The sequence below is a fragment of the Paraburkholderia fungorum genome, from assembly GCF_046026025.1.
GTDB classification, from domain to species: domain Bacteria; phylum Pseudomonadota; class Gammaproteobacteria; order Burkholderiales; family Burkholderiaceae; genus Paraburkholderia; species Paraburkholderia fungorum_E.
In genome coordinates, this window is sequence record NZ_JAQQFL010000039.1 from 1 (window position 1) to 56586 (window position 56586).

General features: G+C 62.7%; 51 protein-coding genes and 1 riboswitch. Of the genes, 20 read left to right on the forward strand and 31 right to left on the reverse strand.

The window, feature by feature from the left end:
• Positions 1-30: 30 nt before the first annotated feature.
• Together PQR67_RS31805 and PQR67_RS31810 are read right to left on the reverse strand one after the other, a co-directional pair.
• On the reverse strand, positions 31-375 hold the full coding sequence (locus PQR67_RS31805; protein ID WP_408466774.1) for a cupredoxin domain-containing protein: 345 nt from the start codon (positions 373-375) through the stop codon (positions 31-33).
• Positions 376-408: 33 nt separating this feature from the next.
• Positions 409-1353, reverse strand: a complete 945-nt coding sequence (locus PQR67_RS31810; protein WP_408466775.1) for a metallophosphoesterase family protein — start codon at positions 1351-1353, stop codon at positions 409-411.
• Positions 1354-1598: 245 nt separating this feature from the next.
• Between PQR67_RS31810 and PQR67_RS31815 the strand changes: the two genes are divergently transcribed.
• Both PQR67_RS31815 and PQR67_RS31820 read left to right on the forward strand, forming a co-directional pair.
• Positions 1599-1790: a hypothetical protein gene (locus PQR67_RS31815; RefSeq protein WP_408466776.1), complete on the forward strand. Its 192-nt coding sequence runs from the start codon at positions 1599-1601 to the stop codon at positions 1788-1790.
• 120 nt (positions 1791-1910) lie between these two features.
• The gene (locus PQR67_RS31820) at positions 1911-2645 is read left to right on the forward strand and encodes a hypothetical protein (protein ID WP_408466777.1); all 735 of its coding nucleotides are present in this window, start codon (positions 1911-1913) and stop codon (positions 2643-2645) included.
• Between the two features lie 185 nt (positions 2646-2830).
• Here PQR67_RS31820 and PQR67_RS31825 read toward each other — a convergent pair whose 3' ends face one another.
• The 5 genes from PQR67_RS31825 to PQR67_RS31845 form a co-directional block, all read right to left on the reverse strand.
• Positions 2831-5005, reverse strand: a complete 2175-nt coding sequence (locus tag PQR67_RS31825; protein ID WP_408466778.1) for a M1 family metallopeptidase — start codon at positions 5003-5005, stop codon at positions 2831-2833.
• Positions 5006-5568: 563 nt separating this feature from the next.
• Positions 5569-5805 (reverse strand): hypothetical protein, encoded by a 237-nt coding sequence (locus PQR67_RS31830; protein ID WP_408466779.1) that lies wholly within the window; start codon positions 5803-5805, stop codon positions 5569-5571.
• A 10-nt stretch (positions 5806-5815) separates the two neighbouring features.
• Complete coding sequence (locus PQR67_RS31835) at positions 5816-6463, reverse strand: glutathione S-transferase family protein (protein ID WP_408466780.1); 648 nt, start codon at positions 6461-6463, stop codon at positions 5816-5818.
• Positions 6464-6503: 40 nt separating this feature from the next.
• Positions 6504-6956 (reverse strand): SRPBCC family protein, encoded by a 453-nt coding sequence (locus PQR67_RS31840; protein WP_408466781.1) that lies wholly within the window; start codon positions 6954-6956, stop codon positions 6504-6506.
• Entirely contained in the window at positions 6953-7288 is a 336-nt protein-coding gene (locus tag PQR67_RS31845; RefSeq protein ID WP_408466782.1) for an ArsR/SmtB family transcription factor, read from the reverse strand. The genes PQR67_RS31840 and PQR67_RS31845 overlap by 4 nt, the downstream gene beginning before the upstream one ends.
• A gap of 136 nt (positions 7289-7424) precedes the next feature.
• Between PQR67_RS31845 and PQR67_RS31850 the strand changes: the two genes are divergently transcribed.
• Together PQR67_RS31850 and PQR67_RS31855 are read left to right on the forward strand one after the other, a co-directional pair.
• Positions 7425-8330: a LysR family transcriptional regulator gene (locus PQR67_RS31850; protein ID WP_408466783.1), complete on the forward strand. Its 906-nt coding sequence runs from the start codon at positions 7425-7427 to the stop codon at positions 8328-8330.
• A gap of 132 nt (positions 8331-8462) precedes the next feature.
• On the forward strand, positions 8463-9233 hold the full coding sequence (locus PQR67_RS31855; RefSeq protein WP_408466784.1) for a YkgJ family cysteine cluster protein: 771 nt from the start codon (positions 8463-8465) through the stop codon (positions 9231-9233).
• 135 nt (positions 9234-9368) lie between these two features.
• On the opposite strand, the gene PQR67_RS31860 is transcribed toward PQR67_RS31855, so the two are convergent.
• The 5 genes from PQR67_RS31860 to PQR67_RS31880 all read right to left on the reverse strand — a co-directional run bounded on the left by PQR67_RS31860 (position 9369) and on the right by PQR67_RS31880 (position 16056).
• Entirely contained in the window at positions 9369-10727 is a 1359-nt protein-coding gene (locus PQR67_RS31860) for a sigma-54 dependent transcriptional regulator (RefSeq protein WP_408466845.1), read from the reverse strand.
• A 220-nt stretch (positions 10728-10947) separates the two neighbouring features.
• Positions 10948-12102 (reverse strand): epoxide hydrolase family protein, encoded by a 1155-nt coding sequence (locus PQR67_RS31865; protein WP_408466785.1) that lies wholly within the window; start codon positions 12100-12102, stop codon positions 10948-10950.
• A gap of 217 nt (positions 12103-12319) precedes the next feature.
• Positions 12320-13465, reverse strand: coding sequence for a porin (locus PQR67_RS31870; RefSeq protein WP_408466786.1), 1146 nt, complete (start codon positions 13463-13465; stop codon positions 12320-12322).
• A 397-nt stretch (positions 13466-13862) separates the two neighbouring features.
• The gene (locus PQR67_RS31875; protein ID WP_408466787.1) at positions 13863-14819 is read right to left on the reverse strand and encodes a DUF4148 domain-containing protein; all 957 of its coding nucleotides are present in this window, start codon (positions 14817-14819) and stop codon (positions 13863-13865) included.
• A 337-nt stretch (positions 14820-15156) separates the two neighbouring features.
• Complete coding sequence (locus PQR67_RS31880; protein WP_408466788.1) at positions 15157-16056, reverse strand: DMT family transporter; 900 nt, start codon at positions 16054-16056, stop codon at positions 15157-15159.
• 347 nt (positions 16057-16403) lie between these two features.
• On the opposite strand from PQR67_RS31880, the gene PQR67_RS31885 reads away from it, so the two are divergent.
• On the forward strand, positions 16404-18719 hold the full coding sequence (locus tag PQR67_RS31885) for a PA14 domain-containing protein (protein WP_408466789.1): 2316 nt from the start codon (positions 16404-16406) through the stop codon (positions 18717-18719).
• Between the two features lie 166 nt (positions 18720-18885).
• On the opposite strand, the gene PQR67_RS31890 is transcribed toward PQR67_RS31885, so the two are convergent.
• Positions 18886-19245: a BON domain-containing protein gene (locus tag PQR67_RS31890; protein ID WP_408466790.1), complete on the reverse strand. Its 360-nt coding sequence runs from the start codon at positions 19243-19245 to the stop codon at positions 18886-18888.
• Positions 19246-19365: 120 nt separating this feature from the next.
• On the opposite strand from PQR67_RS31890, the gene PQR67_RS31895 reads away from it, so the two are divergent.
• Positions 19366-19947, forward strand: coding sequence for an alpha-ketoglutarate-dependent dioxygenase AlkB family protein (locus tag PQR67_RS31895; protein WP_408466791.1), 582 nt, complete (start codon positions 19366-19368; stop codon positions 19945-19947).
• A gap of 67 nt (positions 19948-20014) precedes the next feature.
• On the opposite strand, the gene PQR67_RS31900 is transcribed toward PQR67_RS31895, so the two are convergent.
• From PQR67_RS31900 to PQR67_RS31910, 3 genes are all read right to left on the reverse strand, one after another.
• The gene (locus PQR67_RS31900) at positions 20015-20692 is read right to left on the reverse strand and encodes a type 1 glutamine amidotransferase domain-containing protein (RefSeq protein WP_408466792.1); all 678 of its coding nucleotides are present in this window, start codon (positions 20690-20692) and stop codon (positions 20015-20017) included.
• A 117-nt stretch (positions 20693-20809) separates the two neighbouring features.
• Positions 20810-21445 (reverse strand): carbonic anhydrase, encoded by a 636-nt coding sequence (locus tag PQR67_RS31905; protein WP_408466793.1) that lies wholly within the window; start codon positions 21443-21445, stop codon positions 20810-20812.
• A gap of 257 nt (positions 21446-21702) precedes the next feature.
• Positions 21703-21963, reverse strand: coding sequence for a DUF1488 family protein (locus tag PQR67_RS31910; protein ID WP_408466794.1), 261 nt, complete (start codon positions 21961-21963; stop codon positions 21703-21705).
• Positions 21964-22209: 246 nt separating this feature from the next.
• Between PQR67_RS31910 and PQR67_RS31915 the strand changes: the two genes are divergently transcribed.
• Positions 22210-23703, forward strand: a complete 1494-nt coding sequence (locus PQR67_RS31915; RefSeq protein WP_408466795.1) for an MDR family MFS transporter — start codon at positions 22210-22212, stop codon at positions 23701-23703.
• A 60-nt stretch (positions 23704-23763) separates the two neighbouring features.
• Here PQR67_RS31915 and PQR67_RS31920 read toward each other — a convergent pair whose 3' ends face one another.
• Positions 23764-24651 carry a LysR substrate-binding domain-containing protein gene (locus PQR67_RS31920; RefSeq protein ID WP_408466796.1) on the reverse strand — a complete coding sequence of 296 codons (888 nt, stop codon included), beginning with the start codon at positions 24649-24651 and terminating at the stop codon, positions 23764-23766.
• 185 nt (positions 24652-24836) lie between these two features.
• On the opposite strand from PQR67_RS31920, the gene speB reads away from it, so the two are divergent.
• Both speB and PQR67_RS31930 read left to right on the forward strand, forming a co-directional pair.
• The gene (speB, locus tag PQR67_RS31925; protein WP_408466797.1) at positions 24837-25835 is read left to right on the forward strand and encodes an agmatinase; all 999 of its coding nucleotides are present in this window, start codon (positions 24837-24839) and stop codon (positions 25833-25835) included.
• 79 nt (positions 25836-25914) lie between these two features.
• Positions 25915-27006: a polyamine ABC transporter substrate-binding protein gene (locus PQR67_RS31930; RefSeq protein WP_408466846.1), complete on the forward strand. Its 1092-nt coding sequence runs from the start codon at positions 25915-25917 to the stop codon at positions 27004-27006.
• Positions 27007-27034: 28 nt separating this feature from the next.
• Here the strand turns inward: PQR67_RS31930 and cobM are convergent, their stop codons facing one another.
• The 3 genes from cobM to cbiE are packed head-to-tail and all read right to left on the reverse strand — an operon-like array spanning position 27035 to position 29823.
• On the reverse strand, positions 27035-27763 hold the full coding sequence (gene cobM, locus PQR67_RS31935) for a precorrin-4 C(11)-methyltransferase (RefSeq protein ID WP_408466798.1): 729 nt from the start codon (positions 27761-27763) through the stop codon (positions 27035-27037).
• Positions 27764-27809: 46 nt separating this feature from the next.
• Positions 27810-28565 (reverse strand): cobalt-precorrin-6A reductase, encoded by a 756-nt coding sequence (locus PQR67_RS31940; protein ID WP_408466799.1) that lies wholly within the window; start codon positions 28563-28565, stop codon positions 27810-27812.
• A gap of 13 nt (positions 28566-28578) precedes the next feature.
• Entirely contained in the window at positions 28579-29823 is a 1245-nt protein-coding gene (gene cbiE, locus PQR67_RS31945) for a precorrin-6y C5,15-methyltransferase (decarboxylating) subunit CbiE (RefSeq protein WP_408466800.1), read from the reverse strand.
• Positions 29824-29909: 86 nt separating this feature from the next.
• Positions 29910-30086: riboswitch (cobalamin riboswitch) on the forward strand.
• Between the two features lie 83 nt (positions 30087-30169).
• Between cbiE and cobG the strand changes: the two genes are divergently transcribed.
• The 4 genes from cobG to cobJ are packed head-to-tail and all read left to right on the forward strand — an operon-like array spanning position 30170 to position 34927.
• Positions 30170-31756: a precorrin-3B synthase gene (gene cobG, locus PQR67_RS31950; protein WP_408466801.1), complete on the forward strand. Its 1587-nt coding sequence runs from the start codon at positions 30170-30172 to the stop codon at positions 31754-31756.
• Positions 31749-32375, forward strand: coding sequence for a precorrin-8X methylmutase (locus PQR67_RS31955; RefSeq protein ID WP_408466802.1), 627 nt, complete (start codon positions 31749-31751; stop codon positions 32373-32375). The genes cobG and PQR67_RS31955 overlap by 8 nt, the downstream gene beginning before the upstream one ends.
• Positions 32376-33107, forward strand: coding sequence for a precorrin-2 C(20)-methyltransferase (locus PQR67_RS31960; RefSeq protein WP_408466803.1), 732 nt, complete (start codon positions 32376-32378; stop codon positions 33105-33107).
• On the forward strand, positions 33104-34927 hold the full coding sequence (cobJ, locus tag PQR67_RS31965; protein WP_408466847.1) for a precorrin-3B C(17)-methyltransferase: 1824 nt from the start codon (positions 33104-33106) through the stop codon (positions 34925-34927). The genes PQR67_RS31960 and cobJ overlap by 4 nt, the downstream gene beginning before the upstream one ends.
• A gap of 78 nt (positions 34928-35005) precedes the next feature.
• Here cobJ and PQR67_RS31970 read toward each other — a convergent pair whose 3' ends face one another.
• Both PQR67_RS31970 and PQR67_RS31975 read right to left on the reverse strand, forming a co-directional pair.
• Positions 35006-37630: an AAA family ATPase gene (locus tag PQR67_RS31970; RefSeq protein ID WP_408466804.1), complete on the reverse strand. Its 2625-nt coding sequence runs from the start codon at positions 37628-37630 to the stop codon at positions 35006-35008.
• Positions 37627-38769, reverse strand: a complete 1143-nt coding sequence (locus tag PQR67_RS31975) for a metallophosphoesterase family protein (RefSeq protein ID WP_408466848.1) — start codon at positions 38767-38769, stop codon at positions 37627-37629. Before PQR67_RS31975 ends, PQR67_RS31970 begins: the two co-directional genes overlap by 4 nt.
• A gap of 193 nt (positions 38770-38962) precedes the next feature.
• Between PQR67_RS31975 and PQR67_RS31980 the strand changes: the two genes are divergently transcribed.
• From PQR67_RS31980 to PQR67_RS31995, 4 genes are all read left to right on the forward strand, one after another.
• Positions 38963-40243 (forward strand): DUF445 domain-containing protein, encoded by a 1281-nt coding sequence (locus PQR67_RS31980; RefSeq protein ID WP_408466805.1) that lies wholly within the window; start codon positions 38963-38965, stop codon positions 40241-40243.
• 138 nt (positions 40244-40381) lie between these two features.
• Complete coding sequence (locus PQR67_RS31985; protein ID WP_408466806.1) at positions 40382-42334, forward strand: AI-2E family transporter; 1953 nt, start codon at positions 40382-40384, stop codon at positions 42332-42334.
• A 162-nt stretch (positions 42335-42496) separates the two neighbouring features.
• A complete protein-coding gene (locus PQR67_RS31990; RefSeq protein ID WP_408466807.1) occupies positions 42497-44215 on the forward strand; it encodes an FAD-dependent oxidoreductase in 1719 nt (572 codons plus the stop codon).
• A 19-nt stretch (positions 44216-44234) separates the two neighbouring features.
• Positions 44235-44426: a hypothetical protein gene (locus PQR67_RS31995; RefSeq protein ID WP_408466808.1), complete on the forward strand. Its 192-nt coding sequence runs from the start codon at positions 44235-44237 to the stop codon at positions 44424-44426.
• Positions 44427-44526: 100 nt separating this feature from the next.
• Here the strand turns inward: PQR67_RS31995 and PQR67_RS32000 are convergent, their stop codons facing one another.
• The 3 genes from PQR67_RS32000 to PQR67_RS32010 all read right to left on the reverse strand — a co-directional run bounded on the left by PQR67_RS32000 (position 44527) and on the right by PQR67_RS32010 (position 47637).
• On the reverse strand, positions 44527-45510 hold the full coding sequence (locus tag PQR67_RS32000) for a 2-dehydropantoate 2-reductase (RefSeq protein WP_408466809.1): 984 nt from the start codon (positions 45508-45510) through the stop codon (positions 44527-44529).
• A 76-nt stretch (positions 45511-45586) separates the two neighbouring features.
• A complete protein-coding gene (locus PQR67_RS32005; protein WP_408466810.1) occupies positions 45587-46378 on the reverse strand; it encodes a class II aldolase/adducin family protein in 792 nt (263 codons plus the stop codon).
• Between the two features lie 59 nt (positions 46379-46437).
• Positions 46438-47637 (reverse strand): amino acid aminotransferase, encoded by a 1200-nt coding sequence (locus PQR67_RS32010; RefSeq protein ID WP_408466811.1) that lies wholly within the window; start codon positions 47635-47637, stop codon positions 46438-46440.
• Positions 47638-47871: 234 nt separating this feature from the next.
• On the opposite strand from PQR67_RS32010, the gene PQR67_RS32015 reads away from it, so the two are divergent.
• Complete coding sequence (locus PQR67_RS32015) at positions 47872-48813, forward strand: LysR family transcriptional regulator (protein ID WP_408466812.1); 942 nt, start codon at positions 47872-47874, stop codon at positions 48811-48813.
• A gap of 126 nt (positions 48814-48939) precedes the next feature.
• On the opposite strand, the gene PQR67_RS32020 is transcribed toward PQR67_RS32015, so the two are convergent.
• Both PQR67_RS32020 and PQR67_RS32025 read right to left on the reverse strand, forming a co-directional pair.
• The gene (locus tag PQR67_RS32020) at positions 48940-49758 is read right to left on the reverse strand and encodes a helix-turn-helix transcriptional regulator (RefSeq protein WP_408466813.1); all 819 of its coding nucleotides are present in this window, start codon (positions 49756-49758) and stop codon (positions 48940-48942) included.
• A gap of 163 nt (positions 49759-49921) precedes the next feature.
• Complete coding sequence (locus PQR67_RS32025; protein WP_408466814.1) at positions 49922-50812, reverse strand: LysR family transcriptional regulator; 891 nt, start codon at positions 50810-50812, stop codon at positions 49922-49924.
• 152 nt (positions 50813-50964) lie between these two features.
• On the opposite strand from PQR67_RS32025, the gene PQR67_RS32030 reads away from it, so the two are divergent.
• Positions 50965-52152: an MFS transporter gene (locus PQR67_RS32030; RefSeq protein ID WP_408466815.1), complete on the forward strand. Its 1188-nt coding sequence runs from the start codon at positions 50965-50967 to the stop codon at positions 52150-52152.
• Between the two features lie 32 nt (positions 52153-52184).
• Positions 52185-53066, forward strand: coding sequence for an alpha/beta fold hydrolase (locus PQR67_RS32035; RefSeq protein ID WP_408466816.1), 882 nt, complete (start codon positions 52185-52187; stop codon positions 53064-53066).
• 111 nt (positions 53067-53177) lie between these two features.
• Here the strand turns inward: PQR67_RS32035 and PQR67_RS32040 are convergent, their stop codons facing one another.
• The 4 genes from PQR67_RS32040 to PQR67_RS32055 form a co-directional block, all read right to left on the reverse strand.
• Positions 53178-54074, reverse strand: a complete 897-nt coding sequence (locus PQR67_RS32040; protein WP_408466817.1) for a MipA/OmpV family protein — start codon at positions 54072-54074, stop codon at positions 53178-53180.
• Positions 54075-54489: 415 nt separating this feature from the next.
• Entirely contained in the window at positions 54490-55233 is a 744-nt protein-coding gene (msrA, locus tag PQR67_RS32045; protein WP_408466818.1) for a peptide-methionine (S)-S-oxide reductase MsrA, read from the reverse strand.
• Positions 55234-55252: 19 nt separating this feature from the next.
• Positions 55253-55765: a peptide-methionine (R)-S-oxide reductase MsrB gene (msrB, locus tag PQR67_RS32050; protein WP_408466819.1), complete on the reverse strand. Its 513-nt coding sequence runs from the start codon at positions 55763-55765 to the stop codon at positions 55253-55255.
• A gap of 132 nt (positions 55766-55897) precedes the next feature.
• Positions 55898-56440 (reverse strand): Lrp/AsnC family transcriptional regulator, encoded by a 543-nt coding sequence (locus PQR67_RS32055; RefSeq protein ID WP_408466820.1) that lies wholly within the window; start codon positions 56438-56440, stop codon positions 55898-55900.
• Between the last annotated feature and the right edge of the window lie 146 nt (positions 56441-56586).

Sequence of the window (56586 nt, forward strand, 5' to 3'; positions counted from 1 at the left end):
GCCCACCCCCCCCCCCCCCGGTTCCGGCACCTATTGCACGGTGATCGTTTCTTTCATATTCGGATGGATGCCGCAAAACACCTTGTACACCCCCGGTTTGTCGAACTTGAACTGGTACGTATCGTTCTGATCGAGCGCGGCGGAGCGAAACATGCCTGCGTCGTTCACGACGGTGTGCGGTTCGCCGTCGAGATTTTTCCACGTCACCGTCGAGCCGGCCTTGACGGTAAGCTCCATCGGCGAAAACATGAAGTTCTTGATGACCACCGTGCCAGCCGTTTGCGCTTGTGCAACGGAAAGCCCGGCCGATGCGGCGATAAGCATCGAACTACCGAGCATCACAAAGAGCGCCCGTCCAATAAAATTATTTCGCATAACTGATCTCCAGATAGAAATGAAATCCTGCAATCAAACGAGTGTTGTATCGTCGAGCGTCGCTTTGAGCGGATGACGTTCGATCTTGATGCTGGTTACGCCGAGCATCTTTGGGAGTTGATCGCTCGCTACCGTGAGCGGTCCGGGGCCGGGGCCGTTGCCGGCGGTTGGCTGCGGATAGGCGGTGGAGCGAGCGGTATGGAACGTGATATTGCCTTCGACCTTCGTCACGATCTGATGAATATGACCGTTCAGCACGGTCACCGAACCAAAACGCTTCAGATAACTCATGGCCTGACCGGCGTCGCCCGTGCCCCACCCCCACGGTTCGTAGATCGTCCACATCGGCATGTGGGCAAAAACGACGATCGGCGTGCTGGACGAGCGGCCTTTCAGGTCATTTTCGAGCCAGGCGAGTTGATCGTCGCCGAGACCGCCCAAGCCGTTAGGCTTGAAATGCATCACGTTCACGAGCGCGACGAAGTGCACGCCGTTGTGGTCGAAGCTGTAATAGCCTTTATTGTCCGAAGCTTTGCCGAAGCGGCTGAAGTATTCGGTGCCGGGCCCGTCCGTCACGTCGTGTTCGCCCGGCACGGTGTGGAGCTCCGTGATATTCAGTCCCGACATCAACTGCGCGGCAAGATCGAATTCCGCCGGTTTCGAAAGATGCGTGATGTCGCCCGTGTGGATGGTCAGCGCAGGCTTGACCGGCATGGCGTTGACGTAGTCGATCGTTTGCTTGAGCGTGCCCGCGACGTCCGGGTTGGCTTCTTTATTGAAACCGATATGCGAATCGCTGATCTGCAGGAAAAGCGGCACACCCATCGACGTCGCGGATGATTTCGCGTCAGCCGCAAGCGCCAGTTCCACGGGGGTGAGAATGCCGCCAGCAAGAACGAACACTGTGCCGACGCCGCCGAAAGCGAGACATTTCAGCGCGCCGCGGCGGGATGGATTGAATGATTGATGTGACGACATGTTGACTCTCACGATAGGGATTCGCAGGCAAACCGCGGGATCATCCGGCGGGCCACACGACTCGGTTCACCTGCAAGACTGCCGCACCGCCGGTTTTATTCCAGCAAAAACGAATTTTGTGACGGTCAGCGAATCAGCCGCGCACGCTCATCTACGCTTATCTGTCGCGCAACCCGGTCAAGGCGGGAATAGCCGAGCCGCGCCGGCAGTCTTGCAGATGAGAGAATCTGAAAGGAGGCGTCAAAATGGACATCATCGACATGGCCCGTGCCTCGGGCATGGCGGTCATCGTCGACGGCAGGATTGGCCGGGAGGAATACCAGAGCGTGTGTGGCTCCTTATCCGCATTACAGCGATTCGCCGAAGCAGTGCGCCAGGGTACGGTGCAACAGAGCCGGCCTCAAAGGCGTACCCTCAAGCCCGCTCGCAAAGCATGAGGAGCATGAGAAACGTGAGGCCAGGCAGGCGCGATGGCGTGTTCGACACGGTTCGGCCGCGCGCGCTCAAGGCGTTTTCCGCAGCTTACGAACTGAAGGGAGGGTAACGTGCGAGCGGAAATGCGGCCTGTTCTGCACCGCCTGCAACTCGGGTCGGGCGTGGTGCTACTCATTTATCTGTTTTTACATCTGGTCAACCATGCGCTCGGAATCTGGTCGCTCGATCTGGCCGGACGCGGACTCACGTTGGCTCTGATTATCTGGCATAGCGTGCCCGGCACGATCCTGCTGTACGGATCGGCCCTGCTCCATTTCGCGCTGGCGGTGCGCACGATTTACGGGCGGCGTCACTGGACGCTCCCGCTCCCTGAATGGATCCGCCTATGGGCCGGACTCAGCCTGCCGCTGCTGCTTATCCGGCATGCGGTTTCAACGCGCCTCGCGACATCGCTGTATGGTTTCGAGCCGAACTACGAACGGATCGTGATATCGCTGATCACGAGCGGCACGCAAGGTTTGCAGCTTGCGCTGCTTGCACCGGGCTGGATCCACGGTTGCCTTGGTGTGTGGTTCCGATTGCGTCACCATGCGGCGGCGCAACGCGCGAAACCCGTACTCCTTGCCCTGCTCGTTCTTTTGCCACTGCTATCCGCTGTGGGTTTTCTGCGGATGAAGCAAGCGGTCGTCGCAATGCATGCAGTGCTGCCCGCGCCTGACTCGAAACTGCTGGCGCATCAGCTCACGCTCGACACGTGGCGTCACAATCTCCTTACGCTTTATCTAGTCGTGCTGGTTAGCGCGCTTCTGGCGGGCCTGTTGCGCAATTGGCTGGAGAGCCGGCCAAGTTCGGCATGACCCGACGGTGGCGCGGATCTGATCGCTCCAGTTAGTGCTTTGCTCGATGCTCAACGGTTGCAGCGTGTGCCACCGATGCATCGAGACGTGCCGTGGCCCGCATCGCGGAGAACGCGGGCCACGGAATTGCCTTTGTGCAACGGCCAGGAACGACGGCTCGATGCCGTCTATCCCGCCCGCCTGGTTTATTGCGCTTGCTGCGCCTGCGGCTTCAGTTTGAACTTGCCTTGATAGCGGATCGTCGGACGCAGCGATTGCGTGGTCGGCGCAGTCATCAACATCTGACGTGCGAGCGGCGCGGCCGTCGAGCCCAGCGAACCGATGCTGCTCTCACGTGACGGGTCCGCCAGACCGTTCTTCACCAGCAGTTTGGCCTCGAGTTGCAGACTGGTCAGCAAAACCGGGTCTTTTAGCGCGTTGCCCTGCGCCAGCAACTGACTCCACGCGTTGTTGCTGTAGTTCGTCACGTAGTAGTCAAGACCGCTCGGATCCGCCAGCACGGCGGAACAACCGTTCAGACGGACCTGCGTTTGCGCGTCCTTCATCGCAATCGTCTTGCGCGAGGTCAGTCCGTCGCCGTACGCGAGTGTCAACGGAATAGTCCATTGCGTGCCGGGATACCGGTTCTGGTTGGGGAACGGCGACTGCTTCAACGTGACCACGGTCTGATTGGTCGTCAGATCGCACTGGGTGTCGAGCGACAGCAAAGGCACACCGGTTTGCCGCACGAAACTGTCGCCAATCGCAACCATCGGCTCGCCGCTGGCCTTCGCCAGTTCGTCCCACAAGCGCTTCGGCGTGCCGTTGCCGAGCGCATAGTCGGCCAGATACGACTGCAGTCCTTTTCGCAACACCTCTTCACCAAGATAGTTTTCCAGCATCTTCAGCACATGGCCGCCCTTGTCGTACGTAAAGGCGCTGGCGCTCAGCACGAAGTCGTTCGAGGCCCAGCCGTTAAAGTTCGGCTGCACCGGGAACGCGGTGGATTTCAGATCGGCGTTGATCACCGCGTACTTGTTCTTCACGTCGTCGACCCAACTGAAGCGGTCCGGAAAGAAGCGCACCTTGGTCTTGTTTTCAAAGAACGTCGCGAACGATTCGTTCAGCCACACATCGTCCCACCAGTCGAGCGTGACCAGATCGCCGAACCATTGGTGCGCGGCTTCATGCGTCAAAACCGTCACGCCATAGTCGGACATGGGGGTGCCGGGCGGCGGCAGAATATCGTCGGCAAATTCGAGAATCGCCCCCCAGTTCTCCATCCCGCCGAAGTTCAGATCCTTTTGCTCCTTGAAGGCGTCGTTCGCGGCGATCGTGTCGAATTTCGTGAGCGGCAAGGGAATGCCGGTGTACCGATAGTAGTAATCGAGCGCCTGCTTGGTCTGCTGCATAGCCGGTTTCGCCCAGTCACGCATGCCGGGCGGCGTGAAGATACGCAGATGCAGACCCTTGTGGTCAGGCAGCGGGCTCGCGAAGTCGTCGTCGAGAATGTCGAACTGGCCGCCGCCAAAGAAGAGCAGATACGAAGGCATCGGCGGCGTCTTTTCGAACGACACCAGCTTGTAGCCGCTATCCACATTCACCGCCGGCTTCTCCGCCGCGTTCGACACGACGTTCCAGTTCTGCGGGACTTCCGCGCTGACCTCGTAGGTGGGCCGGAAAGCCGGCTCGTCCCAGCCCGGGAACCATTGGCGCGCGAGGTTCGATTCGCCTTGCGTGAGAATCGCGCCGCTCGTGGTGCCGTCGGTCGACTTCAGGTCGACGCGGAACACGCCCTCCGCCGCGGAGCAACCCGGATAGGGATCGTTGCCGCAACTGCCGCCGGTTTTGGCGACCGGATCGTCATAGGTCTTGAAGTTGATGATGCCGCTCCACTCCATGTGCAGCGAGTAGTTGCCGGCGGCGATCTGCCCGCTCACGGGCCGAAGCTGATAGAAATCGCCGTCGTCTTGCGGCGTCGCGATCAACGGGATGTTGCCCGGCTGAAGTGTGATCGTTCCGTTCGTGAACTTGATGCGGTGCCCGGCGATCGTGATCGCGTTGACGGCCTTCAGCACCTTGATCTGCACGTCCGCCCGGCCGTCGAATGAAGACAGCGCCGGGTTCGGCCGGAACCACAGCTTGTAGTTGATCGGGGTGACCGTGTCGGGTAATTCGACCGGCGGCACGCTCTTGTTGATCGATGCGTCCGCAACGATCGGCGCGGCAGGCGGCGCAAGCGCCGCGTCGGAGGCGGCCACGGGCGTCTGGGCGGACTTGCTCGAGGGCGTTGGCGAGCCGTCTGAACCGCCGCAGCCCGCCAGAACCATTATTCCGGCTAACGCCAGGCACTGTATCTGCAATCGGAAATTTATACGCATTATTAATCCTCGACTGACGAAATCGGCATAAAGAAAGTGCGTTGAGTGCTTAAGCTGTGTTTCTCTGTTTTTCAGCGAAAAAGGTCTCCCGCACTAGCCGTGGATTGCTAGCGAGAATATATGGACGTGTTACTGCCTCAGCACTTGTGGCTGATTTTTGAATTGCGCTATTCAATCATTACAATTCTTTCGAAAAGATGGCGTGAACCGCTTTCTTCCGTTTTGACGCGATCACCATCACTGATGGGCAAAGCAACGGCATACCTGCGTCTCCGGGCAGGTGGGTGGGAACAGGATCAGTTTTTGGCGATAGTGCGTAGCCTAGTTTGGCAAACGTTCCTGTGTCAACTTCCTTTCACAATCTTTCCTTAACTGGTGCATTGTGTATGCAAACAGAATGGATTGAGTAATAAACGGAGTTAATGCTCTAACCGCCCGGATAAGCACCGGTTTCTACGGAAAACTTTATTTTATTGCGGTGCGGAGTGTGATAGGAGGTGAGGCGTCAGTCAATGCGCTTCTAAAATGAACCCATTGTTGAGTTCACGAAAGAAAATACGCCGCTAGTGGATGAAGTGACCACAAATCGGCATTGCGCTTAGCCGCGCATAGAGCGACGACTGGCCGCCGCGGGCATCGACGAATTGATCGGCCGCCAACGCAGAGCCCGCAGCGGCGCCGATCGCGATCAACACGAACGCGATCCGGCGTAGCCGCCCGGCCCGGCCGGTCAGCGTGCCTGACACGCTGCGCCAACTGGCGAGCAAGGTCATGGCGAGTGCAACGATCGCGCAGCACATGGCGGTGTTTTCAGGCGTTGAGCGCGGCGTTCGCGACTGCGGTGGCCGCACGCACCGGAAACGGATTGCGCCATGCGTCGAGCTCGTTCAACTGATCGTGCCAGCGCTGCATTTCCGGAAACTCGTCGAGCGGTATGGCTGCGTTTTTTGCATAGGGCAGCGTGATGGCAACGGAAAAGTCCGCGACGCTCAGGCGGTCGCCTAGCAGCCATTTGCGACCCTTGAGTTGCTGGTCGAGCACACGGGCAGACTTGCGAAACAGGCTCTGCTCTTCAGCCACGATCGCCGGGTCGGGTCCGCCGAGTCCAAACACCGGCTTGATGATCGACTCGAAGTAAAGCGCGCCGCCATGGGGGTAAAAATGGTGGCTGTTCCAACTGAACCAGCGCAGGAGATCGATCTGCCGGTCGTCTGTCGGCCAGAGATCGGACTCCGCGCGCCGCGCGAGATGGCTGATGATGGCGTCGGCCTCCCAGAGGCTTCTTTCGCCGTCGACAAGACACGGCACCTTGCCATTCGGATTGATCGCCAGATAGCCCGGTGCGCTCTGCTCGCCCTTTTTCAAATCGACAAAGGCATATTCAATCGGTAAGCCTAAATACTTTGCTACCGCGCAGGTTTTGCGTGGGGCCAGCGTTTCAGCGTAATAGAGCTTCATATTCGACCTCGGTGTGAGTTGAATTCGATTCCGATGCGTGTCAGTCGCCTTCGTTTTCCCAATGAGCCATGAATGCGTCGAGCTTGTCCAATGCCGTGCTCCAGCCGGCCTGATGAGCATCCCGCGCGGCCTCGTCAAAGAACTGTGCATGGGTGAGCATAAGTTCGGTTCCGTCTTCGATCGGGCGCAGCCTGAGCGTGACCCGCGAGCGGCGCTCGGGCAGCGTCACCCACTCCCATGTGAAAGCGAGTTTGCGGTCTGCTTCGACTTCCAGGTATTCGCCACGGCAGTCGTGCGTTTCGCCGTCGAGCGTCTGGAACACCACGCGAAACCGCCCGCCCACGCGCGGATCGGCTTCGGCGCTCAGCACCGGGCCGGCGTCGGGCCCCCACCAGCGCACCATCAGTTCGGGCTTCGTCCACGCTGCATAAACGCGGGCTGGCGGCGCCTTGATGCGCCGCACGATAGTCAGGCTCGGCTTTTCCTGGGTCATTCCTCGTTTCCCTCCACAAAATCGGCAAGCCGGTCGAGGCTCGCGGACCAGAAGCGCTCATAGCGCGTCAACCATGCCATCGCCTCTTCCATCGGTCCCGCAACCAGATCGACCGACACCGTCCGCCCGTTCTTCGTGCGCGCCACCAGACCCGCGTCGCTCAGCACATCGAGGTGCTTCATGACCGCGGGGAGCTTGAGCGGCAGCGGCCGCGCGATTTCCGTGACCGACAGCCCGGGCTCCCGCTCGAGGCGAGCGAGGATGGCCCGGCGTGTCGGGTCCACAAGGGCGGAAAACGTGCGATCGAGCTGACTGACTGGAGACTTTGCCATATGGTGAACTATAGAGGGCGCGTCAACGGTGTCAAGATTTTTCGTAGGGTGCCCGCATCGGGTGGACTTCCGTTTGCGACCCGTCGCCAGTCCGTTCTAGACTGCGGATCGGTCACACTCGAGGGAACAACCCGGTATGGACATTCTTCAAGGGATGGCGGTATTCAAGCGTGTGGTCGATGCGTCGAGCTTCTCCAGGGCGGCCGATTCGCTGGAGATGCCGCGCGCGTCCGTGTCGACGCTCGTGCAGAATCTGGAGAGCCATCTGGGGGTACGGCTGCTGAATCGCACCACGCGCAGCGTGCAGGTTACCGACGACGGCGCGCTCTACTACGAATACTGCACGCGCATTCTGGCCGAGGTCTCCGACGCCGAGTCCGCGTTGTCGAACAAGCTGCAAAACCCGCGTGGCACGATTCGCGTGGACACGTCTTCCACCTTTGCCGCCAACGTCCTGCTGCCCGCCATCCGCGATTTCCATGCGCGCTTCCCCGACATCACCGTGAAACTGGGACTGGCCGACCGCAATGTCGATCTCATGCAGGAAGGCGTTGATTGCGTGATCCGGATCGGCAATCTCGACGACTCGAACCTCATCGTGCGACCGATCGGCAGTGTCCGTTTGACCACCTGCGCCGCGCCGGCGTATCTCGAGGAGATGGGCGAGCCCGCCACGCCCGACGATCTCGAACATCATCGGGCGGTCAACTATTTTTCGGCTCGCACGGGGCGTGTCTATCCGTTCGAGTTTGAAGTGGACGGCGAGCTGATCAGAAAATCGCTGGACGGGACACTCGCGGTCAACGAAGGACTGGTGTTCGTGAAATCCGTAACCGAAGGACTGGGGATGGTTCAGGTCCCGCGCTTCATGGTCGCCAAGGCGATCGAGGCCGGCACGTTGCGCGAAATCCTCCGCGGCTACCCCTGTCCGCCTGTGCCGCTTTCCCTGCTGTATCCGCACCGCCGGTTGAGCATGTGCGTGCGGGTATTTAGCGAGTGGGTTCACGAGCTCGTACAAAAGAATCCCGACCTCAACGGCTAGGGATTGTGCAGGGCCGCCGCGCGCAGATTCCGGCAGCCTCGCCAGAGCGCCGCAAAAAATTGTCGGCTTTGGTGTCAGATTTTTTCATCTGCCCCGACTAAAGCCAGCGTAGACTTCCGCGGCGAGGGATTTATGGTGAATGACATCAATTTCGAATGTACTGCATGTGGCAAATGCTGCCACGACTTGCGCCTGGCGCTGACGATTACCGAGGCGATTGCCTGGCTGGAACGCGGCGGGCGAATGGAACTCATCTGCGAGGCCATCCCGTGGCCCGTCGAGCCCGAGCCCGGCAATGCACAGGCTGAATACAAACGGGTGCGTTCTTCGCCGGCCATGAGCGGAAGTCTGCCGGTGCGGATTTCGATCGTTCTCGCCGCGGCATTCGAAGGCGCATGCCCCAATCTGCTCGCCGACATGCGCTGCAATATCTATGAGCAACGGCCGCTGGTCTGCCGGATCTATCCCGCGGAAATCAATCCGTTCGTCGAACTGGCGCCGGAAAACAAGGGGTGCCCACCCGAGGCGTGGCAGAACAAACCGCTGCAACGGCAGGGCATCCTTGTCGATGCGGCGACCGTCGAACAGATCGCGCAGTCGCGCCGCGCGAATCAACTCGAGGCGCCGCTGCGCATGCAGGTATGCCTCGATCTGGGACTGAATCAGGCCGCGCTCGCGAACGAGGGCTTTGTGATGGTGTCGCCGGATAGCGATGCGCTGTTGAGCGCCCTGCGCAAGATTCACGCGAGCGCCCAAACGCAGGAAGCCGGCGCGCAGTGGACCTTCGTTTCGAATCGCGCCGCGACAGTTGAAACGCTTCTGTCGATAGGCGCGTCCGGTCACCTCGCTGAAACCACCGCTGCCGGCAATTCCCGGTATCACGGTTTCTTCCCGCCTTCATAGATGCAAAACCGCCGGCGTTGCTGCACGCCGATCCGGCCTGCATGTTCGTGTGGCTCAAGCTGCCGCCGCCATGGCGTGCCGACGACTTTGCGGCGAATGCGAAAGCGCGCGCACGATCTGATCACGATCTTCGCGTCAGTGTTCAGCCACGCTGCTGTCTTCCCCCTCACGCATGCCGTGAGAGATGAGCAAGCGGTATAGCGTCGTGCGTGAGATGCCGAGTTCGCGCGCGGCGTCGCCAAGCCGCCCGCGATGGCGCAGCAGCGCGAGTTCGATGGCCTGCCGTTCCGCTGTTTCGCGCGCTTGGGCGAGCGTCACGGGCACAACCTCCACGTAGTTGGAGAGTTCGAGGTCGGCCGCGCCGATGGTTCGCCCTTCCGACATCACAATCGCACGACGAACCCGGTTGATCAGTTCCCGCACGTTGCCGGGCCAGTCGTATTGATGCATCGCTTCGATCGCGTCCGGAGAAAAACCATACAGCCGCCGGCTCGCATCCTTCCTGTAGCGATCCAGCGTGTTCAGCGCGAGCAGTTCGATGTCCTTGCCGCGCGCGCGCAGCGGTGGTTCGTCGATTCTCAGCACGCACAAGCGGTGATACAGATCCGGGCGGAAACGTCCGTCGTCGGTCGCGGCCTCCATATCGACATGGGTAGCGGAAATGATGCGCACGTCGACCTTGATCGAATCGTTGCCGCCCAGGCGATCGATCGTGCTTTCCTGCAGGAAACGCAGCAGGCTTGCCTGACTCTCGAGCGGCAGATCGCCGATTTCGTCGAGAAACAGTGTGCCGCCGTGAGCGGCTTCGACGCGCCCTATTTTGCGTTGATTCGCGCCCGTGAACGCGCCGCGCTCGTAGCCGAACAATTCGGACTGCAACAGGTGCGGCGGAATTGCACCACAGTTGATAGCGACGAACGGTGCGTCATGGCGCGGTGAGCGAGCGTGAATCGCCGCAGCGGTCAGCTCCTTGCCCGTGCCGGATTCGCCATAAACGAAGACAGGCGCGTCGGTTGTCGCGACTTTGCGGATCGAGCGGAATAGCGCGAGCATGGCATCGCAGTTGCCGATCATCTCGCCTTCCGCTATCGACGTATCGACAAAGAGGGGCGCGCCGAGCGAGATCATGCCGCAGGCATGGCCTACTGTATCGACAATCCTGGCGTTCGCAGCAGGGAGCGTCACATAGTCGAAGCAGTAGTCGCGCACCAGCCGGCGTACGGTGGTCTCGTCGAGTTCCGGGGTGGCGGTCATTGCCACCCAGCCGACGTTCGGCATCGCGAGGCAACCTTCCAGCGCGGCAATGTCATGAACGTCGAACACGCTCGACAGATCGACCAGCCCGCCCGCCAGCGAGCCGTCGTTCACGGCTCGCCGTACGTCTCGAACCGAGCCGATCACTTCGACCTCCCAATCGCGCTCCTCGAAACTCGCCAATAGATCCGGCGAAGCGTCACGCGTGAAGTAGATGACTCGCCGCGTAATGGCCTTCATTGTGTGCATTGTTTTTTGTTTTCCCGCAGTGACGAAGCTCTGAGACGCGTTGCGTTCAGCGCTTCGTCACTGCGTTGTTCTTGTGGCCCTGCCGATCATACGCGGCTGCTGGGGCGCAACAATGCGCCCTGACGATATTTGAAGATTCAGTTCGGAACACACGCTGACCAGGTGGCATGGACAAATCATCGTCGAGCCGATCATGCCATTGAATCGACGCCTAGCGCCTCAACTTCCTGAAAAACTTGCGAATCTCGGCTGCGAGCAGATCCGGTTTTTCCATCGCGGCGAAATGGCCGCCGCCCGGCATGTCGCTCCATTGCACGACGTTGAAGGTCCGTTCGAGCCATGTGCGCGGCGGGTGATTGATTTCCTTTGGAAAACGCGCGAATCCCACCGGCGGCGCGACGCGCTGCCCTTCGCTGAAACGCATCGGCTGCAGCCGGTTTTCCCAGTACATCTGCATCGCTGAGCCGATACTCTGCGTGAACCAGTAAAGCGAAATATTCGTGAGCAGATCGTCTTTCGAAAACACCCGCTCGACGTCGCCGTCGCAATCGCTCCATGCGCGAAACTTCTCGCCGATCCACGCCGCGAGCCCCACCGGCGAGTCGTTCAGCGACGCCGCCACGGTCTGCGGTTTCGTGCCGTGCAGATGGGCATAGCCGCCTTCGAGCGCGGCCCACTCGTTCTTCTCTTGCAGATAGGCCTCCTCGGCGGGCGTGAGCGGTGTCTGCGCTGCACCGCTTGCGGGTTCGTAGGAGCTCGGCAAGAAGTTGAGATGAATGCCGTCGACACGCTCAGGATGCCGGGCCGCGAGCGCGATCGAGACGCCCGCGCCCAGGTCGCCGCCCTGAGCGCCAAAGCGTTCATAACCGAGGCCACGCATCAGCGAAGCCCACAGATCCGCCACCTGAAACGCGGCCGTGCCGGCCTCTGCGGGAGCTTGCGAGAAAGCGAAGCCGGGCAGCGACGGAACGACGACGTCGAACGCATCGGCGGGATCGCAGCCGAAGGCGGCCGGGTCGCATAAGCGGTCGATCAGCGCGTGAAACTCGAAAAACGATCCCGGCCAGCCGTGCGTGATGACAAGCGGATAGCACGCCGGGCCAACGCCGCGCCGATGCACGAAGTGCACGCGCTGTCCTTCGACCTGGGCGAGAAATTGCGGCTGCAGATTCAAGCGGCGCTCCGCTTCACGCCAATCGAAACGCCCGGCCCAGTACTGCGCCAACTCGCGCAGCCACGCCGAATCGGCGCCTTGCAGCCACGCGGGCGACGGCGTCGCCGGAGCCCAGCGTGTCGCGCTAATGCGCCTGCGAAGATCGTCTATGTCTGCGTCCGGTACGGCAATCTGAAACGGCTCTATCTGCATGTCAGTTCATCCGGCACAGGGTGTGGGCATAACAGGCGCTTTGCGTTCGACCGTGCTATTCAGTTGCAGCGAAGGTGCAAAGCGGGCACAGCAATCCGCATGGTACACAATGAGCGGCCTCAGAGCTTGCGAGCTTGAGGACTGGATAGCTTCGGCGGCACGAACAAAAAAAGCCCGCAAAATGCGGGCTTCTCAGCTTGCTTCCTGCGCGGACCGCTTAGAAGCGGTGCCGGATACCTATTGTGCCGACCACCTGCGAGCTGGTCGACGAGGCGCTCACGCCGACAATGTCGGCGGTAATGCCCGAGTCGCCCACACTGCCGACGTGCTGGTACGCCGCTTCAACATACACGTCAGTACGCTTGGACAAGGCATAGTCCGTCTGCAGCGTGATCTGCTGGTACTTCGGGCTTGCACCGTTCAGACTCGCATCGGTGAACGTGTACGCGCCCGACACCGTCCATGCCGGCGTGAATGCGTAACGCGCGTTCACTTCATAGTTCGTGAAGCGCGCGCTGCCGGCGGTCAGCGCGAATCCGCTGCTCGTGCCCGATGCGGACGATCCAATCAACGTGGGGTTGTTCAGTTGCGTCTGCGTGAACACCAGACCGACGTTGGCCGCACCGAATGCATAATTTACGCCTGCGCCATAGGTGCGCTGACGGCTGGCGTTAAACGTGGCGTCGCCGTTCGCCACGGCGCCGTTCGAATTGGTCGTCGAGCCGCCGCCGTTCAGTTGCAGGTAGCCCGCAGCAACCTTCAGGCCGCCGAATGCGTACGACGCGCCGACGCTGTAGGCGCGGCTATCAGCGAAGCCGCCCGCCGCATCCGAGAAGCCGTACAGGGCGCCGAACTTGAAGCCGCCGTAGTCGACGCTCTGGAACTTGACGGCATTGTTGATCCGCATCGAGTTGTTCAGGTTGTCGTTGTCGTACGGGTGCGAGGCGAGCGTGCCGCCGTATTGCGTGCCGTTCAGCGCGAGCGGAGCAAGGTAGTCGACTACGCTGTCGTACTGGCGCCCCAGCGTAACCGAGCCGAACTGGTCGCTCGACAGGCCCACGAAGGCCTGGCGGCCGAACTCACGGCCGTTCTGCCCCAGCTTGCCGGTCGACAGATTGAAGCCGTCTTCCAGCACGAAGACTGCTTTCAAGCCGTTGCCCAGATCTTCCGAACCACGCAGGCCCCAACGGTCGCCGTTCAGCATGCCGCTGGCTTGCTGATAGTTGCTGTTACCGCCTGAGTTGCTGGTGTAGGTCAGCCCCGTGTCGATCAGGCCGTACAACGTGACCGAGCTTTGTGCGTGGGCGGCACCCGCAGCGCCGACGAGTGCAAGCGAGAGGCCCGACAATACGAACTTATTCATTGATTTCTCTCCGGAATTCAACAGCGGATGCTATTGAGTGGCGGAGAATATCCCAATGGTCGAAATACTGTTTTTCAGTTAATTACGGCGTTGCGCTTATGCGACGTCGTTGATTTTAAAGATTGCCGATCATTTCACCGGAACGGGCCGTCTTGCGTAAAGAGTGAAATGGGCTGTACGCCTCTCGCGAGCGCGCTTCAAGGGCCTGATTTTGCGCATTTTCCAGAGAATCAGGCCTGCGCCGGCCTACATGAAACGCCCTCCAGCCATTCGCACAGGTCGATTTATTATTCCGATTAATTTCAACCGTAATTACATGGAATATCTATTAAGATAAATAAACAAATTCAGCCAATTATTGCGGCAATCGAAAATAATCATTGCTAATTTTAAAATCTCAGGGGCGCGGCGCGATGGTCAGGCTCGGTGCGCCACCCGGTCCAGCCGGGTCTGGATTGCCGAACGCGGGAAGACCACCGTCGGCACGGGCACGGGCAATTTCCGCGCGCACTTGTGCGCGTGTTTTCGCCCCGCTCTCTGAATTCGTCGGCGTGCCGGCGGCGGGCGCAAGCTGAGGGCCCCACGGTGTCGATTGCGCCGGTGCGGTTAGCTCGGCTTGAGGTACTGGCTGCGTTGCTGATACCGCCTGTGTCGGCTTCAAATCAGCAGGCGAGCCGGTCGCGGTAGAGACCACCGCAGCCGTGGCCTCAGCCGCCACCGAGGATGACGCACGCCCAACTGCGGGTACACCAGCGCCATTCGCGGTGCCACTCGAGACGCTACCCGCGCCAACCGTAGTTACCGTGGTTTCAGGACCCCATCGGGTCTTCGCATAGCTGGAGGGCGCACGGTTCGCGTGTTCACGCGTCGCGAAGTGGTTTTCATGAGGACGGACCGTGTGCCCGTAAAACAGCGACGAAGAGCGAGCTGGTTTTCCCCCTTGCCGTGTCGACTTCTCCACCTGCGCAGCGGCCTGCGCGTGCGGCGCCTGTTCCACGCGCGCCGCGACTTCTTTTTGTAGCGCGAGAACCCGATCGTCGCCACGGTGTGCTGAGCGTACCGCGTCCAATTGCGCTTGAGCGGCAACCAGATCGTTGCGCTGCAGACTGCGGCGCGCCGCTTCGAGATTCCCTGCGATGGCCGCTGCTGAGTCGGCAGGTGCCACGACCGGTCCAGCACTCACCGAGCCGGTGATCGTGTCGCCGCGTGTGTCATGAGCCCACGCATTGCCACGCTCGAGGCCTGCTTCGTCCGGCGACAGCCAGTTTTTGTCCGACTGCGAAATATAAGCCGCGATCCCAACCACGCCGACAACAACGCTCGTGAGAACGATCTTCCTGGACTCGTTAATCATGACGCCTCCCTCTCGAATCGTGGACGTGCGCGTTCGCGGTATCGCAAACGTGCCCGAATTCATCAGAGGGTTCGTAGCGAATTAATCGATGCCGCCGCAACGACCGCGAGTTCGGGCCGGTGCAGTCACGTACGAATGAGAGTGCAAGCTGGATGCGTACTATGTTCTATTTATAGTCGCCAAACGTCGATTTGTCCGCATCTGCCTGGCGCGTTGTCCGAAAAAGCCAGCTTGCTGGCCAGCCATTTCTAGGACGATTGTTTGAACTGCGAAGCAATCAAAAGCGAATTTGAATTCAGCGTTTGAATCCGGCGAATGCGATGCATACGATGCATGCCTACACGAGCGGCCCTTCCGTCTGCTTGCCACGCACGGCCACCGCAATCGAACTGCCGACAATCAACGCAATGCCGAACAGCGACATGTTGCCGATCGTCTCGCCCCACGCGACATAGCCGAATAACGCAGCCCACACGATGCTGGTGTAGTTATACGGCGCGAGCGCACCGGCGTCGGCCTGTCGAAATGCCATCGTCATCAGCAACTGCCCTGCCGTGGCAAATCCGCCGAGCAAGGCCATCACCGCGAGTGCCTGGAGCGACGGCGTGCGCCACGCAAAAAACAGCGATGCCCCGGTGACGATCGTGCCGATCATCGTGAAATACAGCACCGTGGTGCCCGAATCGTCGGTGGCGCGAATCCGCTTGATCTGAATGATCGATAACGCGCCAAAAAACGCGCTCGCAATCAGCAGGACCGGCCCGAGCCAACTCGAATGCGAACCGTCCGGCCGCACGACGAAGAGCACGCCGACAAAACCGACCGCGGCGGCCAGCGCATCGCGTGGCTTGAGTGTTTCCTTCAGGATGAACGGTGCAAGAACGATGACCAGCAAGGTCTCCGAGTAGACGATCGCCACCGCTTCGCTGAGCGGGACATAGGGCAGCCCTGCAAAGAACAGTCCCGAGGCGCCGAGCAAGGTCAGCGCGCGCAGGGTCTGTCCGCGCACATCCATGTGCCTGAAACGCTCGATGAGCGGCTTGCCGCGCAGGCAAACCGCGATGGCAGGCAACAAGCCGAACAGCATCCGGAAGAAGGTCACCTCATTGGCCGGATAAGCGAGCGCCACCGACTTCGCCAGCGCGTCGACGAGCGCGAAGCAGAACATCGACACGAGAATCAGCGCAATGCTGCGTAGCGGCACGGCTGAATTGCGGACGGCAGTGATGGGCGGCATGAATTTTCCTGACAGCGCGCGAAGCAGCGCGTCGCTTGGGTTTCGCCCCGGTGAAAGCGAGGCGTAATCGGCAAACGGATTATGCCTGCAGTGCCTCGGGTCATCGACTGCGAAAAACCGCACCCACCTATTGCGCATGGCGCCGTCAGCGCGTGCCTGCGCTCTGGACTGACACCCTCCCCCTTGTTTGCACCATTCCGGGTAAGTACCGATACAGGTCTTCGCAACTAATAATATTATTAATATCGATTTCCGCATCCATGGGGCGTTGACACAGCGTCTTTGACCCTATGCAGATTTAATAATAATTATGACCATCTATTAAGCGGGGACATCAGGAGATACAGGTGCGCAATTACTTTGTGCTAGCAACGCTCGCCATGCTGGGCGCTTGCGGCGGCAATGACGGTTCGCCGGACGTGGCTGCGTCAGCGAACAAGCAGATCGCGGCAGTCGATTCCTCGGCTGCGTCGGCGGCCCTTGCGGCCTCGGCAGCGGCCCTGGCGGATACGGCCAGCGTGGAAGCCGAGTTCAGAGCGGCGAAGACCATCCCCCTGGGGATGAAGACGACAACGCCGCCACTCGTGATCGCGGACCCTACCCTCAACCTTGCGCCGTACACGCCACCGCCCCCACCCACTCCGGTTTCCACCACGAGCCTCAACTTCGGCGACTTCACGAGCTACCTCGCACCTGGATCGACACAAGGCTGGCAACCCGGCACGAGCAGTTCGACCATCACGATTCCCCCACCGGCCACCAACGGCACGGGCGCGGGCGACAAAACCGTTGCGCTCGCAAGCACCTATGCCACGGCGTCTTACGAAGCGGATGTGACGGTCAGCGCGCCGGTGGGCAGCGGCGCCGCGAATGCCGGCTTTATCGTGCGCACGACGAACCCCACAGCAGGCGGCCCCGATAGCCTGACGGGCTATTACATCGGCCTCGATACGGGTTCGCACGTGCTGCAGGTCGGCCGTGAAAACAACAACTGGACGAGCTTCATCGCCTACCCGATGAGCACGATCGTGGGCGGCAGCACGCACCACCTGAAAGTCACGACGAGCGGCACGGCCATCACCGTCGATCTCGACCAGCAGCGCGTAATCAGCGTCAACGACGCCACCAACGCGCTCCCCACGGCTTTCCAGTCGGGCAGCTTCGGACTGCGGCGATTCGGCGTCGGCGCGACCTTCAGCAATATCACGATCCATACGTATCCGGGCGTGACGTCACCCAGCTTCGATTTTTCCAAAGTTGTCGGTGCGGTCTATACGCCGTCCAACGCGGTGAACGCGATCGACTTCTGGGAGAACTACGACCCCGAGATCGTCAATCGTGAGCTGACCTACGCGCAAACGTACGGCATGAACACGATTGCCGTGTATTTGCACTACCTCGTGTGGGCGAACGATCGTGTCGCATTCCTGAGCAAATTCGAGAACCTGCTGAAGATCGCCGCGCGGCACGGCATCAAGGTCTCGCCGATCTTCTACGACGATTGCTGGAACCCGACGCCCGCGTATGGCCCGCAACCCGCGCCGGTCTGGGGCGTGCATAACAGTCAATGGGTGCAATCGCCAGGCACGCCGGTCGAGCAGGCGTATTTCCAGCCCACAACGGCCAATGCCGGCATCACGTACAAGCAGAGTCTCGCGAGCTACATCACCGACTTCGTCGCGCCGCACCGCAACGACCCGCGCATCATCTTCTGGGAGCCCATGAACGAACCGGGTTGCAGCGGCAATGGCTCGTTGCAGCAAACGCGCGCCGTGATGATGAACGATGCGCGCATCGCGATTCTCAATGCGGGTGCGACGCAGCCGATCAATTCGCCGCAAGTGCAGGAGGACGAAGGTACGTATTTCTCGGACTTTTATGCGTTCCATCCGTACAACAACCCGTACACGGGTCCGGTGAACGGCAGCAATGTCAACGCGTTGAATTCCGAAACGCTGCAGCGCGGCTTCCCCGGCACGACGGGACAGACGATGCCGGGTATTGTGTCGAACTACGGCGGCACGACGGGCTTCGTCGTGTGGGAACTGATGATCGGCCGCACCAATACGCGCTTCCACTGGGGTCAGGTGCCGGGCGCGCCCGCCACGGTCGAACCGGCAACGCCCTTCCAGGGGACGATCTATCCGGATGGTCACCCGTGGCAGACGTCGGAGGTCCAGGCGTTGACGGGCGGCTTCGATGTGAAGCTGCCGGTGCTGCAGGTCGGCTACTACAACGATCCGACTTTCAGCAGCGCGCCGGTCAAGACGTCGGTCACGCCGTTGATCGACTTCGACCTGAACACCGAGCGCGGCACCGATTCGCCTGACGCCTCCGCGGGCATCAACGCGACCGGTTATGGCGTGCGGTGGGCCGGCGCGATCGAGGCTGCAAGAACCGGGCTCTATACGTTCTCGATCAATAGCGACAACGTTGCGCGCCTGTGGATCAACGGGGTGCGGATCATCAACAAGAAGACCTCGAGCCTGGCCACCGTAAGCGGCACGACCTGGCTCAGCGCGAAGCAGCGTGCCTCGATCAAGGTCGAGTATGTGCACGGCACGGGCCCGGCGAGCATGCACCTGTCGTGGTCGAGTCCGGTTGCGCAGAACCCGGGGGCACTGAGAATCGTGCCGTCGGATTCGCTCGTGACGTCGAACTAACGGAACGATCGTGGCGCCGGTCCGCAGCATGGCAGTCGTTGCCGACTGGCGGCTTCGTCGATCTGGATCAGCGCGGGCAACCGGTGCATAAATCGAATAAGCGGCGCAGAGCGTTGCGCGCAAGAGCGCCAGCGCTAATCCGTTGCAAAGCGCCGGTTCAGCCGGTTCAGCCGTTACCGCCGTGCCACAGCGTGAGTTTGTTCACAACGACCAGCACACCGGGCACGGTTCGGGCGATTTGCTCCGCTTGCCGGATCTGATCGGCGCTGTGCACCGTACCGCTCAGGATCACCGCGCCGTCGCGTGCGCGCACGAACACGCCCGATACATTAAAACCTGGAGCCTTATCGAGCGCTTGCCGGACTGCCGTCGACAGACTGCTGTCAGACTGCGGCGCGGCCCTGCGGCTTGCCGTTGCTAGCGACGCGTCGGCGTTCAAGGTCCCACCGCCTGTTTGCACACAAGCCGAAAACGCCGTCGTCATGCACACGGCTGCCAACAGACCATGGTCTCGTTTGCGGTTCATGTTTTTGTCCGGTGGGAATTCGAGGCACAACCCGGAATACTGTATAAAAACACAGTATAATGATTGCTACGGATAGCCCTTTGTTTGGTCACTGGGCTATGGTTCCCCAAGGTTTGAATCATGGCGTTCCAGCAAGGCCTGTTTGCCCCCGAGCCCGTGTCCCTCGTCCATGACGAGGAAGGCGGGATTCGATATTTACCTGATTCGATCCCGGCAATTGCCGCGCAGGAATGGTTCGAGCGGTCATTTGAGAATATCGGCTGGATGAGCCAGCAACGCATGATGTACGACCGGGAAGTAGCGGTGCCACGTCTGCTCGCCACCTTCGCCCGCGAAGCTGAAGATCTGCCGGCGCCGCTCGGCGAAGCATTTGAGGCCGTCCGTGCGCTGCTCGGTGCGCCGTTCAATCGCGTCGGCCTCAATCTCTACCGCGACGGCAACGACAGCGTCGCGCTCCACGGCGACAAGACAGAAAAGCTGGTGCCGGGCCAGCCCATTGCCATCGTCTCGCTCGGCGCGAGCCGCCGCATGTCGATCCGGCCAAAGGCGGGTGCGGGCCGGATCGTGCATGTGGAACTGGCGCCAGGCAGTTGCATCGTCATGAGCTACGCCTCGCAATTCACGCACGAACACGGCATTCCCAAGCTGGCCGGTGTAACCGGGCCACGTATCAGCCTCGCGTTTCGCTGTTATGCCGTGTGAAGCGGCTTGAAGCGGGTTAAAGCTGATTGAAGCGCGTTGCAGCGGCTCGCGTGGCTTGAGGCCCTTTCTAACCGAGCTTCGCGAGCAGCGCTTCGGCCGCTGCTTCAGACGACGCAGGATTCTGCCCCGTAATCAGATTGCCCGCGATCACGACATGCGATTGCCAGTCCGGCCCCTTCGAATACCGGGCGCCGTTCTTCTTCAACATGTCTTCGACGAGGAAAGGTACGACATCGGTAAGACCGACCGCCGCTTCCTCGGAATTGGAAAAACCGGTCACCGGTTTTTCACGCACGAGCGGCGCCTGGTCCGCCGACTTCGTATGCCTCAGCACAGCAGGCGCATGGCATACCGCGCCAACCGGCTTTCCGGCGGCATACATCGCTTCGACCAGGGCAATCGAATGCGGGTCTTCGGCAAGGTCCCATAGCGGCCCGTGACCGCCGGGATAAAACACCGCGTCATAGTCCGCGGCCGATACGGTGGCAAGCTTCACGGTGTTCGCCAGCGCGGCTTGCGCGTCCGTATCCTTGCTGAATCGGCGGGTCGCGTCGGTCTGCGCGTCGGGATCGTCGCTCTTCGGGTCGAGCGGCGGCTGGCCGCCTTTGGGCGACGCAAGCGTCATCTCGACGCCGGCATCCTTGAACACGTAATACGGCGCGGCGAACTCTTCGAGCCAGAAACCGGTCTTCCGGCCTGTATTGCCGAGTTGGTCATGGGACGTCAGCACCACCAGGACTTTCATGGAAACCTCGCGAGTCAGTTCACTTCGCGTGGAGCCGAACCGTGGAGCCGAGTCGCCAGCTTCGCGCGTTCTGGCAGTATAGGCGGCTATCCGGCGCGCAGAAGCATCCCGCTCACGCTAGACGACATAAATTTCCGGGTTGTCCACCAATGGCAAAAACTGCCCGGTGCGCCCATCGAGTGCGAGCATCGTGCCGCTTTCGATATTGAAAATCCAGCCGTGCAGCCGCAGCGTTTTGTTCGCCAGACCCACGGCCACCGACGGATGCGTGCGAATGTTCGCGAGTTGAGCCATCACGTTATCTTTGACCAGCGCGTCGAGACGTTCGGCGTCCGATGCGTAGGTTCGTGACGCGTTGATGGCTTTCGCCGCGTCGGCATGACGGAGCCACCCCGCCACCGCCGGCAGATGATCGAGGTTCTTGCACGTGCAGATCGCCGTCATCGCGCCGCAATTGGAGTGGCCGCAAATCACGATATCCTGCACGCCGAGTACCGCCACCGCGTATTCGACAGTGGCCGATACGCCGCCCGGCTCAGGACCGTACGACGGCACGATGTTGCCCGCGTTGCGGATGACGAACAACGCACCGGGCTCCACCTGGGTCAGCAATTCGGGAACGACACGGCTGTCCGAGCAGGTCACGAACAACGTGCTCGGACTCTGCGCAATCGACAAACGTTTGAACAAGGCGCTCTGCTGCGGGAAGACTTCGCGTTGAAAGCGGGCAAGTCCTTCGATGATTTTCTGCACGACGTTCTCCGGATAATCAGAGCCTCGGCCTGCCGAGCCTGCGGCAAAGGTCCGGGGCGTATCTGCGATCGTTTGGTGCGAGACTATACCGCAGCCGACTCGCCGCCTCATCCCGCAGCGGGCGGCCAGGCGCACGAAGGTGTGCGGGTGTCGTGAAACCAGGCGGTGTGCCGGCGAAAGACGAAAGGCGATCGGAGCAGGCCCGGCGTGCAGATGCCGGACCACCCTCCAGTGTCAGGATTCGAGCCGCTCGGGCCTCAGTTGAAATCCCCGGTTTCGAGTTCCACGGACCGTCCCCCGTTTTTTTCGAGGACGCGCCGCGTAGCATTTTCAATCCGCGCGCGATTGGCCTCGAAGGTCCCGACCAGATCGTGGGCCGATGGGCCCCCATTGCCGAAATGGTTGTTTAACGCGTCCAGCGACACGCTGCACCAGACGTCGGCTCCATCGACATTGGCTTCGAAGGCGACGCGCGCCGCTGCCACCACTTCACGGCGTCCGGTGAATTCGATCCTCATAATGACCCTCCATTTGGCGAAAGTGATGCTGAATCCGCAAAGGCCATGCCATGCCGCCTGGGTGCCACGTTTAGTGCCACATCAAGACGACCCGGCCTCGCCACCGCTACCTGCGCTCAGCACACATTCTCCGCAAGGTGCATACTCGAGATCGGCCGCCTTCGGGCGGCCGCGCTTATGCGTCGCGGCGTGCATGTCGCCTGTTACGCCGTCAGACGCTTCCAACATCCTAATACTACCCGCCCCATGTCCCGCAGCCCGCAATCGTCGCGTCCTTTAGTCATTGCCGCCGTTATGGCATCAATGGCGATGGTCGCCATCGAAGCCACCATCGTTTCCACCGCCATGCCGCAGATCGTCGCGCAACTCGGCGATCTGCATCTGTATAGCTGGGTTTTCTCGTCCTTCCTGCTAACCCAAACGGCGATGACCGTGGTGTTCGGCAAGCTTGCCGACCTGTATGGACGCAAGCCGGTCATGCTCGCCGGCATCGCAATCTTTCTGCTCGGCTCGGTGCTGGCCGGCTTCGCCTGGTCGATGCCCGCGATGATCGTGTTCCGCCTGATTCAGGGCGTCGGCGCGGGCGCGATCCAGCCGGTCACCTTGACCATCGTCGCCGATCTCTATCCGGCGCGCGAACGCGGCAAGGTGCAAGGCTATCTCGCCAGCGTGTGGGCCATTTCAGCGGTGGTCGGGCCAATGGTGGGCGGCTTCATCATTCACAATCTGTCGTGGGCGTGGATCTTCTGGATGAACGTGCCGATCGGGCTTGCCTCGGCAGCCGGCTTCATTGCGTTCCTGCGCGAATCGGAGCGGCATGCGCGGCCGTCGATCGACTTCGCGGGCGCGGCGCTCTTCATGGCGGCGATCGCGGCATTGATGATGGCGCTGACCTACGCCGGCGACGACGAGATCGCGAAGGCGGCGCTCGCCGGTGGCGCGTTCATGGTGTGCCTGCTGTCGTTCGTCTTCCAGGAGCGCCGTGCGGCTGAGCCGATGATCTCGTTCGCGCTCTGGAGCCGCCGCCCGATTGCCGCGTGCAATGCCGCAACCGTGCTGTCCGGCATGATCCTGATGGGCGCGACCACCTTCCTGCCGATGTACGTCCAGGGCGTGCTGCACCGTTCGCCCGTGGTCGCCGGTCTTGCGCTCACCATGATGATGGTGGGCTGGCCGGCGGGCGCGACGCTCGCGGCAAAATCGTTTCACCGCATCGGCTTGCGGCGCATTCTGATCGGCGGCAGCGCGTTCGTGCCGCTCGGCGCGGTGCTGCTGCTGTTCCTGCAGCCTGGCGGCTCACCGCTCATCGCGGCATTCGGCTCGCTCATCATGGGCTTCGGCATGGGCACGTCGAGCGTCAGCTCGCTCGTGCTGATCCAGGAGATCGTCAAGATGGACGAACGCGGCAGCGCCACCGCATCGAATCTTTTCTCGCGCAATCTCGGCAGCACCCTGGGCGCGACATTGTTCGGCGCGGTGCTCAATTTCGGGCTCAGTCACTCGAAGGACGTCGCCGTGGTCACCTCTGATCAGTTGAAAGCGCTGTTGCAGAATCAGGTGGCGAGTCTCGCCGACAGCGACATGATCCGCCTGGTGCTGCATCAGTCACTGCACCTGACCTTCATCTCGATCTTCGCGATTGCGATTTTTGTGGTCGTGCTGCTGGGTTTCGTGCCGCCGATCACTATCGGACCGGCGAAGCAGGTCCCGCTTGAAGCGTTTTCGCCGCTCGAGGACTGAACGCCGCTACGTAATACGCGCCGGCGCGGACGCGCGCGAACCCCTGCTGCGCGTCGATCCTCAAGCTCCGTCCCGGCATAGTTTCATCATCCACGCATAAACCGCGTCCACCGCGGCGGAGCGCGCCGGTTGGGCCGAGCGCATCAGCCAGAGCGGCGCGAGTGCGAACCCCGGCACCTGCGGCAGGACCTCGACGCGCCCGCTCGTCAAGGCATCGCCGGCGGTCAGCCGGGACACCATCGCGATGCCGGCCTCCTGCTCGGCGGCCGCCACGAGAAAGCGCGGATCGCTGACCGTCAGCGACCGCCGCGTGCGCAAACCGCCCCGCCTTAACTCAGGCAACCATGGCGCCCAGTCCGCGCGCCCCTCGTGAACCAGCAAGGGGGCCTGCGTCAGCACCTCGGGAAACGGCGCCGAGCGCAAACGCCGCGCAGTCATGGGCCCACAGATCGCAACGGCCTCTTCTTCAAGCAGCAATTCGCACACCACTTCCGGCGTACGAATCTCTTTCTCTGACACCACCAGATCGACATCGACACGATCGATCTCATTGACCTCTTCACCGGTCACGAGCCAGATCTCGAGGTTCGGCAACGCCTCGGAAAACGCCCGCATGCGCGGCATCAGCCAGCCGGAGGCGAACTGCGGCGCGCACACCAGGATCACCGAATCAGGATTGCCATACGGCTCGATCCGGTCGCGCCCGTCGGCAAGCGTAGAGAGCGCATTCGTGACGGTTTGCGCGTACAGCGCGCCGGCGGCCGTCAACGCGACGCCGCGTCCGATGCGCCGGAAGAGCGGCTGGCCGGTCCACTCCTCAAGCTGCAGGATCTGATGGCTGATCGCCGATTGGGTCAGCGCCAGTTCCTGCGCGGCGCGCGTGAAGCTGCCGAGGCGCGCGGCGGCGTCGAACGCGAGCAAAGCCTGCAGAGGGGGAAGTCTACGCATCGGGTCACCCGGGTCACGGCAAGCTATTAAAAATATCGATACTTCCAGCAAGATTCTTCGCTTTTCGCCGGAATATTGCCCCGCAATCATAGCGTCAGTTGCCCTTCACACGAAGTTAGCCATTTCATCAGACATGAGAAATATTTGTGTGACGGTGCTCATTGAAACTGACCGGATCGATCTGTATGAACCTGCCCCACAACCTGAACGCTTTGCAACTCGCCGCCGCCCCGCCTCAGGCGCGCACTGACACTGCGACCGCCGGGCACCCTGCCGGGCCCACCTACGCCGGCGTGCTGTCGTTCATGCGCCGGCCCTACACACGCGACCTCACCGGCGTGGACGTCGCCGTATCGGGCATTCCGCTCGACCTCGCAACCACCTTCCGCCCAGGCACACGTTTCGGCCCGGCGGGCATGCGCGCGGCCTCGGTACAACTGGCCGACCTGGGCGCGTTTCCGTGGGGCTTCGATCCATTCGATCATCTCAACGTGGTCGACTACGGCGACTGCTGGTTCGACGCCCATAACCCGCCAGGCATTCGCGACGCGATTGTCGCCCACGCCCGCGAGATTCTCGCGACCGGCACCCGCATGCTGACGTTCGGCGGCGATCACTACATCACCTACCCGCTGCTGATCGCGCACGCAGAAAAATACGGCAAGCCGCTCAGCCTGATTCATTTCGACGCGCATTGCGACACGTGGCCGGACGACAACCCCGATTCGCTGAATCACGGCACGATGTTCTACAAGGCGATCCGCGAAGGATTAATCGATCCTGCCCGCTCGGTGCAAGTCGGCATTCGCACCTGGAACGACGACTTCATGGGCGTGCGCATTCTCGACGCGCCGTGGGTCCATCGCAACGGCACCCAGGCGACCATCGACGAAGTGCTGTCGATCGTCGGCGATGCGCCCACCTACCTCACCTTCGACATCGACTGCCTCGATCCGGCGTTCGCACCCGGCACGGGCACGCCGGTCGCGGGCGGCCTGAGTTCGGCACAGGCGCTGGAAATCGTGCGTGCGCTGGGCGCCGTGAATCTGGTGGGCGCGGACGTGGTGGAAGTGTCGCCGCCCTACGACCACAGCGACGTCACCGCGCTCGCCGCGGCGCACCTCGCCGCCGACGTGCTGTGCCTGATGCGCAATCAGAAACTGCAACGTCATCAGCGCATGTAAGGCCATCACCCCTCTGTTGAAACCTCTCTGGATGACCACCATGCCCCATACCGTCATGAAGCGCACGCCCGGCGCCCGGATGCCCGGCGCGCCGATGCTCGCAGCGTTACTGTTGTGCACGTTCGGCGCGAACGCGCATGCCGATGAGAAGCAGCTCAATCTGTATAACTGGGCCGACTACATTGCGAAGGACACCGTGCCGAACTTCGAAAAAGAGTCCGGCATTCACGTGCAGTACGACGTCTACGACGGCGACGAAACCTTGCAGGCGAAACTGCTGACCGGTTCGACCGGCTATGACGTGGTGGTGCCCACCTCGAACTTTCTCGCCAAACAGATCGAAGCCGGCATCTACCAGAAGCTCGACAAGTCGAAGCTGCCGAACCTCGCGAACCTCGACCCCAGTTTGCTCAAACTGGTCGCCGACGCGGACCCCGGCAATCAGTACGCAGTGCCGTGGGCATGGGGCACCACCGGCCTCGGCTACAACGTGACGCGGGTCAAAAAGATTCTCGGCAACGACGCGCCGCTCGATAACTGGGACATCCTCTTCAAGCCCGAGTATCTGAGCAAGCTGAAGAGTTGCGGGGTGTCGGTGCTCGATGCGCCCACCGATGTCTTCGCGGTCACGCTGCATTATCTCGGCCGCGATCCAAACAGCGCGAATCCCGCCGACTACCAGGCCGCCTATGAAGCGCTAAAGAAAATTCGCCCGTACATCACGCAGTTCAACGCGACAAGTTATATCAACGATCTCGCGGGCGACGACATCTGTTTCGCGCTGAGCTGGTCCGGCGACGTGTCGATGGCGAGCCATCGCGCGCGTGAGGCCAACAAGAGCTACGAGGTGAAATACTTCATTCCGCAAGGCGGTGCACCGGTCTGGTTCGACATGATGGCGATCCCCAAAGATGCGCCGCATCCGCAAGCCGCGCTCGACTGGATCAACTACATCGAGCGGCCCGAGGTTCACGCCGGCATCACCAATGAGGTGTTCTATCCGAATGCGGACGCCGCCGCGCGCAAATTCGTGCGACCGGAGATTCTCAACGATCCGACCGTGTACCCACCCGAGTCCGTGCTGAAAACGCTGTTCCTGCTCAAGCCCCTGCCGGCCCAGATCAAACGTCTGGAAGGCAGGTTGTGGGCGCAGTTGAAGACGGGGGGATAGTGGGCATAGTGGGCCGGCGCCGTGCGGATCAGCCGCCTTTCGCGTACAACGTGGACTCGGCGAATCCGTCGGCGGCGAGCACCTGGCCCACCAGAATCAGCGCCGTCCGCTCGATGTTGGTGCCCTGCACCTTGGCGACAATATCGTCGAGCGTACCGGTGAGCTTTTCTTCATCCGGCCAGCTGGCGCGATAGATCACCGCGACCGGACAGGCCCCGCCGTAATGCGGCCGCAATTCCTCCACGATGCGCGCGAGATGACGCACACCGAGGTGAATCGCCATCGTCGCGCGGTGTCTGGCCAGGTCGGCGAGCTGCTCGCCTTCCGGCATCGTGGTCTTGCTTGCAAAGCGCGTGAGGATCAGCGTTTGGGAAACATCGGGCAGCGTCAGTTCGCAGCCGAGCGTCGCCGCGCATGCGGCAGTCGCCGTCACGCCGGGCACGATTTCGTAGGGAATATCGAGTTCGCGCAGCCTGCGAATCTGCTCGCCGATTGCGCCATACAGCGAGGGGTCGCCGGAATGCACGCGCGCCACGTCCTGGCCTTTGTCATGAGCGGCCTTGAGCAAGGCGACGATCTGATCGAGGTCGAGCTCGGCGGTATTCACGACCAGCTCCGCGCGATGCCCCTCCAATACGGCGGGCGGCACGAGCGAGCCGGCGTACAGGATCACCGGGCAGCCGCGCACGATGCGTTGCCCTTTCACTGTGATCAGTTCCGGGTCGCCTGGACCCGCGCCGATAAAAAACACCGTCATTCAGTACTCCATGATTCGTTCGGCTGGCATGTCGTCCATGCGCCAGTTAACCTGAGACCTGGCCTGCAACTTGACCTGAAACCCGCAATGCTTCCAGCAAGTCGGCCACGCTAACAAACTCGCGATCGACGGTGGGCAGTTCGGGACGCCGCAGCATGACGACCGGTAAACCCCGTTCGCGCGCGACTTCGAGTTTCGCTTCGGTGGCGCTGCCGCCGCTGTTTTTGCTGACGACGACATCGAAGGTTTCCGCGCCGAACAGCGCCCGCTCGCCTTCGAGGGTAAACGGGCCGCGTGTCGCCAGAATCCGCGCGCGTGGATGCGCTTCGTGTGCGTCGAGGCAGCGTATCGTCCAGAACTGCTGCGGCGGGATTTCGTCGAGATGCGCGAGCGGTTCGCGGCCGAGCGTGAAGAGCGGCCGCCTGAACGGCGCGAGCGCGGCCGTGAGTTCGGCCCAATCGCCGACCATGCGCCAGTCGTCGCCGGCTTGCGGCTGCCAGCCTTCGCGACGCAGCGCCCAGCACGGTACGCGCGTCGCGCCGCTCGCGTTCGTGGCATTGGCGGCATTGGCGCTGATCTGCGCGGCGTACGGATGGGTCGCATCGATCACGAGACCGATACGTTCGTCCGCAATGTAACGCGCCATCCCTTCGCTGCCGCCGAAGCCCCCCACGCGCACCGCGCATGACAGATCATCCGGCACCTTGCCGAGGCCCGCGAGACTGTACACGTGCTCAGGGCCGAGTTGTCTGGCAATCCGCAAAGCGTCGCCGGTGCCGCCGAGCAGCAGGATCCGCATCATTGCGCCGCTCCGGTCACGGTTGGGATGAATGGTCGAACGCGCCGCGCGTGTCATTGACCGGCTTCGTGAGTTCCAGCAGCGTGATCGGCAGCGCCTGGCGCCACGTATCGAAGCCGCCGAGCGGCTGCGCCTCGGCCAGCGCGATACGGGTCAGCGTGCCGCCATGCTGCTCCCGCCACGCGGCGAGCACCGCCTCGCCTTGCAACGTGACCGCGTTGGCCACCAGCCTCCCGCCTTCACGCAGACGCGCCCAGCAGGCATCGAGCACGCCCGGCGCCGTCACGCCACCGCCGATAAAGACGGCATCCGGCACCGCCAGTCCAGCCAGCGCCTCGGGCGCGCGGCCAGCCACGAGTTGCAAACCCGGCACGCCCAACGCATCGCGATTGTGTTCGATGAACCGCTGACGCTCCGTGTGCCCTTCGATCGCGATCGCGCGGCAAGTCGGGTGCGCGCGCATCCATTCGATGCCGATCGAACCACTGCCCGCGCCCACATCCCATAGCAATTCGCCAGGCGTCGGTGCGAGGCGCGCCAGCGTGATCGCGCGGACGTCACGTTTGGTCAACTGACCGTCGTGGCGAAAGGCGTCGTCGGGCAAACCGACCGTTAGCGGCAAGCGCGGAGCGCCCTCCGTGGCACGGCATTCGAGCGCGATCAGGTTCAACGCCGCCACTTCGCCCGCGGGCCACCCATCCGCGCGGCCCGCTATGCGCCGCTCCTGCTCGCCGCCCAGATGTTCCAGCACGGTCATCCGGGTCGCACCGAAACCGCGCGCATTCAGCAACTCGGCAAGCGCTGCGGGCGTACGTCCGTCGGCGCTCAGCACGAAGACGCGCGCGCCATCGTGCAGGTGAACATTGAGCGTCGATAACGGCCGTCCCACCAGCGACACCGTAGCGACGTCCTGCAACGGCCAGCCCAGCCGTGCAGCCGCCAGCGACAACGACGACGGCGCGGGCAACACCCGCAACTCGCCTGCCGGCAACTGCCGCGCCAGTGTCGCGCCGACGCCGAACAGCATCGGGTCGCCGCTCGCCAGCACGCACACGGGCGCGCCACGCTCCGCCAGCAAGGGCGCGAGATCGAACGGCTTCGGCCATGCCGCCCGGCGCGCGGCCAGGCGTCGCGGCAACATCGCCAGATGACGTTCGCCGCCATAAACCACCGACGCTTCCAGTAAAGCACGCCGCGCGGGCCTCCCCAAACCGGCGAAGCCGTCATCGCCTATGCCCACCACGGTCAGCCACGCCGACATGCATCCATCCTCATTCTGTATCGTCAAATATTGCGCTGTGCCACGCCGATCAAAGCGTCCAGCCTCGTTGAGCTATTCGAAAAAAGGCATAATACAGCCGCCGGTGCCCTTCGGGGCCGAAGAGGGAACACAGTGCCACTGTGGCTGCCCCCGCAACTGTATGCAGCGAGTCCGCCTGCGCTACGCGCCACTGGTTAGACCGGGAAGGCAGCGGCGGACCATGACCTGCCAGCCAGGAAACCTGCCGGCCAGACTGTTCGTGCCAGCCACCATCGGGCGGGGTGTACCGATGCCGCAGCAACGCCCGCCCGGGCGGCGCTCAGGTCCTCGCGCGACGTTAAACCCGGTGTCCGTCTTGAACCAAGCTTCGTCCTTCACTGCTGTGCCCAACGCGGCCCTCGTGCTGCGGCCCTCGGCGTGTCCGGGGCTGCTGCGCATCGTCGCCGCGCGCGACGGCGGGATCTGCCGGATCAAATTGCCCGGTGGCGAACTGAGCGCGGCACAGGCCATCGCAATTGCCGACGCGAGCACGCGGCATGCAGCCGGCGTAGTCGAATTGACCAATCGCGCGAATCTGCAGGTACGTGGTGTGCGGAGCGGGCATGAAGCGGCGTTGATCGCGGCGCTGGTCGACGCGGGTCTGGGGCCGATTCGGGCGACCAGCGCGGTGGATGCTTCCAGCTTGCTGCTCGCGACTTCGGCGGACGCTTCAGACGCATCTCGATTCGGCGCAGCGGATGCTTCGAATACGCGATCGACGACGGCACCGCAATTTCCAGACTCAATATCGACATCCGCCGCGGACGATGTGCGCAACGTGATGGTGAGCCCAACTGCCGGGCGCGATCCATTTGCGCTGTTCGACACGCGCCCGCTTTGCGCCGAACTGCTCACCTTGCTGCAAACCGAAGCGCGTTTCGCGGCGCTGTCGCCCAAATTCGCGCTACTGCTCGACGGTGGTGAACGCCTTGCGAGGCTCGATCATCCGCATGATGTCTGGCTGGCGGCGACGCAAGCTGAAGACGGTGTGCGATTTGTGTTTGGTTTGGCGGGTTGTCCGCCTGTGGTGGCGAACGCGAACGCCGATGTTGAAGTTGACGCCGACGCGCGTGGCCCTACGGAGTGTCTCCGCACGGATAGCGGAGGCGCCCTCGCAGCCGTGCTGCCTGCACAGGCCACAGGTCTTGTCCGCGCGATCCTGCATACGTTCCTCGATCTGGCCGCCGCCGATGCCACGCGCATGCGTCATCTGCTTGCCACTCATTGCGTCGACACGCTATTGCAGCACGCTCAAACGTATGTCGATTTTCCATTGGTACGCGACACGTCGCTCGCACACTGGCAACGCGGCACGCCTGCCGATGCCACGCTGCGACTCGGCGCGCACGCCCAGCGCGGCGTGAGCCTGCAGTACGCAGGCGGCCAACCGCCGCTCGGACGCCTCGACGCCGTCACCTTGCGTGGCCTCGCCGCGCTCTCGCAACAGCGCGGCAACGGCACGTTGCGCATCACGCCGTGGCAAAGCGTGTTGTTGCCCGATATCTCAACGAATGACGCGCCCGCCGTAGTCGCTGAAATGAGCGTACTAGGCCTCGCCTGCGATCCCGCGCAACCTATTACACGCTTGATCGCGTGCGCCGGTTCCACGGGCTGCGCAAAGGGCCTCGCTGATACCAAAGCCGATGCACTGCTTCTGGCAGAGCGCTTGCCCGATGACGTCGACGTCCACCTGAGCGGCTGTCCGCGCTCATGCGCCGCTGCACATTGCGCGCCCTACACGCTGCTGGCCACCGCGCCCGGCCTCTACGACCTTTTTCAACGCGACAGCACGCCAGGTTTCGGCTCATGCGTCGCGCGCCAACTCACGATCGAGCAGACCGCCGACCTGCTCGACGCCTTGGCACACCCGGCCCGGAGCCCTTTAGATGCTTGATTACATTCGCGACGGTCAGGAGATCTATCGCCAATCCTTCGCGACGATACGCGCCGAGGCCGATCTTTCGCGCATCCCCGTCGACCTGGAGAAACTCGCGGTGCGCGTGATTCACGCCTGCGGCATGATCGACGTCATTGACGCGCTGCAGTTTTCCGACGGCGCGGGCGCCGCCGGGCGCACGGCGCTGGCACAAGGCGCGCCGATTCTGTGCGACGCCGGCATGGTGGCGCAAGGCATCACCCGTGCGCGACTGCCCGCGAACAATGAAGTGATCTGCACGCTCACGCATCAGGACGTGCCCGCCCTCGCGCGCGAACTCGGCAATACACGCTCGGCCGCCGCGCTCGAATTGTGGCGTCCATATCTGGCCGGCAGCGTCGTGGTGATCGGCAACGCGCCGACCGCCCTCTTTCATCTGCTCGACATGCTCGATGACGGTGCGCCCAGGCCCGCGTTGATCCTGGGATTTCCGGTCGGCTTCGTCGGTGCGGCCGAATCGAAAGCGATGCTGGCCGAAGATAGTCGCGGCGTACCGTACGTCGTGATTCAAGGCCGACGCGGCGGCAGCGCGATGGCCGCCGCCGCTGTGAACGCGCTGGCGACGGAGGTCGAGTAAATGACCGTGCAAGGACGTTTATTCGGCCTGGGCGTCGGCCCCGGCGACCCCGAACTCATCACGCTCAAAGCGCTGCGCTTGCTGAAAGCCGCACCCGTGGTCGCGTATTTCGTCGCGAAGGGCAAAAAGGGCAACGCCTTCAGCATCATCGAGGCGCATCTGCATGACGCGCAACAGCATCTGCCGCTCGTCTATCCCGTCACGACCGAAGCGCTCGAGCCGCCGCTTTCGTATGAAGCGATCATCGCCGACTTCTACGACACCGCAGCGCAAGTGGTCGCCGGCCATCTCGACGCGGGCCGTGACGTCGCGGTGATTTGCGAAGGCGACCCGTTTTTCTACGGCTCGTATATGTATTTGCACGACCGCCTCGCGGCGCGCTTCGAGGCTGAAGTCGTGCCCGGTGTGTGCTCGATGCTCGGCGGTGCGGCCGTGCTCGGTGCGCCGCTGGTGTATCGCAATCAGAGTTTGTCGGTGCTCTCTGGCGTCTTGCCGGAAGACGAGTTACGCCGGCGTCTCACCGATGCGGATGCCGCGGTCATCATGAAACTCGGCCGCAATTTCGACAAGGTACGGCGCGTGCTCGGCGAACTGGGGCTCGCGCATCGGGCGCTCTACGTCGAACGCGCGACCATGGGCAACCAGCGCATTGTGCCGCTCGATGAAGTCGATCCGATGGCCTCGCCGTATTTTTCGCTGCTCGTGGTGCCGGGGGAAAAATGGCAAGGATGACGCCGCCGGCGATTGTGATTCTGGGCGCGGGCGCATTGGCAACGGCGCGGCGTATCCAGACGCTATATACCGGTTCCCAGGTGCATGCCCTGCAAGGACGCGTCGAGGCTGACGTCTCGTATGCGGAACTCCGCGCGCATCTGTGCGATCTGTACGCACGCGGCACGCCGGTCATTGCGCTGTGCGCCGCCGGCATCGTGATTCGCTGCGTGGCGCCGTTGCTGTCGAACAAGGGCGCGGAACCACCCGTGCTAGCCGTGGCGGAAGATGGCAGTGCAGTCGTGCCCTTGCTGGGCGGTCTCGCAGGCGTCAATGTCATGGCGCGCGAGATTGCGGCCGCGCTGGCTGTGCCGCCTGCGATTACGACCAGCGGCGAACTGCGCTTCGGAACCTGTGTGCTCAATCCCCCCGAAGGCTATGCGCTCGCGGATATCGCGCAGGGCAAGCGCTTCGTGTCGGATCTGCTGGCCGGAGAAAGCACTCGCATCGAAGGTGAAGCACCGTGGCTCGACGATGCGCAACTGCCGCGCGCCGAATCGGCACGTCTGGCGATTCGCGTGACACCGCGTGCGTGGGACGGACGGGATGACGAGTTGGTGATTCATCCGCGAAGCGTGGTGGCGGCGGTCACTGTGCTGGGCAAGGGTGCTGGTGCCAATGCCAGTGCTGGTGCTGGTGCTGGTGCTGGCTCGCCCTCTGCTACGAACGCGAACCTTGCCACAAATTCCCGTTCAGATGCGCAGACGGATTCCGGCGCGCGAATCGCTGCGGTGGTGCGCGAGGCATTGGACGCGCATGGTCTTGCGTCGCTTTCACTCGCGGCCTTGCTGGCTCCTTCCGAACACATGGCGGACCCGGCGTTCGCCGATGCCGCGGCGAACCTGAACGTGCCGCTGCGTTTTGCCCAGCCGCGCCCGGAGGACGGCGAGCCGCCGAGCAATTTGCTGCATGCCGCGCTGCGCGTCCCTTATCAAACGCTGCATGACGACGCGGACGCAGGAGTTGCGCTCGCCTTGTCGGCGCTGGCAATCGACCCGGAGACGATTGGCCGCGCGCGCGGCCGCCTGACGGTAATCGGCCTGGGCCCAGGCACGGCTGACCTGATGGTCCCCGCCGCCCGCACAGCGCTGAACGAAGCCACCGATATTCTCGGCTACGAAACCTACGTGAAGATGGCCGGCCCGTTGCGCGCCGATCAGCGCGTCCATGGCACCGACAATCGCGAGGAAATGCAACGGGCGCGCCATGCGTTCGAACTCGCTGCCACAGGACGGTCGGTGGTGATGGTGTCGTCGGGCGATCCTGGCGTGTTTGCGATGGCGGCTGCCGTGCTCGAGGCGCTCGAAGAAGGCGGCTCGACGCACGCTGACTGGCGCGCGGTCGAACTCGCGATCGTGCCGGGCGTGTCGGCGGCCATGGCGACCGCGGCGCAAGCCGGCGCGCCGTTGGGCCACGACTTCTGCATGCTGTCGCTATCCGACAATCTGAAACCGTGGACCATCATCGAAAAACGCCTTCGGCATGCGGCCGAAGCAGATCTGGTGATGGCTTTCTACAACCCGATCTCGCGCGCCCGGCCATGGCAGTTAGACAAGGCGCTGGATATCCTGCGCGAATATCGCACGGCGGCGACGAAGGTGGTGCTCGGTCGCGACATCGGCCGGCTGGGCGGCACGCTGCGCACGATCACACTCGGCGAGCTGCGCTCGTCGGACGTGGATATGCGCACGATGGTCATTGTCGGGTCGTCGACAACGCGGGGGTTTGCTAACGGTAGCAAGGGTGGCGAGTGGGTTTATACGCCGCGATGGTATGAGTGAGCAGTTTGCTCGCTCATACCGTCTTCGATGCCGCGGCCGGGTTCCGCAACACGCGCTGCGTTTAGCGCCCTAAGCGCCCTAAGCCGCCACTCTCAAATCATCAATCGCCCGTTGCCTCACCCCGAGATCGTCCCAAAGCTCCGGGTGACACGTGAACACCAGAATCTGGTGCCGCGTAGCCGCGTCGATCAGCGCGCGCTTGATCGCATCCCGTCGCGTGGCATCGGTATGCACGGCCGCATCGTCGAGCATCAGCAAGGTCGGGCGGCCCGACGCCTTCAACAGATCCGCATACGCGAGCCGCGTCAGGATTCCAAGCTGCTCGCGCGTGCCGAAGCTCAGCGCATCGAGCGTATCGGCCCGGCCATAACGATCCAGCGTCGCGGGACTCAGATCGTCGCCGAGTGCAACCGTCGACTGCGGGAAAATCCGCTTCAGGTAGTGCCCAAGCCGTTCGGTCAACGGCGCGCGCAGTTGTGCCACCGCCGCGTCGCGTTCGTCGACCAGCACCTCGTCGAGCAGACTCAACGCACTTGCCCTCAAGCTCAATTCGTCCTTGCGGCGCGTGGCCTGCTCGACTGACGCCTTCACGGTAGCGAGACGCTCTCCAAGCCCGGACGCGCCCACCGTTTCCAACTGACTGCGCAATTGCGTGATCCGCAGTTGCCGTTCGTGCTGCTCGTTGCGCGCAAGCTCCGCCGACGCCCGATAGCGTTTCGCTTCAGCGGCCGGATCGTCGAGACGGGCCGCCTCCAGTTCACGTTCACGTCCTTCGAGCTGTTTCTTCAGCGCCTCGACCTGCACACGCTGCTCGACGATTTTCGTCTGCCACTGCGCACGGCTGCGGCAAAACGCTTCGTCGCCCAGTTGGGCTTCCTTTCGCTGCAACTGAGCCGCGAGCGACTCGGTTGTCGCCGTAGCAGTGGACCTGCTTTCCGCCGCCTGCGTCAGCACTTTTCTCGCGGCTTCCAGCGCATCACGCGCGCTGCCGGCATCGCGGCGAGCCTCGTCGAGCGGGGGCGCCGCCGACACATCCGGCAAGACCGCCAGCCGCTCATTCGAGGTCTGCAGCCGTGCAGCGGCCGAAGCCAACGCAGCCCGCAGCGCGTCGATACCCTGCGGCGCATGCACCTCGAGAATCTTCGCCTGGCTTTTCTGCTGCGCGACCAGCGTCTTCCACTGCTCGTGCCTGGCCTCGGCTTCGCCCAGCGATGCCACGCTCAGCGCCTGCAACAATTGTGTATGCCGGGCCTCCAGCGACGCCAACTCAGACAACTGCGCCGGCAGATCGGACATGCCCGGGATCACGCGCAGTTCGCCGAGTTCACCCAGACCGATCAGCATCTCCTCGTCGAGCCGCAGCACACCCTCGCCGCTCACTTTCGCGTCGCCGACGGTAATCGCGCCATTCAACCGGTATTCGATCCGCGTCATCGCCGCTTCAGTACGCGCGCGCAGCACAATCAATTCCGCATCGAGCGATTGGAGCCGCGTCAATTGCGCCGCGTCGATTTCGACCGCCGCTGCTGCGCGCGTCGCCTCCAACACCGCCTCGTTTGCCTTGCTCGCGGCTGCAATAGCCGCTTCAAGCCGCTCACTCTCGGTGCGATGCAGAGCGATCTGACTGCGCAAATCGCCCGCGGTCACCGCGGCGCTTGCCAGTTCGTGCGCGCGGCTGGCGTCGGCATACGCCTGTTCGAATTGCGCGACGCTCGCCTGAGCCTGCGCATGCTCGTTCTGTACCGTCGACACGTTGGCTCGCGCGGCGTCGAGTTGCTGCCGCTCGCGTGCCACGGCCGCCTCCAGTTCTGTTGCGGCCTGTTCCTGCTGGACCGACAGCGCCAGTTCCGCATCGCTCAATTTCAGTGACTGCACCAGCCCCTGAAGACTGCGCTCGAGTTCCGACGCGGCATCGGCACGCTGTTGCGCCTGCACGGCTTTCTGCTCGTGAAGCTCCCAAGGGCGCTTGCGTTGCGCGTCCTCAAAGGCTTCCTGCTGCGTGGCAAGCCGCCCGATGTTCTCGTCGAACTGTTGGCGCTGCTGCTCCAGTTCGTCCCGTTCGCCAATCAGCGCCGCCAACGCCTGTTCAGCCTCGGCCAACGGCCCGGTGGACTTCTGCGTACGCGCCGTAAGCAGTTGCCGAAGCTCGCGCTGCACAGCCGCGATCAGCGCATCTTCGCCGGCGGATTCGCTGCTGCCCGAGAGTTGCGAAAGTGCGTCGCGCAGATACTGTGCCGCGTGCCCGGTGGAATCGCGCACCTCCTGCGTGCCGCCTTGCTGCACCCATAACAACCCAGGCACGCCGGCGTTTTCCGCCTTGAGTGGCCCGCGCGCGGCACGGGAAAAACCGAGCAACGCGGCGAGCTTGTCCTCGGCTTCGTCTTCACCGAACACCGCCTGGCCGATCTTCAGCTCACAGCGCTGGCGTGTGACGAACTGCTTTGAAAGCCGGCACGCCGTGCCGTCCATCTCGAACGTCACTTCAACCGACGGCTGCCCGCTCGCCTTACCCCACGGCAGCAGGTCTTTCAGATGCGAAGCCTTATAGCGTTCGAGGAACACCGCTCGCACGGCTTCGGCAATCGTGCTCTTGCCCGCCTCGTTCGGACCGGTGAATAGATTGAGCCCGGGCTGCAGATCGTCGATCACGAGCCGGCCGGCGAACTGCTTGAATTCCTGAATCGCAATACTTTCCAGCTTCATGCGGACCTCGCTTCGCGCGGCAGTTCACGTTGAAAACGCGCGAGCAGCAATAACGCCTCCGCCGCTCGCTTGATCTGTTGCGGGTCGGACTGCGGGTCTTCCTGCAAGCTGCGCAAACGCGCCACCACCTTCGCGAGGTAACCGCTCTGCGCGCCGAGTTCGGCGAGATCGTCCGCTGTGGGCAGCACCTGCAGACCACTCAGATCGACGCGGAGTGCACGCACCCGCGCACGCGTCTCCTCCACCGCGACGTGAAGCGCTTCGGCCTCGGCCAAGGCGGCCGTGCCGCTTACGGTGACTCGCAGCACGTCGTGACTGCCTAACGCGCCAAGGCGTGTTTTGAGCGAATCCACGTCGGTCGGCACCGAGATCGTCTCGTCCCAGCGATGCCACTGATATTTGCCCACCCGCACCGCTTCGACTTGCGGCACGGCGCCCGGCCCGGTTAGCGTGACGTCGAGCATGAAGCCCGGATCGTTGGCGCGGAACCGGTCCTGCTCGTGCGTGCCGGCATACCAGGTGCGCTCGTCGACGCGCAAATGACCATGCCAGTCGCCAAGCGCAAGATAGTCCAGACGCGCACTCGCGGCACGTGTCGCTGCAATCGGATTCGACGAATCGATGCCCTCCTGCAAGATCCCGCTCACGCTGCCGTGCGCGAGTCCGATGCGGTGATAGCCTGCGGGTGTCTCAGTTGTGTCGAAGAAGCCCGTGGTGTCGTCGTAGGTGATGCGCTGCGTGAGCGGCGCGCAAAGCAATGCGCATTGGCAGGCGTCGAGCGTCACCACGCCGGCTTCGAGCACCACCCGCACGTTCGGTGCAATGCAGTTCAGGCGCCGCGCACGGGTCCACACGCTCTCGACCAGCGCGGCGTCGTGATTGCCGGGCAGCATGATCCACGGCCCGGAAAACGCTTGCAGCGCACCGAACAGACGGCGGATCACCGTGTCCGAGACGGTTTGCAGATCGAATACGTCACCCGCGACCAGCACGGCGTCGACCTTGCGCGCCGTGGCTTCCTCGGCGATCCGGTGCACGGTTTCGAAGCGCGCCTGCGCGAGGTGTACGGCTTCGTCCGGCTCGAATTGGCCGAACTGCGTGCCTATCTGCCAGTCCGCGGTGTGCAGAAACCTGATCACTGTGCCTCCATTCTGTTCAATTGCATCGTCGCTCAATCGTCGTTCGGCGCTCATGTTACCGCGCCGGCGAGTCAAAGAAAGTCCCAAGCCGTTGCCACGCAGCGGGAACAGCGGCGCTACACTCGCGGTTCCGGACGATCGCGTCAATCGCACCGCGACATTCCAATCGAATCGAACCCCTGCCCCGCCGCCGATGAACAAAGAGACCGAACTCAAGAAGGCGAAGCGCACCCCGCTGCTATTGCTGCTGGCGGCCGCCTGCGTTTTCGTCGTGACCGCTTTCATGCCGCGCGGCGTCTGGGTGGACGGCATCAAGGCGGTGGCCGAAGCCGCCATGGTTGGCGCGCTCGCCGACTGGTTCGCGGTGGTCGCGCTGTTTCGCCGCGTGCCGATCCCGATCGTCTCCGCGCATACGGCGATCATTCCGAGGAACAAGCACAAGATCGCCGACAACCTCGCGGTGTTCGTGCAGGACAAGTTTCTCGACGTGCCGTCGCTAGTCGGGCTGATCCAGAAACACGACCCGGCGCAAAGCATCACCGGCTGGCTGACGAAGCCGGCCAACAGCGCGCGTCTGGGCGACTATGTGGTCAAGCTGACGGCCGGCATTCTCGAACTGACCGACGACGTTCGCATCCAGGTCTTCATCAAGGACGCATTGCGCGATGTGCTGGCCAAAATCGACCTGTCGCAATCCATGGGCTCGATTCTCGACACGCTCACCAAGGACGGCCGTCATCAGGAACTGCTCGACGCCGGCATCGAACAGGTCGTGGCGCTGCTGAGCGAACCGCAGGCGCGCGAGTTTATCGCGGAGCGCATCGTCGAGTGGGTGAAGAACGAGTATCCGAAGATGGAGATGATCCTGCCCTCGGCGTGGCTCGGCGAGAAAGGCGCCGAAACGATCGCCAATGTGGTGAACCGGATGCTCGAGCAGATCAGCGAGAACCCCACGCACCAGTTGCGCCAGAAATTCGACGAGGCCGCGCAAAAGCTGATCGTCAAACTCAAGAGCGATCCGGCGTTCCTGCAAAAAGGCGAAGACCTGAAGCGCTATCTGGTGGAAGGCGAAGCGCTGAGCACCTATGTGAAAGATATGTGGGGCGAATTGCGCGCCTGGCTCAAGCGCGATCTGCAAAGCAGCGATTCAGCCCTGCACTCGCGGGTGATGGCGATGGGCCAATGGGTGGGCCACGAACTGGCGCATGACCCGGCGCTGCGCCAGTCGCTCAACGACCACATGGAAGAAGCAGCGCGCGGCATGGCGCCGGATTTCGCCCAGTTCCTCACGCGCCACATCAGCGATACAGTGAAGAACTGGGATTCGCGCGAAATGTCACGGCAAGTCGAGTTGAACATCGGCAAGGATTTGCAGTACATCCGCATCAACGGAACGATCGTGGGCGGTTTTATCGGCTTGCTGCTCTACGCGAGTTCGCGATTATTCGAGCTGCTGCGTTTGCACATGGGCTGAGGGATACGACCGCCGCACGCCAAAGCGCCTACAATCCGGGCATATGAATTGCTCAGGCGCTTTACCTGGCGGGCGCCATTCCCTTGCGCGCATGCCTCTGATCAAAGCGACAGCGCCACCACATCGAGAAGTGTGTTCATGAAAATATCGTTACCGCCGCCTGGGCGGCCAAACCGCGTATACCCGCCGGGCACACCCAGTCTGCATGGCCTGGCATCGGTGATCACCGGCGTAGTTGTGGTGTGCGCGTTGTACTTCGGCCGCGCGGTGCTGATCCCGATCACGCTCTCGGTGCTGCTCAGCTTTCTGCTCGCCCCGCTGGTGCAGGCGTTGCGGCGTTTTCACATGGGCCAGTTGCCGTCGATCTTTATCGCCGTGCTGTTCGCCCTCGCCACCTTGCTGGCCGTGGGTGGCCTGATCGGTGCGCAACTGGTGCAACTGGCGGGCGATCTGCCGCAGTATCAGGCGGCGATCGAGCAAAAGATCGAGACGGTGCAGGAGAAAACCGTCGGCCGGGCCGATTCGCTGATGAGCCGCGCCGCCGCCACGCTGCAACGCGTCGCGCCATCCAAGCCGAGCCCGCCGCGCCTGACTGGACGCGCGGCGCGCAACGCGCCGCCTGTGCCGACGCCCGTCGAAGTGCACGAGCCATCCCCCACGCCGATGCAACTCGCGCAACGCGCACTGTCACCGGCAATCGCACCGATCGAAACGACCTTCATCGTGCTGGTGGTAACGATCTTCATCCTGTTGCAACGCGAAGATCTGCGTGACCGTTTGATCAGCCTGTTCGGTTCGCGCGATCTGCACCGCACGACCACCGCGATCAACGACGCCGCCGGACGGCTGAGCCGCTATTTCGTCGCGCAACTGGGCGTGAACCTCAGCGCGGGCGGGATCATCGCGATCGGCCTGGCGATTATCGGCGTGCCGGGTGCGCTGCTGTTCGGCGTGATTGCCGCCTTGCTGCGCTTCGTGCCCTACATCGGCATCTGGATCGCCGCGATTCTTGCGGTGTTTCTCGCCGCCGCCATCCAGCCTCAATGGACCATGGCGGTCTACACGTTGATCCTTTTCATCGTCGTCGATGTGGTGGCCGGGCAGATCGCCGAGCCGCTGCTGTACGGCCATCGCTCGGGCCTGTCGCCGCTGGCGGTGGTGGTGGCGGCGATTTTCTGGAGCTGGCTGTGGGGGCCGATTGGCCTCGTGCTGTCCACGCCGCTCACGCTATGCGTCGTCACGCTCGGGCGCTACGCTGACCGTCTGAACTTCCTCACGGTGCTGCTCGGCGACCAGCCCGCACTGACGCCCGCGCAGAACTTCTATCAGCGGCTTCTGGCGGACGATCCGCATGAAGCCATCGTGCAAGCGGAGCGCCTGCTGCGCGAGATGTCGCTGATCGATTACTACGACAACGTCGCGCTGGAAGGCCTCAAACTCGCGCGCAACGATGCAATGCGCGGCGTGTTGATGCCTGAGCAACTGGCGCGGATCAACGACGCGCTGGTCGACATCGTCGAAAACCTGGAAATCGCCGACGGCCTGCCGGATCGCCTGTTGCGCCCGGAACTGCCCGACTCGGCCGGAGCGATACTGGCCTCGGCGTCGGCGGATCTTTCGGACCGGCACGACAGCCACCATCCAGGCCGCCCGGCGTTGCGCCCTGAAAGCGAGAAGACGTCGGTGTTGTGCGTGCCTGGACGCGGTGCATTCGACGAGGTCACCGCCGCCATCGCCGTGCAGTTGCTCGGGCGCCAGGGACTCACGCCGATGATGGCCACGCACTCGGGTTATCGCAGCGCGCATGCCAACGAACCGAGCTTCAAGGACGCGCCGATCATCTGCATCATCTCGCTCGACGCGCCGGAGTCGCCGCCGTATCTGCGCAATATGCTGCGGCGTACGCGGGAATGGCGGCCGCGGGCAACCCTGGTGGTCGGTGTCGGCGGCGCGCCCGAAGGCGGCCCTGAGATGGGCGCGACCGGCGCTTCGCATGCGGCGCCGACGTTCCGCGCGATGATCGAGGAATGTCAGGTGGCGGCGAGCGTGCTGTACTCGCGCCAGCCTTCGCATGCGGCTGGCGCGGATTGAAGTAGTCCGCGCAGTCGCTACGCCTGCGCCATGTACCCAAAATGAGGACAGCCGCGCGCCACCCCTCCTCCATACTTCACCAATCGATTCGCACCGCCTTTAGAGCGCATTCAGCGCCGTGGCGGGCAATCCATTGGCATCGAAGATCCAGAGGAGACATGCATGAGCCACAGCTTCAAACCCTATCCCTTCACGCCTCGTCACTATGCGGGTGGGGTGCCGCCGCTGGTTGACGGATGCGACGCCGTGCGGCGCGCGGTGGCGATCGTGGGAGGCGGGCCCGTCGGCATGACGCTGGCGCTTGCGTTGGCGCGGCAGGGCGTGCGCTCCGTGCTGATCGAAGCCGACGACGGCGTGTGCACCGGCAGCCGCGCGATCTGCATTTCACGGCGCAGCCTGGAGATTTTCAAACGCCTCGGCGCCGTGCACGGTTTCCTGCAAAAAGGCCTGCCATGGACAGGCGGCCGCAGCTTCTACCGCGATACCGAAGTGTTCCGCTTCACCATGCATCAGGACGACGAGCAATCGCTCCCGCCGATGATCAACATCGCGCAATATCAGATCGAGCAATTGCTGCTCGACGAGGTGGAACAGCACGCCGATCTGATCGACATCCGCTGGCAAACGCGCGTGACCGGCCTCGACCACCACACCGGCAACGGCGCTACGGGTGCAACGCTAGACCTGAGCACCGGCGACACCGCATGGAAAATGCGCGCGGATTGGGTCGTCGCATGCGACGGCGGCCGCAGCACGATTCGCGAGGCGCTCGGCCTCAAGCTCACGGGAACGACCTACGAAGGTCGGTACGTGATCGTCGATATCGAACTGAAGAGCACGCGCGCCACCGAACGGCTCGCCTATTTCGATCCGCCCTCCAATCCTGGCTCGACGGTGCTGGTGCACAAGCAGCCCGACAACGTCTGGCGTATCGACTACCAGCTTCGCGACGACGAAGACCCCGAGGCCGCCGTCAAGCCTGAAAACGTGATGCCACGCGTGCAGAGCGTGCTCGACTCGATGGGCGAAACCGGCGAATGGTCGCCGATCTGGATTACGGTCTACAAGGCCAACGCCTTGACGCTCGAACGCTATCGCCACGGCTCGGTACTGTTCGCGGGCGACGCCGCGCATCTCGTGCCGATTTTCGGCGTGCGCGGCGCGAACTCCGGTATCGACGACGCGGACAATCTCGGCTGGAAACTCGCTTGCGTGGTCAATGGCATCGCGTCGGCGCGTCTGCTCGACAGCTATAGCGACGAGCGCGTTTTCGCGGCACGGGAAAACCTGAGCTATGGGATGAAAAGCACGGAATTCATGGCGCCGCCCTCGTTCGCGTTCGACCTGATGCGCAAGGCCGTACTGGGACTTGCCGGGCGTCATCCGGCTGTGCGGCCGTTGATCAATCCGCGGCAGACGCATGCCATTGCCTACACCCAGTCCCCGCTCAATCAGGTCGCGGCCGCTGCGTCGGGCGCGTTCAGCAAGGGGCCGGCGCCAGGCACCGTGTTGCCGGAGTGCAGACTGCAACGGCTATGTGACGGCGCCGCGGTCGATATCCATCTTACCGATCTGCTTGGGCCGTGCTTCACCGCACTTCGCTTCGGCGTGGAGGCGGCGCAAGACGAAGCGTGGCAGCAATTGCACCACGCGCTCGGCGCACACGGCATTCCATTCAAAGCGGTCACGCTGGTCATGGACGACGCGCCGCGCGCCGCCAGCCCGCACGTGGCCGATCCGGCGGGACGCTTGCACGAGATGCTCGACGCGACGCCGGGCACCGTTTATCTGATCAGGCCGGACGGTCATGTACTCGCCCGCTGGCGCAACGGGAGTGCGGCGAACGTGCAAAGCGCCGTGACGGCCAGTCTGACGAAATGACTCAAGAGGAATCCCCAGCATGACCGATAGCGAACTCGACCTCGTCTACACCACGCTCTGCACGACACTTACCGCTGAAGGCGAAACGCAAGCCGCCTTGTATCTGGCGCGCCTTGCGCTGCTATCCATGACGGAGATCGGCGACATGCAGCGGGCCTTGTCGTTGATCGAGGCGGCGAAACTGCCGCCGGTTTCGGCGGTGACCGCGTAACCCGGCTGGAATACAGCGGCTGGAACGCCGCCCAACACAAACCATCAGACGAAAAAAACCGCCCCGTTGACAACAGAGGGCGGTTTTTGCCTTGCCACATTCACTGACGCGGATACAACCCCAACGTGCTCGCATGCAGGCGCGCGAGTCCGAGCAGCGCGTCCGTGTACGGCGTCGGCACATCGGTCAGTTGCCCCAGTTCACGCACCGCGGCTACCAGCGCATCCAGTTCAACCGCTTTGCCCGCCTGTACGTCCTGCAGCATCGAGGTTTTCATCGCGCCGAGTTTGAGCGTGACCTCGTGGCGATCCGCCGGCGCCTGCTCAATTGGAATGCCGAAGCGTGCGCCGATCGCTTTCGCCTCCAGCATGATGCTGGTGACGAAGTTGCGCACCAGTTCGTCGCTGAGAATCCGGTCGGTGGTCGCGCCGGTGAAGGCGCTGATCGGATTCATCGTCATATTGCCCCACAGCTTGTACCAGACGTCGCGCTGAATCTGCTCCGACATCGACGCATTGAAGCCTGCTGCGCTGAGCGTGGCAGTGAGCGCTTTGACGCGTTCGCTCGGTTGCCCCGACGCCTCGCCGATAATCAGCCCATTGCCCTGATGATGCCTGATGACGCCCGGCGAATCGATCAGACAACTGGCATGCACCACGCAGCCCACCGTTTGCGCGGTCGGAATCGCGGCGGCGATCGCGCCGTCAGGATCGATCGACTGCAAGCGCTTGCCGGCGAAATCGCGGCCAAGTCCGCCGCAGAACCACCAGGGCACGCCGTTCATCGCGGTCAGCACGGTCGTCTGCGCGTTCATCAGCGGCGCGATATGCGCGGCCACCGACGCCATCGCCGGACCTTTAACCGCCACCACGACGAGATCCTGCGCACCGAGATCGGCCGGCTGTTCGCTCGCCGTCACCCGCACCGTGTGCGTCACGCCGCCTTCGATCAGACGCAAGCCGTGTTGCTGCAACGCGCCGAGCGTCGCACCGCGCGCCACCACGCTCACGTCGTGGCCGGCCTGCGCGAGTTTCACGCCTATCCAGCCGCCGATCGCGCCTGCACCGTAGATTCCTACTTTCATTGCTTCAATCCTTGCTTTAATCCCAGGGTCAAGCTTCGCTTCAATCTTCGCGCCAATCGTCGCGTTGATCTTGGCGTTATTCCTTATAGCTCGCGTCGATGCGATCCACGCGCCGCACCAGCGCGTCGAACACATCTTGTCCCGCACCGTGACGCGGATCGAACTGCAGCGAATCGCGCGAGCAGCGGATCGCCACCTCTTCCGGTACCGGCCGCGCGCGGCCCATCGAGAACGTCGCCATCTGGATTTCGCATGCGCGGTTGAGCGTCCACAGAATAGCGAAAGTCTGCGGCAACGTGTTACCCCATGCAAGCAGGCCATGATTGCGCAGGATCACCGCCTGTTTGTTACCGATATGCGCGAGCAGACGCGGCCCTTCTTCCGCATGCACCGTAATGCCTTCGAAGTCGTGATACGCGATACGGTCGTGCAACTGTGCGCTATAGAAGTTGGTTTGCTCCAGACCGTTTTCAAGGCAGGCCACCGCGACGCCAGCCGTAGTGTGCGTGTGCATCACGCAGTGCGCATCGGCCAGGCCTTCGTGAATCGCCGCGTGCACGACAAAACCCGCGGGATTCACCGGATACGGCGAGTTGTCGAGCACGCGTCCTTGCGCGTCGATCTTCACGAGGTTGCTCGCCGTCACTTCGCTATAGTGCAGACCGAACGGATTGATCAGGAACTGGCGCTCGCCGCCGCTGACGCTCGGCGGCACACGCAACGTGATGTGGTTGTAGATCATCTCGGTCCAGCCGAGCATATCGAAGATGCGATAGCACGCCGCCAGTTGCACGCGCGCCTGCCATTCGTCGGGATGCATCGTGCCGGACTTCGATGGGCTCGCCGGTTGTACTTCAAGAGTCGACATCAGGGTCTCCGTTTTATCGTTGATCGGTTCGAACGCTCGTTCGTCGCAAGTAGCAGCCGTTATGCGCCCGCCACCACCGCCGCGATCGACGACGCCACATAGCCGGCGTTGCGCGCATTCAATCCGGCGACGCACATGCGCCCCGAGCGCAGCACATACACGGCGTATTCGTTGCGCAAACGCTCGACCTGGGCTTCGCTCAGGCCCGTGTAGGTGAACATGCCGCGCTGCGCGACATAACGCGCGCGCATGACTTCATCGACGCGGCCGGCGAGGCCGTCGTGAATCGTGCCGCGCATGGCGAGAATCCGTTCGCGCATGGTGGCGAGTTCCGCTTCCCACGAAGCACGCAAAGTTGCATCCGACAAGACATTGGCGACGAGGCGTGCGCCATGCGTCGGCGGATTGCTGTAATTGGCGCGCACCGCGGACATCAATTGACCGAGTACGCGAGCCGCCTCATCCTTGCTCTTGCATACCACGCTCAATGCACCGCAGCGCTCGCCGTACAGCGAGAAATTCTTCGAGAACGAATTGGCGGCGATCAGCGGCACGCCCGCATCGGCGAGCAGACGCACGCAGGCGGCGTCCTCTTCGAGGCTCGAGCCGAAACCTTGATACGCCATGTCGACAAACGCAATCAGCTTGCGGCGCTGCAATACGGGCACCAGTTCCGCCCATTGCGCCGGGCTCAGGTCGACACCGGTCGGGTTATGGCAGCACGCGTGCAGCAGCACGATGCTCTGCTCCGGCAAGCGGCCAATCGTGTCGATCATGTCGGCAAAACGCAGGCCACCGGTATGTTCGTCGTAATACGGATAGGCGTTGACCGTGAGGCCCGCGCTTTCGAACACCACGCGATGATTTTCCCAGCTCGGGTCGCTGATCCATATTTGCGAGGCCGGGAAATAGCGCTTCAGAAAATCCGCGCCGACCTTCAGCGCGCCTGATCCGCCGAGGGTCTGCAAGGTCGCGATGCGGCCCGCCGCACGCGCCTCGTGATTCGCGCCGAACACCAGCGCCTGTGCTGCGTCGCGGTATTGCGGCAGACCGGCCATCGGCAGATAGGAGCGCGGGCCGATCGCGCCGAGCAACGCGGTTTCGGCGCGCCGTACAGCGTCCATCACCGGCAGCTTGCCGGCGTCGTCGAAATAGATGCCGATGCTCAGGTTGACCTTGTTGGGCCGCGGATCGAGTTGAAAATCCTCGTTCAGGCTCAGAATCGGGTCGCCGGGATAGGCGGGAATGTGGTCGAACATGGCAATTCCTTGAGTGGAGCCCCGCGTGTGGCTGATTTGCGGCCTGCGTATATCCTGGATGCGCCCTGGATGTGGGCTGTTGCAGCCTGGCGCCTGGCCTCAATCGCGTGGGCAAGACGAAAGTCTAAGCGGGTTTCCCCCCTCGCGTCGACCAGGGCAAGTGTCGGCCAAGGACTCGCCACCGACAATCAATCGATTTTTCACGATTAGTAAGTTTTTCTTTAGAATCGCCTGATGCCACTCACACGCGTCACCATCCGTCAGTTCGAAGCGTTTCTCGCCATCGTCGATTTGCACAGCATCGGCGCGGCGGCGGAACGGCTCGGCTTGACCTCGTCGGCGGTCAGCCAGTTGCTGGCCGAACTGGAAACGGAACTGGGCTTTCGTCTGTTCGACCGTACGACGCGGCGCGTCAATCTGTCGAGCGCAGGGCAGGATTTTCTGTCGTCGGCCGAATCCGTGTTACGCCATGTGCGCGCCGCCGCCCAGTCCGCCGACGACATCCGCAATCGCGCGGCCGGCATCGTGCGAGTCGGCGCACCGCTCGTGCTCGCGGCGACCGCGCTGCCCGTGGCCATCGCCGAGTATGGGCGCGACAAACCGAAAGTGGTCGTGCGCATTTGCGATACCGTGGTCGAACAACTGGTGGAGCGCGTGGAAAGCGGCGACGTTGACCTCGCGATCGGCCCGGACCGCCAGAGCGGCACGCGGGTGCGTTGCGATCCGGCCTTCGCGAGCCCATGGGTCATGTGGTGCGCGCCAACGCATCCGTTGAATGCGCGGCGCCGGGTGCAATGGCAGCATTTGCGCGACGTGCCGATTGTCGCCACCGGCCGCGATCACGAGCGCGCGGTCGAACAGATGCTGGCCAATCTGCCGGTGGAGGCGCGCATCATTCCCGTGGACGTGGTGGACAATGTCACCACCGCGTTCGGCCTGGCCTCACAGGGGCTCGCCGTCACGCTCGCCCCCGCTTATGTCGCGCCGCTCGCGCGAACTTTCGGGCTGGTGATGAAACGCATCGTCGATCCGGAAACCATCCGCGAGGTATGCGTGTATCGCTCGACCGAACGTGCGCTGTCACCGTCGGCGGACGGTTTCGCGGAATTCATCGTGCCGTGGCTGAAACGCTGGGATCGTGAGACGCAAGCCGAGGCGCGGGCGAAGCGCGCATAACGTTGTTGGCGCGGGTGCGATTGCGTTTCACCAGTTCTGCGGCGGTCAATCAACGACGGCGCAACCGGGTTGTGCTCACAACCTCGGCGCGCCGGGCCGGAACCGGCCTGGATCGCTCAGGACCGCTCAGTTCCGTTCAGGCAGCAGACAAAGCGCGAACAACTGGCGCTGGCCGGAAATACCCAGCCGGGCATAAGCGCGCTTCTGATACGTAATCACGCTCGTGGCCTTGATGCCCATTTGCTCGGCGATCTCGGCGGCATTTGCACCTTCGAGCGTGCCGCGCAGCACATCGATCTCGCGCGGCGTCAGGGCCGGGCAGGCCCGTCTCACGCGTGCCAGCATCGTGGCTGCCGTACCTTGCTGATGCTGTCCATTGAGCGCGTAATGGCTTTTCGCAGCATGCGCGAACAGATGCGCCACGCTTTCCACATGCTCCAGTTCACCCGGTTCAAACATGCCGTAGGCGCGGTCACGATACAGATTGATCGACAGCCAGACGCTTTCCATTGGTTGCAGGAGCAACGATAAGCGGTCGGACACATTGGGCTGCGCGTAGCAGGCGGCGCGGTAAGCTTCGTTCTCGATTTCTTCGCTTTGCTGCTGGTGCAGCACTAATGCCTCATGCGACTGTTTCGCTTGCGGGCGGCCGATGATGGCGCGGTTGCCGTCGAGGGCATAGAAGTGCGTCGCGTAGTGGTCGGCGACATTGCGCAGAAAGCGGCCGCCGCGGTGGTCGGCGGCGGAAACGGTGCGCGGCCTGGCGTCGAATTCATAGGCGAAAACCGTGCACTGCGAAACGGGCAGCGCGTCGCCAACAGTTTTCAGAATGCTTGCAGCGAGCGCGTCCGGGTCGGCATGCGAAATCGACATAACGAGGTCGGTCACACGCGACGTGTTGATGTGCCCGCTGCGGGGCGGTGTGGAAACGCGCCAGGAACGCATGATAAAGGCGAACTCGCCAAGCTTGGGTTTCAGTCCGGCAAGCGTAGCACAACGGTGCATCGTGCCTCACGCGAGACGGCTCTGATGGCGGAGTCCGCTGGTGCCGCCAGAGTCAGCAAACGCACCACAAACCAAACACAAACCCGACTGCAGACCAAAGAAACTACAGCGTCCCCAATTTAACCGCCAGAAAATCGACCAACAGCCGCGTTCTCTGCGGCAAGCGCCGCATTTTTGCCCACATCGCATGCAGCGGCAAAGGCGTGAGCTGAAAATCCGGCAGCAAAACCTCGACCCGTCCTGCCTCGACCCATTCCTGAATCTGCCAGAAGGCGGCGATCCCAATCCCCATGCCGCCCAGCACACCCGCGTTCACCGCGGCCACCTGATTGCTGTCAAAGCGACCGGCCACGTTCACCGCAATTTCGTTGCCCTCGGGCGATGCAAACACCCACCGCCCAGGATACGGCACACCGGTTCGAACCACGCAATCGTGTCGCGTCAGATCCCGCGGATGCGACGGCCTGCCGTGTTCGGCAAGATAGCCAGGCGCTGCGAACACCACCCGCCGAAGCGTGCCGATGCGCCGCGCCACCAGCCTTGAATCAGGTGTTTCGCCAATGCGGATCGTCACATCCGCGCCGGTTTCCGTCGGGTCGCGATACGCGTCGTTCAGATCGAGCGACAACTCCAGTTGCGGATGACGCTGCAAAAACTCCGCGGCGAGCGGTGCGATGAACTGCGGCCCGAACAGCGACGGCGCATTGATCAGCAATCGGCCCGTGAGCCGGTGCGCTTCCTCGGCAAGTTCGGTGCGCGCCAGTTCGAGTTCGGTCAGCGCGCCTTTGACCCGCTCGTAAAAGCGCATGCCGGCGGCGCTCGGTTGCGAAGTACGCGTGGTGCGCACGATCAGCGTCGTTCCGTGGGCCCGCTCCAGCACTTGCAGCGACCGGCTGACGGCTTGCAACGAGCGGCCAAGCCGCCGCGCGGCGCTCGTCAGGCTGCCCTCCTCGACAATCGCCACGAGGGCTTCCAGATCACGCAAGGCATCCATCGCCGATTCTCCCGTTTTTCGTGAGGATGTATCAAATTCAGTGCGAATTGTATTTGTTCAACGTGAGAGTAGCATCGATTCGTCTTCACTTAACGGTTCGCCCGACCATGGACTCTCCCACAATGCAGTGCCAGACCGCAGCCCGAGCCACTTTGGCGCCAGCACACAGCATTCCGACCGTGCGCTTCGCCGCGATGGTCGCGGTCGCCGTGCTGCCTCTCTATGCATCGCAAACCCTGATCGGCCCGCTCAACGCCTCGCTGCATCTCGGCGCATGGACCACGCTCGTCACCGCGTTGACGTTGCTCGGCTATGCGGTCGGCCTGGTCGGACTCGTGCCGCTGATCGACCGCCTGCCCAATCGGCCCTTGATTGCCGCCACGTTATTCGCGCAGATTGCCTGTCTCGTACTGGCCGCCGTCGCGCCGCTGGCGCCGGTGTTCCTGGCTGCATCGTTCGCCGTCGGCGTGACATCGAGCGTCGTGCAGATGCTGGTGCCCGCGGCGGCATCGCTTGCGCCGCCGGCGTCACGCGGCAAAGTGGTCGGCAACGTCATGAGCGGCTTGATGCTCGGCATCCTCCTGTCGAGGCCGCTGGCCAGCGTGATCGGCGGCGCCTTTGGCTGGCGCGCATTCTATGCAGCCGATGCCCTGCTGCTCGCGGCTGTCACGCTCGCCGTGGTGCCGCGTTTGCCGGATGTGCGCCCGCTCCACGCCCCGCCCTATGCCGCGTTATTGACGTCGATGGCGCGTTTGCTCGCGCATGAACCCGTACTGCGCCGCCGGGCTTTGTATCAGGGCCTGCTCATGGCCGGTTTCAACGCGTTCTGGAGCAGTGTTGCGATTGTCCTGACGCGCGCGCCGCTCGATCTGAACAGCACCTCGGTCGCGCTGTTCGCGCTGGCCGGCGGCGGCAGCGTGTTCATTGCGCCGCTGGCGGGCCGCGCCGGCGACAGGGGCTGGTCGAAACCCGCCACCATGCTCGCTCACGCGGTTGCCATCGCGGCCGCCCTGGTGGCGATCCTGGCGTTGAGTTCGGGCGTGTCGCGCGCCATATCGATCGCCATGCTGGCCGTGGCTGCGTTCTTTATTGACGGTGGCGTGATTGCCGACCAGGCATTGGGCCGGCGCGCGATCAATCTGCTCGCGCCCGAATCGCGCGGCCGCGTGAACGGGCTCTATACGGGGCTCTTTTTTGTGGGCAGCGCGGCAGGCGCCACCATTGCCGGCCCTGCGCTCGCACATTGGGGCTGGCCGGGTGTGGGCATCGCCATGGTGGGCTTTTTCGCTGCGGCAGCAGCGCTGCATCTGCGCGACAGTTCGTGCGGACATCGCGCATGATCGATCTTACGAATCACTGAAGGAGCCTGTTCATGACATCCACTCGCAGCGCAATGCGCTATCGCAGCATCGAAATCGACGGTCTCGACATTTTCTATCGCGAGGCAGGGCCACGCGATGCACCGGTGATTCTGCTGCTGCACGGCTTCCCGTCGTCGTCGCGAATGTACGAGACGCTGATGCCGCTGCTCGCGCAGAACTACCGGCTGATCGCACCGGACTACCCGGGTTTCGGCCACAGCAGCGCGCCCTCGCCCGGCACCTTCGCGTACACGTTCGATCACCTTGCCGACGTGATGCTGCATTTCACCGATGCATTGGGACTGAAGCGCTATACCCTGGTCATGCAGGACTATGGCGGTCCGGTAGGGTTTCGTCTCGCGCTTTCGAACCCTGAGCGGATTGAAGCCCTGGTGGTGCAAAACGCGGTGGCGCACGAGGCAGGCCTCGGTCCGCTGTGGCAAACGCGCAAGGCCTTCTGGAAAGATCGCGCAACGCATGAGGCGGCGCTGCGGGCCAATCTGCTTTCATTCGAGGCGACCCGCTTGCGGCATGTTGGACGCAGCCCGAATCCCGATTGTTACGACCCGGATACCTGGACGGACGAGTTTGCATTTCTATCGCGACCCGGGCAAATCGATATTCAGACTGAGCTCTTCTACGACTATCGAACCAACGTCGAACGGTATCCGCTGTGGCAGCGATATCTGGACGAACGTCAGCCGCCCATGCTCGTGATATGGGGGAAGTACGATCCCTCATTCGAAGTGGAAGGCGCTCACGCGTATCGTGCCAATGTGCCTGGCGCCGAAGTCCATATGCTCGAGGGCGGCCACTTTGTACTGGATGAAGCCGTCGATCAGGTTGCGGCGCTGATGAATCAGTTTCTGGACGCGCGACGGGCGAAACGATAACGCACGTTTTGGTGGGCGGCGGTCTGGTTAAGTGCGCAACGCGCCGTAACCAGACTGCCTCGAAAAACACCGGCTACCCGCGGATAAAGAACCCACGGACCCGCACGTGCATCAGAAGCGATAGTTGATGGAGATATCGGCCACCCCGGTGGCCCTGCTATGCGTGATCGGACTATTGCCCGCACTGCCGACCAGTTGTTCGAACGCGCCGTCGGCAGTGGCAAACCAGTGCTTGTCGAACAGCCACACCATGCTAATGCCGAAACCCACCGACTTGAAACCCGCACTCGCGTGATACTCCGAGTATTGCGAGTGCGCCGCCTGGTTCTGATTCACCCCATACCAGGCGTTCATGTAATTGGAGTCCGCGAGGGTCACGTTCGGCCCGGCGAACCAGAAGAATTTCTTGGTGCTGCCCGGCATCGGCATATAGGCGCCGAGATCGCCGATCCAGCCGTTCGAGCCGCCGAAATAGCGCCGGACGTCGGCACGCAGCACGAGCGGGAAATCCTTCGACACGACATATTCCCCGGACAGTTTGAGCCCCGGTGCCGGATTGATGTTGCCTAGCCCGTTCAACTCCTGCGGATCGTCATGAGCGCGACGCCCGAGATCGTAGACGGCGGCGAGACTCGCGCGCCAGTTCTGCCCTTGCGCAAAGTTGACCCCGAGGCCTTCGCCGCTCGAAAAGAAGAACAGGTCTTTGTAGCGCACGTCGACGCTCGGCCCCGCCATCAGGTGATACCGGTCGGAGCCCTCGTAACGCGGCTGGAACGACGTCGCTGCGCCGACGCGCACCTGCCAGTCGGGAATATTCGGCTGCCACATCTTCTGCAGCGGAATGCCCACGGAATATTGCCATTCGCCTAGCGGCGAAGGGGTTTGTGCCAAAGCCGAGCCCGGCAAAAAGCCGACGCCACAAAGGGTCACGGCGACCAGAGATGCTGCCACGATGCTTGTTTGTTTATTGCGAATCCTGCCGGTCCGCTTTCTATGGCTGATCAACACCAGAAGCCTCCGTTCTCGCGTATCGCGAAGGGGTTTAGGTTCTCGCCCGAAGTCTACAAAGAATGGAGAACATCCGTGCGACCGCCGCGTTGCTACGCGCGGCATGTAATTCTTTCAGCAAACGACACGCATTGCCCGGCAAGACGCATGGTTCGAATCTGATGCTGCCCCATCAACTGGGCACCCGGACGAACAAAACCGTGCGAAAGGTTTGCCGACGCACGCTCCTGTGCAAAATGCGGGCCTGGTCGCTGGAAAGCCGGCTCGGATCGGAACAAGTAAGGACAGACCGACGGATGCTGACAAGCATGCCGTGGCGATAGTGACAGGCAGAATACAGCCGCAAAAAAACGCCCGGCGCCGCGCGATGCGGCGCCGGGAAGGGAAGATTCCCGCTAGTACGGCATGTGTGGCTCTATTGCGCCGCTTCGACCAGCACGGGTTTGTCGCGATAGAGATTCGGGAACAGACGCTTCAGGTTGGCGACCTTCGGCATGTCGTTGATGGCGATATACGCCGAGTTCGGATGCAAGGTCAGGTAGTTCTGATGGTACGACTCGGCCGGATAGAAGCCCTTGAACGGCTCCGTCTTCGTCACGATCGCGGCCGGGAAAGCGTGTGCCTTGTCGAGTTGGGCAATGTAACTTTGCGCGACATGGCGCTGCATATCGTTCAACGGGAACACCGCCGAACGGTATTGCGTGCCGCTGTCCGGCCCCTGGCGGTTCAACTCGGTCGGATCCTGAATCACCGAGAAATAGACCTGCAGCAACTGCCCGTAGGTGACCTTGGTGGGGTCGAACGTAACCTGCACGGATTCCGCATGACCGGTGTCGCCACCGCTGACGGTTTCGTATTGCGCCGTGTCGCGCTGACCGCCCGAATAACCCGCGAGCGCCCTGGTGACGCCCCGCACGTGCTGGAACACGCCCTGGACGCCCCAGAAGCAGCCGCCCGCGAACACGGCGGTTTCTTCGTGCGCGCTCGTGGCGGAAACCGGTTCGTCGAGCGCGGGTGGCGCAATGACAACCCCCGCTTCCGACGAGAAAGCCACGCGCTGCGCCAGCAGCAGCGCCAGCGCGCCGAGCCCGACCGAAAGCGCCACGGCCGCTCTGCGCGAGCGGACCGGTTTGCCGATGATGCGTTTCTCGATGTTCATGATGTTGGTCCTGATTCGATCAGCTTGTGCCGCGCGCGGCGGGCGTGAAAGTTAAAGCGAGGCCGTTCATGCAATAGCGCAGACCGGTCGGTTTGGGACCATCGTCGAAGACGTGACCCAGATGGCCGCCGCAGCGCCGGCACACGACTTCGTCGCGCGTCATGCCGAACGACTTGTCGGTGTGCGTGACGACAGCATGATCCAGCGGTTGCCAGAAACTCGGCCAACCGGTGCCGCTATCGAATTTCGTCTTCGACGAGAACAGCGGCAGTGCGCAACCGGCGCACGCAAAGGTGCCGACGCGGTGCTCGTCGTTTAGCGGGCTGCTGAATGGCCGCTCGGTGCCCGCTTCGCGCAGCACGCGGTACTGCGCGTCGGTCAGCAGTTTGTGCCATTCCGCGTCGCTATGCGCGACCTCGTAGGCCGCCGCCGCGCCCAACTCCGCCGCACCGGCCGTGCGCCATGCCGCGGTGCCGCCTGCGAGCGACGCCGCACCGATTAACCTGAAGAAACTCCGTCTGCTGCAAGCCATGATGATCGTCCCGGAAAGTCCGCACCGTTCACCCGTTCGGGCGCTGATTGCGCCGCCCGCGAGTGGTCCTGACATTTAGTCGGCCCAGAGAGAGATTTATGACAGCATGCGCGTCTTTTTGCGTGGCGGCGGTTACAGCGGAAATTTCGTGGTCGACAGGATTTCCTTGAGCACCATAAAGGAGCGGATTTGCCGGACGCCCGGCAGATAGAGCAACTGTTCCGCATGCAGACGATTGAAGCTTTCGCTGTCGCGGGTGCGGATGGTCATGAAATAGTCGAACTCGCCGGTGACGACGTGACATTCCATGCACCCCGCCACCTTCTGCGCCGCTTTTTCGAACTCGGCAAACGACTCCGGCGTGGATCGATCGAGCACCACGCCGATGATCACCAGCATGCCCGCCCCGGCCGCTTTCGGGTCGATCAACGCAACCACGCCGCGAATCAGCCCGGATTCCTTCAGCCGCTCCACGCGCCGCAGACAGGCCGGCGCGCTCAATTTGACTTTGGCCGCCAGCGCGACGTTCGAGATCGACGCGTCGGTTTGCAGTTGACGCAGGATCGCCCGGTCGATGCGATCGAGCGCGTGAAGCGAGTCGGCTTGCGCGGCTGGGGTTACCTCAGCCGCTGCACCAGCCCTGCTCCGCGTACCACGAACTTTTATTGCGTTCATTGGTTTTGGTCCGGAATTTTTTTAAGTCATTTTCCATTGAATGTTATCAAAAGTATGCCGGACAGAATTTCTTTGCAAGCTCATTTCTCGCGCGATTCCCTACCATTTGTTTAGCGCGGCGGCATGCTGCACGCGTCGAACCTACC

What these genes read in the sequence shown, in the direction of transcription:
- PQR67_RS31960 (WP_408466803.1), top strand. Translation starts at nt 32,376, where the DNA reads ATGACCGTGCAAGGACGTTTATTCGGCCTGGGCGTCGGCCCCGGCGAC.
- PQR67_RS31860 (WP_408466845.1), bottom strand. Translation starts at nt 10,727, where the DNA reads ATGAAGGCCATTACGCGGCGAGTCATCTACTTCACGCGTGACGCTTCG.
- PQR67_RS31875 (WP_408466787.1), bottom strand. Translation starts at nt 14,819, where the DNA reads ATGATTAACGAGTCCAGGAAGATCGTTCTCACGAGCGTTGTTGTCGGC.
- PQR67_RS31915 (WP_408466795.1), top strand. Translation starts at nt 22,210, where the DNA reads ATGTCCCGCAGCCCGCAATCGTCGCGTCCTTTAGTCATTGCCGCCGTT.
- PQR67_RS31865 (WP_408466785.1), bottom strand. Translation starts at nt 12,102, where the DNA reads ATGCAGATAGAGCCGTTTCAGATTGCCGTACCGGACGCAGACATAGAC.
- PQR67_RS31895 (WP_408466791.1), top strand. Translation starts at nt 19,366, where the DNA reads ATGGCGTTCCAGCAAGGCCTGTTTGCCCCCGAGCCCGTGTCCCTCGTC.
- cobJ (WP_408466847.1), top strand. Translation starts at nt 33,104, where the DNA reads ATGACGCCGCCGGCGATTGTGATTCTGGGCGCGGGCGCATTGGCAACG.
- PQR67_RS31985 (WP_408466806.1), top strand. Translation starts at nt 40,382, where the DNA reads ATGAAAATATCGTTACCGCCGCCTGGGCGGCCAAACCGCGTATACCCG.
- PQR67_RS31845 (WP_408466782.1), bottom strand. Translation starts at nt 7,288, where the DNA reads ATGGCAAAGTCTCCAGTCAGTCAGCTCGATCGCACGTTTTCCGCCCTT.
- PQR67_RS31840 (WP_408466781.1), bottom strand. Translation starts at nt 6,956, where the DNA reads ATGACCCAGGAAAAGCCGAGCCTGACTATCGTGCGGCGCATCAAGGCG.
- PQR67_RS31930 (WP_408466846.1), top strand. Translation starts at nt 25,915, where the DNA reads ATGCCCGGCGCGCCGATGCTCGCAGCGTTACTGTTGTGCACGTTCGGC.
- msrA (WP_408466818.1), bottom strand. Translation starts at nt 55,233, where the DNA reads ATGAACATCGAGAAACGCATCATCGGCAAACCGGTCCGCTCGCGCAGA.
- PQR67_RS31820 (WP_408466777.1), top strand. Translation starts at nt 1,911, where the DNA reads ATGCGGCCTGTTCTGCACCGCCTGCAACTCGGGTCGGGCGTGGTGCTA.
- PQR67_RS31810 (WP_408466775.1), bottom strand. Translation starts at nt 1,353, where the DNA reads ATGTCGTCACATCAATCATTCAATCCATCCCGCCGCGGCGCGCTGAAA.
- PQR67_RS31815 (WP_408466776.1), top strand. Translation starts at nt 1,599, where the DNA reads ATGGACATCATCGACATGGCCCGTGCCTCGGGCATGGCGGTCATCGTC.
- cbiE (WP_408466800.1), bottom strand. Translation starts at nt 29,823, where the DNA reads ATGTCGGCGTGGCTGACCGTGGTGGGCATAGGCGATGACGGCTTCGCC.
- PQR67_RS31835 (WP_408466780.1), bottom strand. Translation starts at nt 6,463, where the DNA reads ATGAAGCTCTATTACGCTGAAACGCTGGCCCCACGCAAAACCTGCGCG.
- PQR67_RS31855 (WP_408466784.1), top strand. Translation starts at nt 8,463, where the DNA reads ATGGTGAATGACATCAATTTCGAATGTACTGCATGTGGCAAATGCTGC.
- PQR67_RS31890 (WP_408466790.1), bottom strand. Translation starts at nt 19,245, where the DNA reads ATGAACCGCAAACGAGACCATGGTCTGTTGGCAGCCGTGTGCATGACG.
- PQR67_RS32025 (WP_408466814.1), bottom strand. Translation starts at nt 50,812, where the DNA reads ATGGATGCCTTGCGTGATCTGGAAGCCCTCGTGGCGATTGTCGAGGAG.
- PQR67_RS31970 (WP_408466804.1), bottom strand. Translation starts at nt 37,630, where the DNA reads ATGAAGCTGGAAAGTATTGCGATTCAGGAATTCAAGCAGTTCGCCGGC.
- PQR67_RS31870 (WP_408466786.1), bottom strand. Translation starts at nt 13,465, where the DNA reads ATGAATAAGTTCGTATTGTCGGGCCTCTCGCTTGCACTCGTCGGCGCT.
- speB (WP_408466797.1), top strand. Translation starts at nt 24,837, where the DNA reads ATGAACCTGCCCCACAACCTGAACGCTTTGCAACTCGCCGCCGCCCCG.
- cobM (WP_408466798.1), bottom strand. Translation starts at nt 27,763, where the DNA reads ATGACGGTGTTTTTTATCGGCGCGGGTCCAGGCGACCCGGAACTGATC.
- PQR67_RS31955 (WP_408466802.1), top strand. Translation starts at nt 31,749, where the DNA reads ATGCTTGATTACATTCGCGACGGTCAGGAGATCTATCGCCAATCCTTC.
- PQR67_RS31900 (WP_408466792.1), bottom strand. Translation starts at nt 20,692, where the DNA reads ATGAAAGTCCTGGTGGTGCTGACGTCCCATGACCAACTCGGCAATACA.
- PQR67_RS32000 (WP_408466809.1), bottom strand. Translation starts at nt 45,510, where the DNA reads ATGAAAGTAGGAATCTACGGTGCAGGCGCGATCGGCGGCTGGATAGGC.
- PQR67_RS32035 (WP_408466816.1), top strand. Translation starts at nt 52,185, where the DNA reads ATGACATCCACTCGCAGCGCAATGCGCTATCGCAGCATCGAAATCGAC.
- PQR67_RS31990 (WP_408466807.1), top strand. Translation starts at nt 42,497, where the DNA reads ATGAGCCACAGCTTCAAACCCTATCCCTTCACGCCTCGTCACTATGCG.
- PQR67_RS31825 (WP_408466778.1), bottom strand. Translation starts at nt 5,005, where the DNA reads ATGCGTATAAATTTCCGATTGCAGATACAGTGCCTGGCGTTAGCCGGA.
- PQR67_RS31830 (WP_408466779.1), bottom strand. Translation starts at nt 5,805, where the DNA reads ATGTGCTGCGCGATCGTTGCACTCGCCATGACCTTGCTCGCCAGTTGG.
- PQR67_RS31880 (WP_408466788.1), bottom strand. Translation starts at nt 16,056, where the DNA reads ATGCCGCCCATCACTGCCGTCCGCAATTCAGCCGTGCCGCTACGCAGC.
- PQR67_RS31995 (WP_408466808.1), top strand. Translation starts at nt 44,235, where the DNA reads ATGACCGATAGCGAACTCGACCTCGTCTACACCACGCTCTGCACGACA.
- PQR67_RS31920 (WP_408466796.1), bottom strand. Translation starts at nt 24,651, where the DNA reads ATGCGTAGACTTCCCCCTCTGCAGGCTTTGCTCGCGTTCGACGCCGCC.
- msrB (WP_408466819.1), bottom strand. Translation starts at nt 55,765, where the DNA reads ATGGCTTGCAGCAGACGGAGTTTCTTCAGGTTAATCGGTGCGGCGTCG.
- PQR67_RS31940 (WP_408466799.1), bottom strand. Translation starts at nt 28,565, where the DNA reads ATGATGCGGATCCTGCTGCTCGGCGGCACCGGCGACGCTTTGCGGATT.
- PQR67_RS31910 (WP_408466794.1), bottom strand. Translation starts at nt 21,963, where the DNA reads ATGAGGATCGAATTCACCGGACGCCGTGAAGTGGTGGCAGCGGCGCGC.
- PQR67_RS31980 (WP_408466805.1), top strand. Translation starts at nt 38,963, where the DNA reads ATGAACAAAGAGACCGAACTCAAGAAGGCGAAGCGCACCCCGCTGCTA.
- PQR67_RS31805 (WP_408466774.1), bottom strand. Translation starts at nt 375, where the DNA reads ATGCGAAATAATTTTATTGGACGGGCGCTCTTTGTGATGCTCGGTAGT.
- PQR67_RS32055 (WP_408466820.1), bottom strand. Translation starts at nt 56,440, where the DNA reads ATGAACGCAATAAAAGTTCGTGGTACGCGGAGCAGGGCTGGTGCAGCG.
- PQR67_RS32010 (WP_408466811.1), bottom strand. Translation starts at nt 47,637, where the DNA reads ATGTTCGACCACATTCCCGCCTATCCCGGCGACCCGATTCTGAGCCTG.
- PQR67_RS31850 (WP_408466783.1), top strand. Translation starts at nt 7,425, where the DNA reads ATGGACATTCTTCAAGGGATGGCGGTATTCAAGCGTGTGGTCGATGCG.
- PQR67_RS32015 (WP_408466812.1), top strand. Translation starts at nt 47,872, where the DNA reads ATGCCACTCACACGCGTCACCATCCGTCAGTTCGAAGCGTTTCTCGCC.
- PQR67_RS32005 (WP_408466810.1), bottom strand. Translation starts at nt 46,378, where the DNA reads ATGTCGACTCTTGAAGTACAACCGGCGAGCCCATCGAAGTCCGGCACG.
- PQR67_RS32020 (WP_408466813.1), bottom strand. Translation starts at nt 49,758, where the DNA reads ATGCGTTCCTGGCGCGTTTCCACACCGCCCCGCAGCGGGCACATCAAC.